This is a genomic window from Streptococcus nidrosiense (genome assembly GCF_042140045.1).
Classification (GTDB): Bacteria; Bacillota; Bacilli; order Lactobacillales; family Streptococcaceae; genus Streptococcus; species Streptococcus nidrosiense.
The window spans coordinates 1,412,348-1,467,353 of sequence record NZ_CP152419.1 but is presented as its reverse complement, the minus strand read 5'-3'; the positions used below and the strand labels follow the sequence as shown (position 1 = coordinate 1,467,353).

The 55,006-nt window shown below is 36.6% G+C and carries 68 protein-coding genes and 3 pseudogenes (2 of these 71 cut by a window edge); 56 read left to right on the top strand and 15 right to left on the bottom strand.

Annotation, left to right across the window (positions count from 1 at the left end; all coding sequences use genetic code 11):
* The 7 genes from AAFQ93_RS07025 to AAFQ93_RS06995 form a co-directional block, all read left to right on the top strand.
* Positions 1-268 carry the 3' portion of a DNA alkylation repair protein gene (locus tag AAFQ93_RS07025; RefSeq protein ID WP_375555024.1) on the top strand. The gene continues 350 nt to the left of window position 1, outside the view, so 268 of the gene's 618 nt are visible here — the last part of the coding sequence; its start codon lies off the left edge, out of view; its stop codon occupies positions 266-268.
* Between the two features lie 286 nt (positions 269-554).
* The gene (locus AAFQ93_RS07020; RefSeq protein ID WP_375555023.1) at positions 555-773 is read left to right on the top strand and encodes a hypothetical protein; all 219 of its coding nucleotides are present in this window, start codon (positions 555-557) and stop codon (positions 771-773) included.
* A 20-nt stretch (positions 774-793) separates the two neighbouring features.
* Entirely contained in the window at positions 794-1,285 is a 492-nt protein-coding gene (locus AAFQ93_RS07015) for a phosphoribosylanthranilate isomerase (RefSeq protein WP_375555022.1), read from the top strand.
* Positions 1,286-1,530: 245 nt separating this feature from the next.
* Positions 1,531-2,055: an RDD family protein gene (locus tag AAFQ93_RS07010; protein WP_375555021.1), complete on the top strand. Its 525-nt coding sequence runs from the start codon at positions 1,531-1,533 to the stop codon at positions 2,053-2,055.
* A 154-nt stretch (positions 2,056-2,209) separates the two neighbouring features.
* Positions 2,210-2,338, top strand: a complete 129-nt coding sequence (locus tag AAFQ93_RS07005; RefSeq protein ID WP_080980061.1) for an ADP-ribosylglycohydrolase — start codon at positions 2,210-2,212, stop codon at positions 2,336-2,338.
* 104 nt (positions 2,339-2,442) lie between these two features.
* The gene (locus tag AAFQ93_RS07000) at positions 2,443-3,060 is read left to right on the top strand and encodes an SAP domain-containing protein (protein WP_375555020.1); all 618 of its coding nucleotides are present in this window, start codon (positions 2,443-2,445) and stop codon (positions 3,058-3,060) included.
* A 40-nt stretch (positions 3,061-3,100) separates the two neighbouring features.
* Complete coding sequence (locus AAFQ93_RS06995; RefSeq protein ID WP_375555019.1) at positions 3,101-3,955, top strand: ADP-ribosylglycohydrolase family protein; 855 nt, start codon at positions 3,101-3,103, stop codon at positions 3,953-3,955.
* A gap of 227 nt (positions 3,956-4,182) precedes the next feature.
* Here the strand turns inward: AAFQ93_RS06995 and AAFQ93_RS06990 are convergent, their stop codons facing one another.
* From AAFQ93_RS06990 to AAFQ93_RS06980, 3 genes are read right to left on the bottom strand one after another with little or no spacing between them, the layout of a single operon-like run.
* Entirely contained in the window at positions 4,183-4,899 is a 717-nt protein-coding gene (locus tag AAFQ93_RS06990) for an ABC transporter permease (protein WP_049509008.1), read from the bottom strand.
* A gap of 5 nt (positions 4,900-4,904) precedes the next feature.
* Positions 4,905-5,711, bottom strand: coding sequence for an ABC transporter ATP-binding protein (locus AAFQ93_RS06985; protein ID WP_049509007.1), 807 nt, complete (start codon positions 5,709-5,711; stop codon positions 4,905-4,907).
* Between the two features lie 2 nt (positions 5,712-5,713).
* The gene (locus AAFQ93_RS06980; protein ID WP_375555018.1) at positions 5,714-6,511 is read right to left on the bottom strand and encodes a MerR family transcriptional regulator; all 798 of its coding nucleotides are present in this window, start codon (positions 6,509-6,511) and stop codon (positions 5,714-5,716) included.
* 266 nt (positions 6,512-6,777) lie between these two features.
* Between AAFQ93_RS06980 and AAFQ93_RS06975 the strand changes: the two genes are divergently transcribed.
* The 16 genes from AAFQ93_RS06975 (at position 6,778) to AAFQ93_RS06900 (ending at position 17,265) form a co-directional block, all read left to right on the top strand.
* A complete protein-coding gene (locus AAFQ93_RS06975) occupies positions 6,778-7,278 on the top strand; it encodes a hypothetical protein (protein WP_375555017.1) in 501 nt (166 codons plus the stop codon).
* Between the two features lie 127 nt (positions 7,279-7,405).
* Positions 7,406-7,660, top strand: a complete 255-nt coding sequence (locus AAFQ93_RS06970) for a hypothetical protein (RefSeq protein ID WP_375555016.1) — start codon at positions 7,406-7,408, stop codon at positions 7,658-7,660.
* A gap of 101 nt (positions 7,661-7,761) precedes the next feature.
* Positions 7,762-8,328, top strand: coding sequence for a hypothetical protein (locus tag AAFQ93_RS06965; protein WP_375555015.1), 567 nt, complete (start codon positions 7,762-7,764; stop codon positions 8,326-8,328).
* Between the two features lie 104 nt (positions 8,329-8,432).
* Positions 8,433-8,675 (top strand): phosphohydrolase, encoded by a 243-nt coding sequence (locus AAFQ93_RS06960; protein ID WP_375555014.1) that lies wholly within the window; start codon positions 8,433-8,435, stop codon positions 8,673-8,675.
* 99 nt (positions 8,676-8,774) lie between these two features.
* Complete coding sequence (locus AAFQ93_RS06955) at positions 8,775-9,200, top strand: hypothetical protein (RefSeq protein ID WP_375555013.1); 426 nt, start codon at positions 8,775-8,777, stop codon at positions 9,198-9,200.
* Positions 9,201-9,262: 62 nt separating this feature from the next.
* A complete protein-coding gene (locus AAFQ93_RS06950; protein WP_075230100.1) occupies positions 9,263-9,670 on the top strand; it encodes a hypothetical protein in 408 nt (135 codons plus the stop codon).
* A gap of 492 nt (positions 9,671-10,162) precedes the next feature.
* Positions 10,163-10,573, top strand: a complete 411-nt coding sequence (locus tag AAFQ93_RS06945) for a hypothetical protein (RefSeq protein ID WP_375555012.1) — start codon at positions 10,163-10,165, stop codon at positions 10,571-10,573.
* A gap of 45 nt (positions 10,574-10,618) precedes the next feature.
* Positions 10,619-11,005 carry a hypothetical protein gene (locus AAFQ93_RS06940; protein ID WP_375555011.1) on the top strand — a complete coding sequence of 129 codons (387 nt, stop codon included), beginning with the start codon at positions 10,619-10,621 and terminating at the stop codon, positions 11,003-11,005.
* A gap of 14 nt (positions 11,006-11,019) precedes the next feature.
* On the top strand, positions 11,020-11,991 hold the full coding sequence (locus AAFQ93_RS06935) for a DUF6892 domain-containing protein (RefSeq protein WP_375555010.1): 972 nt from the start codon (positions 11,020-11,022) through the stop codon (positions 11,989-11,991).
* Between the two features lie 89 nt (positions 11,992-12,080).
* The gene (locus tag AAFQ93_RS06930; RefSeq protein WP_375555009.1) at positions 12,081-12,872 is read left to right on the top strand and encodes an alpha/beta hydrolase; all 792 of its coding nucleotides are present in this window, start codon (positions 12,081-12,083) and stop codon (positions 12,870-12,872) included.
* Positions 12,853-13,572, top strand: coding sequence for a class I SAM-dependent methyltransferase (locus AAFQ93_RS06925; protein WP_375555008.1), 720 nt, complete (start codon positions 12,853-12,855; stop codon positions 13,570-13,572). Before AAFQ93_RS06930 ends, AAFQ93_RS06925 begins: the two co-directional genes overlap by 20 nt.
* Positions 13,573-13,849: 277 nt before the next feature.
* Positions 13,850-14,731 carry a diacylglycerol/lipid kinase family protein gene (locus AAFQ93_RS06920; RefSeq protein WP_375555007.1) on the top strand — a complete coding sequence of 294 codons (882 nt, stop codon included), beginning with the start codon at positions 13,850-13,852 and terminating at the stop codon, positions 14,729-14,731.
* Between the two features lie 45 nt (positions 14,732-14,776).
* The gene (locus tag AAFQ93_RS06915) at positions 14,777-15,655 is read left to right on the top strand and encodes a DUF4300 family protein (protein ID WP_223141005.1); all 879 of its coding nucleotides are present in this window, start codon (positions 14,777-14,779) and stop codon (positions 15,653-15,655) included.
* An 84-nt stretch (positions 15,656-15,739) separates the two neighbouring features.
* On the top strand, positions 15,740-16,051 hold the full coding sequence (locus tag AAFQ93_RS06910) for a hypothetical protein (RefSeq protein WP_375555006.1): 312 nt from the start codon (positions 15,740-15,742) through the stop codon (positions 16,049-16,051).
* Between the two features lie 83 nt (positions 16,052-16,134).
* The gene (locus AAFQ93_RS06905) at positions 16,135-16,410 is read left to right on the top strand and encodes a hypothetical protein (RefSeq protein WP_375555005.1); all 276 of its coding nucleotides are present in this window, start codon (positions 16,135-16,137) and stop codon (positions 16,408-16,410) included.
* Between the two features lie 48 nt (positions 16,411-16,458).
* The gene (locus tag AAFQ93_RS06900) at positions 16,459-17,265 is read left to right on the top strand and encodes a hypothetical protein (RefSeq protein ID WP_375555004.1); all 807 of its coding nucleotides are present in this window, start codon (positions 16,459-16,461) and stop codon (positions 17,263-17,265) included.
* Positions 17,266-17,295: 30 nt separating this feature from the next.
* On the opposite strand, the gene AAFQ93_RS06895 is transcribed toward AAFQ93_RS06900, so the two are convergent.
* On the bottom strand, positions 17,296-18,315 hold the full coding sequence (locus AAFQ93_RS06895; RefSeq protein WP_375555003.1) for a hypothetical protein: 1,020 nt from the start codon (positions 18,313-18,315) through the stop codon (positions 17,296-17,298).
* 117 nt (positions 18,316-18,432) lie between these two features.
* On the opposite strand from AAFQ93_RS06895, the gene AAFQ93_RS06890 reads away from it, so the two are divergent.
* From AAFQ93_RS06890 to AAFQ93_RS06805, 18 genes and pseudogenes are all read left to right on the top strand, one after another.
* A complete protein-coding gene (locus tag AAFQ93_RS06890) occupies positions 18,433-18,939 on the top strand; it encodes a YfbM family protein (protein WP_375555002.1) in 507 nt (168 codons plus the stop codon).
* Positions 18,940-18,987: 48 nt separating this feature from the next.
* The gene (locus tag AAFQ93_RS06885) at positions 18,988-19,392 is read left to right on the top strand and encodes a hypothetical protein (RefSeq protein WP_247921539.1); all 405 of its coding nucleotides are present in this window, start codon (positions 18,988-18,990) and stop codon (positions 19,390-19,392) included.
* Between the two features lie 132 nt (positions 19,393-19,524).
* Entirely contained in the window at positions 19,525-20,376 is an 852-nt protein-coding gene (locus tag AAFQ93_RS06880; protein ID WP_375555001.1) for a CbrC family protein, read from the top strand.
* Positions 20,377-20,394: 18 nt separating this feature from the next.
* Positions 20,395-20,877 (top strand): hypothetical protein, encoded by a 483-nt coding sequence (locus AAFQ93_RS06875; RefSeq protein WP_375555000.1) that lies wholly within the window; start codon positions 20,395-20,397, stop codon positions 20,875-20,877.
* Positions 20,878-20,894: 17 nt separating this feature from the next.
* Entirely contained in the window at positions 20,895-21,449 is a 555-nt protein-coding gene (locus AAFQ93_RS06870) for a hypothetical protein (RefSeq protein WP_375554999.1), read from the top strand.
* A 10-nt stretch (positions 21,450-21,459) separates the two neighbouring features.
* Positions 21,460-21,957: a hypothetical protein gene (locus tag AAFQ93_RS06865; RefSeq protein WP_375554997.1), complete on the top strand. Its 498-nt coding sequence runs from the start codon at positions 21,460-21,462 to the stop codon at positions 21,955-21,957.
* Between the two features lie 48 nt (positions 21,958-22,005).
* Positions 22,006-22,800, top strand: coding sequence for a DUF4261 domain-containing protein (locus tag AAFQ93_RS06860; RefSeq protein ID WP_375554996.1), 795 nt, complete (start codon positions 22,006-22,008; stop codon positions 22,798-22,800).
* Between the two features lie 43 nt (positions 22,801-22,843).
* On the top strand, positions 22,844-23,311 hold the full coding sequence (locus tag AAFQ93_RS06855; RefSeq protein WP_375554995.1) for a hypothetical protein: 468 nt from the start codon (positions 22,844-22,846) through the stop codon (positions 23,309-23,311).
* Positions 23,304-24,320: a hypothetical protein gene (locus AAFQ93_RS06850; protein WP_375554994.1), complete on the top strand. Its 1,017-nt coding sequence runs from the start codon at positions 23,304-23,306 to the stop codon at positions 24,318-24,320. The genes AAFQ93_RS06855 and AAFQ93_RS06850 overlap by 8 nt, the downstream gene beginning before the upstream one ends.
* Before the next feature lie 597 nt (positions 24,321-24,917).
* Complete coding sequence (locus tag AAFQ93_RS06845; protein WP_375555778.1) at positions 24,918-26,372, top strand: aminotransferase class I/II-fold pyridoxal phosphate-dependent enzyme; 1,455 nt, start codon at positions 24,918-24,920, stop codon at positions 26,370-26,372.
* Positions 26,373-27,233 carry a polyamine aminopropyltransferase gene (gene speE / locus AAFQ93_RS06840; protein WP_049504668.1) on the top strand — a complete coding sequence of 287 codons (861 nt, stop codon included), beginning with the start codon at positions 26,373-26,375 and terminating at the stop codon, positions 27,231-27,233.
* The gene (locus AAFQ93_RS06835; protein ID WP_074325005.1) at positions 27,230-28,489 is read left to right on the top strand and encodes a saccharopine dehydrogenase family protein; all 1,260 of its coding nucleotides are present in this window, start codon (positions 27,230-27,232) and stop codon (positions 28,487-28,489) included. The genes speE and AAFQ93_RS06835 overlap by 4 nt, the downstream gene beginning before the upstream one ends.
* Positions 28,489-29,616: a carboxynorspermidine decarboxylase gene (gene nspC, locus AAFQ93_RS06830; protein WP_060955733.1), complete on the top strand. Its 1,128-nt coding sequence runs from the start codon at positions 28,489-28,491 to the stop codon at positions 29,614-29,616. The genes AAFQ93_RS06835 and nspC overlap by 1 nt, the downstream gene beginning before the upstream one ends.
* Positions 29,613-30,698 carry an agmatine deiminase gene (aguA, locus tag AAFQ93_RS06825; protein ID WP_375554993.1) on the top strand — a complete coding sequence of 362 codons (1,086 nt, stop codon included), beginning with the start codon at positions 29,613-29,615 and terminating at the stop codon, positions 30,696-30,698. Before nspC ends, aguA begins: the two co-directional genes overlap by 4 nt.
* 9 nt (positions 30,699-30,707) lie before the next feature.
* A complete protein-coding gene (gene aguB / locus AAFQ93_RS06820; RefSeq protein WP_375554992.1) occupies positions 30,708-31,583 on the top strand; it encodes an N-carbamoylputrescine amidase in 876 nt (291 codons plus the stop codon).
* A gap of 57 nt (positions 31,584-31,640) precedes the next feature.
* On the top strand, positions 31,641-32,264 hold the full coding sequence (locus AAFQ93_RS06815; protein WP_375554991.1) for a tetratricopeptide repeat protein: 624 nt from the start codon (positions 31,641-31,643) through the stop codon (positions 32,262-32,264).
* Positions 32,265-32,640: 376 nt separating this feature from the next.
* Positions 32,641-32,877 (top strand): AbrB family transcriptional regulator, encoded by a 237-nt coding sequence (locus AAFQ93_RS06810; protein WP_223140986.1) that lies wholly within the window; start codon positions 32,641-32,643, stop codon positions 32,875-32,877.
* Positions 32,874-33,287, top strand: a pseudogene (locus AAFQ93_RS06805) (type II toxin-antitoxin system death-on-curing family toxin). Before AAFQ93_RS06810 ends, AAFQ93_RS06805 begins: the two are co-directional and overlap by 4 nt.
* Positions 33,288-33,426: 139 nt before the next feature.
* Here the strand turns inward: AAFQ93_RS06805 and AAFQ93_RS06800 are convergent.
* Genes AAFQ93_RS06800 through AAFQ93_RS06790 form a run of 3 tightly spaced genes read right to left on the bottom strand, consistent with a single transcriptional unit; the run spans position 33,427 to position 35,276 of the window.
* Positions 33,427-34,242 carry a TIGR03943 family putative permease subunit gene (locus AAFQ93_RS06800; RefSeq protein WP_375554990.1) on the bottom strand — a complete coding sequence of 272 codons (816 nt, stop codon included), beginning with the start codon at positions 34,240-34,242 and terminating at the stop codon, positions 33,427-33,429.
* Entirely contained in the window at positions 34,239-35,144 is a 906-nt protein-coding gene (locus tag AAFQ93_RS06795) for a permease (RefSeq protein WP_375554989.1), read from the bottom strand. Before AAFQ93_RS06795 ends, AAFQ93_RS06800 begins: the two co-directional genes overlap by 4 nt.
* Positions 35,145-35,276, bottom strand: a complete 132-nt coding sequence (locus AAFQ93_RS06790) for an SPJ_0845 family protein (protein ID WP_000268695.1) — start codon at positions 35,274-35,276, stop codon at positions 35,145-35,147.
* Between the two features lie 827 nt (positions 35,277-36,103).
* Here AAFQ93_RS06790 and AAFQ93_RS06785 point away from each other — a divergent pair.
* The 9 genes and pseudogenes from AAFQ93_RS06785 to AAFQ93_RS06745 form a co-directional block, all read left to right on the top strand.
* Positions 36,104-38,233 (top strand): Tex family protein, encoded by a 2,130-nt coding sequence (locus AAFQ93_RS06785; protein WP_375554988.1) that lies wholly within the window; start codon positions 36,104-36,106, stop codon positions 38,231-38,233.
* On the top strand, positions 38,220-38,669 hold the full coding sequence (locus AAFQ93_RS06780; protein WP_375554987.1) for a SprT family protein: 450 nt from the start codon (positions 38,220-38,222) through the stop codon (positions 38,667-38,669). Before AAFQ93_RS06785 ends, AAFQ93_RS06780 begins: the two co-directional genes overlap by 14 nt.
* Positions 38,670-38,728: 59 nt before the next feature.
* Positions 38,729-39,001 carry a PspC domain-containing protein gene (locus tag AAFQ93_RS06775; RefSeq protein WP_049503317.1) on the top strand — a complete coding sequence of 91 codons (273 nt, stop codon included), beginning with the start codon at positions 38,729-38,731 and terminating at the stop codon, positions 38,999-39,001.
* Positions 39,002-39,294: 293 nt separating this feature from the next.
* Positions 39,295-39,663, top strand: a pseudogene (locus AAFQ93_RS06770) (ATP-binding cassette domain-containing protein); the annotation flags it as partial.
* Positions 39,664-40,079: 416 nt separating this feature from the next.
* Positions 40,080-40,418, top strand: a complete 339-nt coding sequence (locus AAFQ93_RS06765; RefSeq protein WP_375554986.1) for a hypothetical protein — start codon at positions 40,080-40,082, stop codon at positions 40,416-40,418.
* Between the two features lie 65 nt (positions 40,419-40,483).
* Complete coding sequence (locus AAFQ93_RS06760; RefSeq protein WP_375554985.1) at positions 40,484-42,466, top strand: ABC transporter permease; 1,983 nt, start codon at positions 40,484-40,486, stop codon at positions 42,464-42,466.
* Positions 42,463-43,086 (top strand): ATP-binding cassette domain-containing protein, encoded by a 624-nt coding sequence (locus AAFQ93_RS06755; RefSeq protein WP_216730612.1) that lies wholly within the window; start codon positions 42,463-42,465, stop codon positions 43,084-43,086. The genes AAFQ93_RS06760 and AAFQ93_RS06755 overlap by 4 nt, the downstream gene beginning before the upstream one ends.
* Positions 43,083-43,583 (top strand): hypothetical protein, encoded by a 501-nt coding sequence (locus AAFQ93_RS06750; RefSeq protein ID WP_375554984.1) that lies wholly within the window; start codon positions 43,083-43,085, stop codon positions 43,581-43,583. The genes AAFQ93_RS06755 and AAFQ93_RS06750 overlap by 4 nt, the downstream gene beginning before the upstream one ends.
* A gap of 566 nt (positions 43,584-44,149) precedes the next feature.
* A pseudogene (locus AAFQ93_RS06745) lies at positions 44,150-44,416 on the top strand (IS5/IS1182 family transposase); the annotation flags it as partial.
* On the opposite strand, the gene AAFQ93_RS06740 reads toward AAFQ93_RS06745, so the two are convergent.
* Positions 44,390-45,085 (bottom strand): VIT family protein, encoded by a 696-nt coding sequence (locus AAFQ93_RS06740; protein ID WP_375554983.1) that lies wholly within the window; start codon positions 45,083-45,085, stop codon positions 44,390-44,392. The pseudogene AAFQ93_RS06745 and the gene AAFQ93_RS06740 sit on opposite strands and share 27 nt — an antisense overlap.
* Before the next feature lie 191 nt (positions 45,086-45,276).
* On the opposite strand from AAFQ93_RS06740, the gene AAFQ93_RS06735 reads away from it, so the two are divergent.
* Both AAFQ93_RS06735 and radC read left to right on the top strand, forming a co-directional pair.
* Positions 45,277-46,557 carry an O-acetylhomoserine aminocarboxypropyltransferase/cysteine synthase family protein gene (locus AAFQ93_RS06735; RefSeq protein ID WP_375554982.1) on the top strand — a complete coding sequence of 427 codons (1,281 nt, stop codon included), beginning with the start codon at positions 45,277-45,279 and terminating at the stop codon, positions 46,555-46,557.
* Positions 46,558-46,620: 63 nt separating this feature from the next.
* A complete protein-coding gene (gene radC / locus AAFQ93_RS06730) occupies positions 46,621-47,301 on the top strand; it encodes a DNA repair protein RadC (RefSeq protein ID WP_373115812.1) in 681 nt (226 codons plus the stop codon).
* A 23-nt stretch (positions 47,302-47,324) separates the two neighbouring features.
* Here the strand turns inward: radC and AAFQ93_RS06725 are convergent, their stop codons facing one another.
* The 7 genes from AAFQ93_RS06725 to AAFQ93_RS06695 form a co-directional block, all read right to left on the bottom strand.
* Positions 47,325-48,014, bottom strand: coding sequence for a gamma-glutamyl-gamma-aminobutyrate hydrolase family protein (locus AAFQ93_RS06725; RefSeq protein ID WP_075227382.1), 690 nt, complete (start codon positions 48,012-48,014; stop codon positions 47,325-47,327).
* A 15-nt stretch (positions 48,015-48,029) separates the two neighbouring features.
* Positions 48,030-48,671 carry a redox-sensing transcriptional repressor Rex gene (locus tag AAFQ93_RS06720; protein ID WP_000660647.1) on the bottom strand — a complete coding sequence of 214 codons (642 nt, stop codon included), beginning with the start codon at positions 48,669-48,671 and terminating at the stop codon, positions 48,030-48,032.
* 81 nt (positions 48,672-48,752) lie between these two features.
* The gene (locus tag AAFQ93_RS06715) at positions 48,753-48,968 is read right to left on the bottom strand and encodes a DUF4649 family protein (protein ID WP_070460469.1); all 216 of its coding nucleotides are present in this window, start codon (positions 48,966-48,968) and stop codon (positions 48,753-48,755) included.
* 9 nt (positions 48,969-48,977) lie between these two features.
* A complete protein-coding gene (locus AAFQ93_RS06710) occupies positions 48,978-49,325 on the bottom strand; it encodes a DUF1831 domain-containing protein (protein ID WP_049526341.1) in 348 nt (115 codons plus the stop codon).
* Between the two features lie 4 nt (positions 49,326-49,329).
* Positions 49,330-50,445 carry a cysteine desulfurase family protein gene (locus AAFQ93_RS06705; RefSeq protein WP_375554981.1) on the bottom strand — a complete coding sequence of 372 codons (1,116 nt, stop codon included), beginning with the start codon at positions 50,443-50,445 and terminating at the stop codon, positions 49,330-49,332.
* Between the two features lie 15 nt (positions 50,446-50,460).
* The gene (locus tag AAFQ93_RS06700) at positions 50,461-51,405 is read right to left on the bottom strand and encodes a ribose-phosphate diphosphokinase (protein WP_045762947.1); all 945 of its coding nucleotides are present in this window, start codon (positions 51,403-51,405) and stop codon (positions 50,461-50,463) included.
* Between the two features lie 124 nt (positions 51,406-51,529).
* Positions 51,530-52,099: a CYTH domain-containing protein gene (locus tag AAFQ93_RS06695; protein WP_045762946.1), complete on the bottom strand. Its 570-nt coding sequence runs from the start codon at positions 52,097-52,099 to the stop codon at positions 51,530-51,532.
* A 133-nt stretch (positions 52,100-52,232) separates the two neighbouring features.
* On the opposite strand from AAFQ93_RS06695, the gene AAFQ93_RS06690 reads away from it, so the two are divergent.
* The 4 genes in view from AAFQ93_RS06690 to pta are tightly spaced (at most 15 nt apart) and all read left to right on the top strand, a layout consistent with a single transcriptional unit that may run on beyond the window.
* Entirely contained in the window at positions 52,233-52,904 is a 672-nt protein-coding gene (locus tag AAFQ93_RS06690) for a GTP pyrophosphokinase family protein (RefSeq protein ID WP_000627444.1), read from the top strand.
* A complete protein-coding gene (locus AAFQ93_RS06685; protein ID WP_375554980.1) occupies positions 52,888-53,706 on the top strand; it encodes an NAD kinase in 819 nt (272 codons plus the stop codon). The genes AAFQ93_RS06690 and AAFQ93_RS06685 overlap by 17 nt, the downstream gene beginning before the upstream one ends.
* Positions 53,703-54,602, top strand: coding sequence for an RluA family pseudouridine synthase (locus AAFQ93_RS06680; protein WP_045762944.1), 900 nt, complete (start codon positions 53,703-53,705; stop codon positions 54,600-54,602). The genes AAFQ93_RS06685 and AAFQ93_RS06680 overlap by 4 nt, the downstream gene beginning before the upstream one ends.
* 15 nt (positions 54,603-54,617) lie before the next feature.
* Positions 54,618-55,006: the beginning of a phosphate acetyltransferase gene (pta, locus tag AAFQ93_RS06675; RefSeq protein ID WP_045762943.1), read on the top strand. It continues 586 nt past the right edge of the window; 389 of the gene's 975 nt are visible here — the first part of the coding sequence; its start codon is at positions 54,618-54,620; its stop codon lies off the right edge, out of view.

Sequence of the window (55,006 nt, the reverse complement as noted above, 5' to 3'; positions counted from 1 at the left end):
TAATCCTAATACAAGGAGAGCAGTAACAGAAGGATTAAGAATATGGACAAGCAGACCATATTTTAAAGAAAATCCAAACGAAGCTATCAGACGAATTGCAGCATTAAAAGAAGATTCTAGTGAATATGTTAGAAAATCAGTTGGCAATGCTTTAAAGGATATTAGCAAAAAATTTCCAGAGTTGATAAAAGAAGAACTTGATGGTTGGGATATTAATAGTAAAGAGATTCAAAAAGTTTACAAGTTAGCAAGTAAATTTATTAAGTGACAATTATCAGCTATAAAGTTAGAAAAAGATACTTTAAAATATTTTCATTCTATAGTATAATTTTAAGCAACAACTCAGTCACTTTCGTTCTATAATATAGAAGTTTGCTATCACGACATGTTGAGGCAGTATCACTGCTTGTACGAGCTGAGTTATCAGTGAAGTAGAAGCAGATGTTCGGCTCATGCGACAAGGTGAGACCGAAGGTTGAGAAGGTGCCCTGAGGTATAGCTGTCGTAGAGTCAGGAGATTACGACGAAACGATACGGTAAGTCCGAAACACTGAATGTGTAAGCTTGTTTGTGAAATGTGGATAATCGTTCAAAAATCAGAAGGACTAGAGATGTATATGTTGGAATTGTATCAAAATCCTTCTTATAAGGATCTAGTCGCATTTGGGCCCTTATTAGAAGGAATAGAATTTGTATCTAAAATAACTGGATATACTCTAGAAAATGAAAATGATTTTGTTCAAGGTAATAAAGTAGAAATAACGAACATTTAGATGAAAGGTTTAGAGTAAACATGAGTCTCTTATTTGAAGAATTTAAAATCATTTGTTTCCATTTAAATCGAGTCGGAATTACACCGACACTGATGGGTTCTTTGGGATTGGAGTTTAGAACGAAAGAAGATTGGGGGCCGTCTGACATTGACATTCATGTGCCTGGTGACCCTAGAGGTTGGGAAGCGCCTGATCATCTCAGAATTTACGACTGGGACAAGATAATGAAAGTGATGAAAGACTTAGGTTACGTCTTAATAGATATTCATGAGCATGAATTCCAAAAGGATCGAGTGAGTGTTGAATTTGGAAGTATCGATTCCTTACCTGATTTTGCAGGAGTTTCGGAATTTGATATAGAGCTTATTCACATTGAAGGCATCACTTTTCGTCTTCCAAGTCTGGAGCAGTATCTAAGTATTTACAAAGCTTCTTCTCAAGACTCCTATCGAAATGATCACAATAACAATAAGGATTTTAAAAAGATCGAGTGGCTGGAAAGATATTTGTAAATTATCATATGAAAAGTAGTAAGTTGTAAGACTGTCTGCTATGTTATTTTTATCATCATTTTTATTGGTTATTTAATTTATACTATATTGGCTAGTAATAGAATTAGTAAAGAAAAAGATTTTAAATTTTAGATCAGCTTATCCATTATTGAAGGTAATGATTGGCTATTTAGAGGATTTGATAGAGAGTTTTCTATTTGATGAGGTATCACTGCTTGTACGAGATTAGACAGGAGGATAAAATAATGGAGATTTTGGAAATTAATCCTATTTCGGTTAAAAAAAGAATGACTGAACTACTATTTGATTATCTTTTAATCATAACTTACTTGGGTATTCTGTTTCTTTGCGCTATAACTCATTACTACATTGTTTTTAATGGTGTGCCAATGCAAACAGAATTTCAGGCGCAGACTCTTACATTTTTTATCAGTGTCCTGCCAATTATGTTTTATTTCACATTTTCAGATTATGCAAAAAATGGAAGTTTTGGGAAATCAAAAGCAGGGCTTCGTCTGGTCTATCAGAAAAAAACAATTCAGGCCAGCTTTATTAGAAATCTCATCAAATTTTCACCTTGGCAATTAGGGCATATGGGAACTATTCATGGAGTCTATAGTGATTTTGATCTAATATCCATTATCCTCTCGTCTTTAGCAAACCTGCTTGCACTGTTGTTACTGGCAATGGCAATTTTTAGGAAAGATAAAAGGCATCTAGGAGATTTGCTAGCTCATACACAGGTTCAGCTAGAGGGAGACAATAAGTGATTCAACTTAGCAGTTCAAAAAATGCGGGTACATTGCGCAATACGTACAACCCGTGGATATGTTCCCGATGGCCGCACATGTTGAGGCGGTATCATTACTTGTACGAGCAGATTCATAAGTAAATTTATAATGGGTATTTTATAAGGAGGTATATATGCTAGGAGCAATAGTTGGAGACATTGTAGGTTCAGTTTACGGATGGAACAATATCAAAACGAAGGATTTTCCTTTATTTTGTGAGGATTGTTTTTTCACGGATGATACGGTAAGTTCGAACCGCTGAGTGTGTGAGTTTGTTAGTGAAACGTAGTTAATCCTCAAATAAAGGAAACTAAAACTCCATTATTTTGAGATGAAAACCTAAACTGTTTTTAAGGAGGTGAAATATTGATAGAAAGCAGACCTATGTTTGAAAAAATCTCATCCTTTGATGAATTTAATAAATATTACTGGTATCGTGATGAACTTTCACAGATATGCAGGTCATTAGGACTTGAATATAGAGGTACAAAACAGGAACTCAATGATATTATTGAGCAGTACTTCAAGGGGAATTTGATTAAAAAATCATCAGTAAAAAGGAAAAAGAAACGAGTAGAAGTCGTTACTTTAGATACGCCCTTACTTGAATGTGGATTCTCCTTTAATGCAAACTTTAGAGAATATTTCTCAACTTTAACAGGTGTTTCGCCCTTTAAATTTACTGCTAATATGGCTACTGCTTGGAGAAAAGTGAAAAAAGAAAATGATTTGAATTTCACAATCCAAGATATGCTAAAAGTCTATTATGGAGATTCAGATTATGCCAAGTATGACCATTCGGTTTGTCAATGGAATCAATTTTTAAAGGATTTCTGTGCAGACGAAAATAGTGGCAACTACTCGAATAAACTAAAAGTAGCTTCCATTCTTTGGAAAGAAGTTAGAAATTCAAGTAATGCAAAAATTTATTCAAAGAATCTTTTAACTAAATATACAGATAAAATAAAAGAGTATGACAAGTAGAAATGTCAGTCTAAATCGATAGTTTGTAAGGAGGCATGCCATGCTAGGAGCAATAGTTGGAGACATTGTAGGATCAGTTTACGAATGGAACAATATCAAAACTAAGGACTTTCCTTTATTTCGGAAAGACTGCTTTTTTACAGATGATACGGTGATGACCTGTGCTGTGGCAGAAGCAATCATGAATGGTGGCCAGAAGGATAACTTTATTGACGCCATGAAGAAATATGGTAGGATGTATCCTGATGCAGGTTACGGTGCAAGATTTAGTAATTGGGTTGAGGGCAACGATCGAGAACCATATAATAGCTTTGGAAATGGTTCTGCCATGCGTGTTTCTCCTTGTGCTTGGGTCATGGATTGTGGCTTCTGCGCCAGAACAGGAGCCTGGCCTTCCGGGAGAGCTCTTGCACGACTTTCTGCAGAGGTGACTCATAACCATCCAGAGGGGGTCAAAGGAGCTTTGGCGACGTCTGATGCTATCTTTATGTGTCGCTTTTACTTTGGAGGTTACTGTGGGGATTATGAACAACCAATCAATGATAACCCTATAGAGTGCAAGAGACGCATCAAGGAACACATAGAGCAAGAGTATGGGTATAACCTTTCTCAATCACTAGATGAAATTCGTCCTACGTATCGTTTAAATGAAACGTGTCAGGATACAGTTCCTCAGGCAATCATTGCCTTTCTAGAAAGTTCAGATTTTGAAGATGCGATTCGAAATGCGATTTCCTTTGGTGGGGATAGTGATACTCTTGCTGCCATCACAGGAAGTATAGCAGAGGCAGCTTATGGAATTCCTGATTGGATTAAGGAAAAGGTCTATACATATCTAGATGAGCCTTTAAAAGATGTGCTTAGACGGTGGGAGAAAGAAGTTTCAATATCATAATGGAGACTAGCCAGTCAATATCAAACTATGAAAGATAAGGTTAAGGAAGTTGAGCAAATCCTCGGGTAAAGAGTTATCGTCTTACGAGAAGAAAAGTTTGAAACAAACTTGACAAAGACATGAGCTTGACCACTGAAAAATAGCAAAGCGACGAGATAAGAAACAATCTCGTCGCTTTTTCTTTAAAGTTAATGTTGCCATGGATTCATGTTGATCTATTCAGGTATTTACTCAGATTTTTGTTTATTCAAGAGAAGGATACAAGTCATTACTGCAATACAAGATACAAGAATTAGATACCACAGGTTTTCAAGACTAAAATCATTCTCTAGCATCAATCTGTATCCCCAATAAGCTGGGAAAACTCGCCCTAATATTTGGAGAAAATCGGGTAGTAAGCTAATAGGAAACATAATCCCCGAAAGCATAATTGAAGGTAAAAATACAAGTTGCGCTATCATGGTCAGCTTTGCTTGGTTTTTTAAAGTAAGCCCTAGTAAACTACCAATACATAATGACACAATCATGTAGATGGACAGCGCAAGAAAGAATAAGGGAAGTTGTGTCGGTAGACTTGCTTTAAATAAAATAGGGGCCAGTAGCAGGATTACAATGCAGGTCATCATCAGATGAACAAAGGCAGAGAGAAGTATGCTCACCAATCCTAAATAAATAGGGACACCATTAGCATTATAAATCTTTTTAATGTCGCTTCCATAAATTTCGACCAATGAAGGTGGCAAGCCAAGAAAGGCTCCCATTGAGACACTCATGACTATCATAGATTGTATGAGCGTACTTCCCATTTCAGGCATAACAGAAGTAAAAATACCACCCATGATGAGAAAGAAAATAAGCGGTACAATATAGAAAGTAACCAAGAGAGATTTGCTTCGTATATCTAATTTCCACTGTAATACTAGACTATATAAATAAGAGTTCATTCTGATTACCTCCTTGCCATTTTTATGAAATGCTGTTCCAAGCTGCCACGATCAACCTTAATATCCAATATCTGAATTTTTTTCTGCTTACATTCATTCAATAATGAAATTAAGGTATCCTCAATATTGGTCGTTTCAAAATACTTCTCTGATTCTTGAGTCTTCAAATGGATATAATATCTTCTTCCAACCTTGTCTGTCAGTTCTGAAGGAGTGCCACAAAAGACAATCTTTCCACTGTTCAAGATAGCAATGCAATCACATAAGGCCTCAACTTCAGCCATATCATGACTTGCCAAAACGATTGTTTTCCCTTGTGATTTGAGATTCCGTATTTGTTCGTGGAGGGCTAGTCTTGCTTCAACATCAAGTCCCGCTGTCGGTTCATCGAGAAAAATAATATCGGGATTTCCGATAAGAGCAAGGGCGAGATGTAGTCTTCTTTTTTGTCCTGTGGATAATTGCAGATATTGTGATTTCTCAATTTCTTTTATTTCAAGAGCCTTCAGCATGGCATTATCAATGCTTGTCTGATTCCATTTTGCAAAGAGCTTTATCGCCTCCATAGGTTTGATATGAGCTGGCAAAGAAGATGACTGCAGTTGAATTCCCATTTTGCCGTTTACAATAACAGTGCCTCCATCATATTTTCTCAGACCTTCAATACATTCAAGCGTTGTTGTTTTACCAGCTCCGTTCACACCGAGCAGAGCAAAAATTTCTCCTTTTTCGATTTGAAGATCAAGACCTTTTAGGACCATCTTACTTCCGTATTTTTTCTCTAATCCACGAACCTCTATTGCGTATTTCATGCCTACACCTCCTCAAAGGGATTGGTTCCAAGTCTTGAAAAATAAACTTGCAAAGCGGGCTCTAAATATGAGTTAACGATTTTTTGCTTTTCCTCCCAAGCGTTAGTAGCGGTATCAATATTACCGACTTTCATCAACTTCGGAAGCATAGTCATATCTCCATTTGTAAACTCCGTGATCAAGCTCCAGTATTCTTGTACAACCTGTTGGCATTGTTCGCTTTCAGCTGGCACATTTTCTTTCTGAAGCTCGACGATTTGATCACTTACGCGGTTCAACCTATCCATAAAATCTTGTCCGCTTTTCTTGTCAAATCGACTGCGTATACGGTCCAGCGTATCATCATCAAAGCGCTTAATTAAAGAGTATGACTCATTCTTCATTTGTAAATTGACAATAATATCTGCATACTTTTTAAAGTCAACCGTCTGTATTTGTAAAACTTCAACTTTTAACTGCTCTATTTCTGATAATGAAGCCTGAAGTTGTTCTATTTTTTGGCGAATATCATCTGCTTGCTCTGTAAGAGCATTTGCAACTTCAGCTGGAGTTTTCAAAGAGTTCAAACGTCCCTTTATGTCCTTAAGAGAAAAACCAAGTGATTTCAAGGATATAATCTGATGGAGCAACACTAAATCTTTATCGGTATAAAGCCTGCGACCTCCCTCACTTTCTGCCGATGGAGAAAGCAGTCCCTCTTTATCGTAGTATTGTAGAGTTCGGACTGTAACTCCCATTTTCTTGGCAACTTCCCCAACTGTTATAAACCCTTCTGGGATTACTCTGAATTTTGCCATCATTCTCACCTCCTAATATATATTATACATCATGACGTAAGGTCATGAGCAAGCGCTTTATAAAAATTATTGATTAAAGATTTATTCTAGTGATCTCGTTTACTTAATATAAATGAAAATGCTTGTGAAAACACCTATTTTAAGGTGACAAAAAGGGGATGAAAGAGAAGTCCCAAAACAATTACTTGGACTTAGTATATCTTTTTGCTTTGTTCAATGATTGGTGCTATAATGTAGTTAAAAAGTAAAGAAAATATAGGAGATATATGATGAGCTCAACTTATATTATTGTATTTTTTCTTGTCCTTTGGCTCTTGCTTTTTGTTGGATTTATGATTGTATATAGCAATAGAAAGAAAAAAGCTGTTAGCTTTGTTAGTGATAATAGTGATAAAGCTATTGTTCATTTATACTGTTCAAAAACTAAAATTAATGGACAGAATCTTGCTGACTTTAATCCAATAACTGGAGAAAACCTAGAAAAGGTAGTTGCTTTAGTTCCAGGGAGATATACAATCGAGGGCGTTTATAAAACGACTGAGACTCGACTGAATCAAACAATCAATATCAAATCAGAAAATATCGTCGGTATGGATCTTGACTTGGAGGCTGGGAACACCTATTCAATAGCCATGTACCTATACTCTCCTGAAGAAAGACAAGAGTATGAGAATGGCAAAACTGATGAAGTTGTTTTGAGTGTTCCGTTAACAATTGTTGTGGGTAGTGATTTCATCAAAGCATACATTATCTGCTACAAAGAAAAATAATCATTTAGGAGGTTGAAGTTCAGATTTGAACTGACCTCTTTTTCTAAAATTAAGAGAAGCATTAAATAGCAACATTTTTTCTAGAATGTTTGCGCATCAATCCGAATTTGTGGGGGAGGATAATAGTATGAAAAAGAGTACTTATAATCTATTAACTAAGATTCCTATATATGGAATTTTATTAAAACAATCGAGTAAAGGTGAGATGAAGCTATGCAGTCCATTCCTTCAAGATATGGCGGAAGTAGGAATTAGACCAAATGAAATTTATGCACTTCTAGAGGAAAAATATCCAGGCGAAGTGGTAACAAGAGAACGTTTTTATGAAGGTTATAATAAAATACTTGAATTAAAGTTTAAGCAGGAGATTAACAAAATTTAATGTCTTACTTTTATTTTTCAACAGAAGTACCACAGGCTGAGATAGTAATAACGTAAAAATGATCAGAATTAATAGAAACTGTTAAGATTAGAGGATGATAGATGGTTATATTAGAATTGTATCAAAACAATTATTCAAAAGATTTAGTCGTATTTGAGACTTTAGAAGAAGGGAAAGCCTTTGTAGCTCAAATCCCTGGATATACTCTAGAAAACGAGGATAGTTTTGAAGTGGAGTATTTTAACCCTAAACACTTGCCCGATTATATGGAAATTGTCTTCAATGGAAATATTGTCCCTTTATCTAGGTTTTCGTTTAATTCTGAGGAAAATGTGGACATTATTTGGAAAGAGATTTCGAATCTATCTGTTAAAAACGATAAAGTGATTGAAGGAGCTACAAAAGTCGATGCCTATGTCGTTAACAACGATGAAGTGAAAGTCTATGTCGAAGCCAGAGAAGCAAACTTCCGCAAGGCAAAAGCTTTCTTAGAAAGCAAAGGGTACGAAGTCGACAGAAGCTTTTTCGGAAGTGAAGACGGCGAAGCGATTGTCTACAGAAAACGAGGCGCCGAAGATTGGCACTTCTTGTGTCACCTTGATCCTTCGTTTGTAGAGGTTGAAGATGTAGAAGGATATGTGAAAGAAGCGATGGAGGATATGCAATAGTCACTCAAATTTCCTTTTGAGTGTATGCCACTGCTTGCGTAGACGGCTTGAACAGTAAAGGGAAACATCTAGCACTATCTGGTTTCTTAAGGAGAAAGGACATTGTGAAAATGGAAATCGGGAAAACCTATCTTGTAAAAAAAGATATTTTTGTTTTAAAAAAAGATGAGCTTTGGACCTTAATTGACAAGGGTTATCAGGCTTATTTTGGTGAACATAATTTCGTATTTGTCAATGATGATAAAGTAAAGGTATTTGCAGTTTTGCAAGATGGTTCAGAAGAAGATATGCAAATTTACCATCATCTGGATGACTATCTTGAAGAAGTTACTCACGAAAATTTCTGAAGAAGGTGAGCTGCAAATTGAAAATGCTCGCTTTTAAAAAGTTTACTGAAATATTTTTGTGGGAAATCATAATTTTTAATATATTTAGTGAGAAAGATAATGGATAAAGAATTTTATATGACACCAAATTCTGAGGAAAGCAATCTTGTCCTGAAACAGGCTTTGAAAGAACTAATCGAAGATATGTACGAAAAGAATATAATATCAGGTTTGTTAGAGGATGATATAGATAGTCAATCCTTTGAGGATCTTGTTCTTTCTTTAAGGGATAAACTTAAAGAATGCTATCCTAAAACTAAGCTCAAACGAATGATGAAGAGCATCCATTATGCGAATGGTTTTGAAGATAAATCTTTAAAAGAAAGTGCTTTTCTCTTGGATGAGATTGAACAGTATCTTAGTAACAATCGCTTTCTTGATCATGATCAAGCGGTCAAGTATTTTAATGACAGAATTACTTCTGATGGCTTTGAAATCAATCCCCAATCTCTAGTTTTAATCATGATTGAAAGTTTGCATAGCTGAGAGAAGCTGTATAGGATATTGAGAAAATATGCGTAATGATAATAAAAGAGAAAGGTATAACTATGTCTTATGATTTAGTAGTATTTGAGAAATCAATCGCACCAGCTAGTAAAGCTGAATTTTTAGAATGGTATGAGGAGCAAGTGGAGTGGAAGGAAGACCACGATTATGATTCAATTGAAGTTAGTTCAAGCAAACTAAAAAGTTGGTTTCTGGACATGATAAAACTATTTCCTCCTATGAATGGTGACTTTGATATGGATGATGCTTTAGAGAATGACCAAGAGCTGGAAAGTCGTTTTACTGACTATAGTATTGGTAAGAATCTTATCTATGCAGGATTTGCATGGTCACAAGCAGAAACAGCCTATAATACAATGCTCATGTTAGCCTTAAAACATGATGTGGGATTTTTCGATGTCAGTGGTACTGGGGCAATTATCCTATCTGAAACTATCAAGTTAGATTAAAAGATGAGCCAGGTTAGTTCTTAGGAGATTTTATGATTTCCATAGCTTCCTAGCATATGTATTTATTAACCCTTTTACATGGAATTAATTTTGGGATAGACGTCCTTACAGCGGCTATTCCGATTATCAAAATGATCTAGACTGAAACCAAGCTCAAAGCCATCTGGTTCAGTCTTTTTTTCTGTTAATGTAGTATAATAAAGGGTGTAAGGATTCTATTTTTTAATAGGATTTTTCCAAGTTAAGATTAGTTATTTAAGGAGTCAAAAGCTAGATTAGAGGTGAGAAAGTTGACTGAATTTGAGAGCTTATTTCTTCAAATAATCGAATATTCGAATCAGGTTACAGATGAAAATTTTCAAGAATATGCTGAGTTAGGATATAATCTTTTAAGGAAAATACATCATCTAGGTATAAAGGAGACACAAGTATATGAGAAATTTTTTACATAGGTAGTTGAAAGTGATTTTGCATAAGATATAGGAGTTAGCTATGTTTAATGACAGTTATATTTGGGGGCGTCTTTTCATCCCCCTTATCATGATTTTCGTCTTAGGATTGATCGTATTCTTTCATAGACGTCAGGTTTTTAAGTATTTATATATCGTGAATATTTTTTTGTATCTGGTTGCGATTATTACTTATTTTATTTTAGAAAATCATCCAGTCGGCCAACCATTTCCATATCCATGGATGACAGCTATTCCGTTTGTTTGGGCCATATCTATCTTTCTAGCTTTTGGATTATCGTTCGCGTCTCTTAGTGCTTTTGTCATTGAACAGGCACAAAGGCATATCTGGGCAAGGATTATCATTGGTTTAGTTGTTCTAGCAATTATGATAGCTATCGCGATAGGTATATACTACTTTATAGAAATTATTAGAGTTATAGGTTACTTTTAATTTTTAGTCAGTTTCTGATGGTAAACATGTAGAAAGAGGAGCAATATGAAGCAATCACTTGAATTTTTAAGAGCAAGAATCACCGATAAGATGCCCTTAGAGGAAATGGTAGCAATCTTTGAAGACTTGTGTCGTGAGCCTATTGAGGATGAGATGATTTTATTTGAAACAGGGACATTTATAGCTATATCTGATAAGCCAATGTTTCAACTATCCTTAGTAAGACAAGCTCCAAATGAAGATGAAGAGTTTTATCAAGTTCACCTTGATATTTTCTATGAAGCAAGTCAAGACAATCAAATCTTTAGTGAATCAACCTGGGATGAAGATTTAGAGGAAAATATCTTTGATTACATTAGAGCTTCAGAGATGTTTGCCTATGCTAAAGAGCAGGAATACCAAGCGGTCAAAATTTATCTGGAAGAAACTTAAGAAAAGGTAGTAATATGTTTCATTTTTTTAAGAAAAAAACACACAAAAAACTTGAAATCAATCTCCACAACAATTCAATGATTATTAACGGAACCAGCTTAGCTTTTCCTTTGTCCTTGAAAGATATTGAAACTGTATTGGGGAAGCCTGACCAGGTTGTCAAAAGAGATAATAAGTTTATTAAATACATTTATGACAATACTGGTATTGTATTTGAACATTCTTTCTCAATTAATAATCATTTAAAAAAATGTAAGACCTACATTGATGAGGAACATTTGATTTCTACAGTTTTCCTCTACTATGGCGATGTTGTAAAATCTATGACTGGAGAGAAAGAATTGCCGAAGCAACCATGTCAAGCTGTGGTATTATCAGATGAAAAATCTCCTTATTTCTTTTCTGATAGGCATAGAGTAGGGGATTTTAACCTGATTTTATGGACCCCTTACGGAACTAATTTTAATGGAATTCCAGAGACCATCACAGATACACTTTCTATTTCCTACTTTCCAGAGATCAAACATGAACGGGAAAGCTACATATTAAAAGAAACTGACGAAGAACTGCTATACTTTGACAATATAAATTTTAAACTAACTATTATCCAAGTTTTGATGTATGATTTACGAGTACTGAAACCCTACTTTGACATCTATGATTTTGCGGATGAATTTAGTGAACTGGAAATCGACACAGAAAGTATGGAGATAATTCAGCCAGCACTTGATTATATGATAAATCTTCCTATACCTAAGAAATATGCTGAACAAGTTCAAGAAATCGATATGGATGGAGGAAATGAAATTTATCTGAATTTGATTCCTCAGTGGGATGGAGAAGATGATAGTTTCGATCTAAATGAAGTTAGTCTTAAAGAACTGCGACAGTTTCCAAATCTGAAGCAAGCGACTATCATAAGCAGTAATTTTGAACATGTCAAAAAAACCTTCGACAAGCAAGGGGTTCAAGTGAAGGTATTATAATTGTTGCATTTATCTGAATAAATCATAAATGGATGGTATAAGTTCTTTAATGATAAGGGCTAAAAAGGAAAGAAATCTGGTGATAGATAATGAACATTCTTGATCTTAATTCTAATCAGAAAGAGACGATATTGTTAATCCACCCGATGTTATCATCGGCTCAAGGGATGAAGTCCCTGATTGCAGACCAGATGGGGCAAAAGTTTAGATATATCATTCCGGATTTGTCGGCGCATGGGCAATCAGCTTCGCTCATCTACGAATCGGCTCTTAAGGAAAGCCAGATGATTTATGATTATCTAAAGGATCATCAGATAAAAGACTTGTGTTTAGCCTTTGGCGCATCCTTGGGTGGTGTTGTATTACTGCAATTATTGAATTACAAGGATATCAGGTTTGGGAAACTTGTTTTTGAAGGGGTTAGTTTATGGACAAATGCGCCCTTGCTTGATGTCTTTACTAGGTATTTATTGTTAATAAAGCATAGAAAAGCTCTGCGAAATAGAGATCTTGCTGTTCGTAAGATGGTTGGACTTTATGGAGAAAAAGGAGAAATGATGGCGGATTCTTTCATTACTATGGATGAAGAAAGCATCAAACATATTTCCCATGATTGTGCCTTCGTAGCTTTGCCTAACCTTACGCCAGGGGAACAAAAAAATTGTGTTTTCTTTTATGGTTCAAAAGAATTCGACTTGATAGCTGCTAAAAAAGTTCTCCCCAAAAAGTATCCTTATGCCAAATTTCATATTTGGCAAGGATATGACCACTGTCGCAAGATCACTGAAAATCCGGCAGTTTACTGTAAATTATTAGAAGAAATGATTTTAAAGAAAAATATCAGTTTCAATGAGGTAACACATGACAAGCAAAAAATCTGATCTTGAACATTATAGAAATATGTTAAAACAACCTTGGGGAAAGATACAATATGAAATAACCTTTGCCCAACTTGCTCACCTGGAAGGTAAGAAAATTCTTGATTTTGGATCTGGATTTGGTTTGGTCAGTGAATTTCTCTCTCGCAAGAATCAAGTTATTTCTGTTGAACCTAATGAGGAAATGCTCTATGCCAACTCTTCCACATCCTATGAAAAATTGTGGGGAAGTATTGCCCAACTCGCTCGTTTTACGGATAAAACCTTTGATCTTGTCCTTTGTCATAATGTTTTAGAATATATAGATTCTAATGACCGAAAAGACTATCTTCTGGAGTTCAAAAGAATTTTAAAAGATGATGGCTTAATTTCAATTATCAAGCATAATCAAGTTGGAAAAGTTCTACAAAGTGTTGTTTTTGCTAATGACATCAATCAGGCATTTAGCTTACTCAATGGTGAAAATTTTGAGAGTCTCTCATTTGCAAGTGGTTCTACTTATACTATTGAGGAATTACTAGCTTTGTCTGGTCTTAAATTAGAAAACTATTTGGGGATTCGAACATTTTACAGTCTACAACCAAATGAATTTAAGAGCAAAGAAAACTGGTTAGAAGAAATGACAAAGATTGAACTTGCAGTATGTGATTTAAAACCTTATAAAGATATTAGTTTTTTACAACATTTGTGGCTAAAAAAATAATAGAAGCATAGGTTTTGTTTTAAAGCAAAATAAAAACAGTCGTATATGAAGAAAGAGTGAATGAGATGATTTCTTCAGTTTGTAACTTGATAAAATTTTTTCTACAAATCTATTTTTCCAATTTTGAAAGAATAATTCTTAGACAGTTCAGGATTGTATCTATTTTAGTTCAGTACTTTCAATTTTTGTTTTTAGAAATTTCATTATATAATAAAGTGTATCAAAAAAAGATATATTGATAGCCTAAGGATGTAAATAGATATTGAGGAGAAAATGAATGCAAAAAATAATGTTGATTATCAATCCAACCTCTGGTGGAGAAAAGGCTTTAGATTATAAGGAAAAGTTAGAAAATAAGGCTAAAAAATACTTCGAGCAAGTCGATACCAGAATTACACAAAAAGCGCAAGACGCAACCAACTTCGCCACAGAAGCTTCCAGAGAACATTATGAGGCAGTTCTCGTATTCGGTGGAGATGGGACTGTCAATGAAGTAATCTCTGGTATCGCTGAAAGAGACTATATTCCAAAACTAGCAATTATACCTGGAGGAACTGGAAATCTCATTACAAAGTTATTAGAAATCAATCAAGATATTGACGGGGCTATTGGCGAGCTTGATTTTAGTTCTACAAACAAGATTGATATCGGAAAATCAAATGGAAATTATTTTGGTTATATCTTTAGTATTGGTTCACTCCCAGAAGCCATCCATAACGTTGGAATTGAAGATAAAACAAAGTTTGGTATGCTGGCTTATGCGGTTAATACTGTAAAGTCTGTAGTGACTGATCAACCATTTAATATTACTGTTGAGACAGAAAATGGAAATTATATTGGAGAAGCAAGTCACGTTATAGTTCTCCTAACCAATTATTTTGCTGATAAGAAGATTTTTGATGAAGATAAGGACGGATATGCAAACGTTCTGATTCTTAAGGATGCATCAATTCTTTCTAAATTATCTGTAATCCCTGACTTATTAAAAGGGGATGTCGTTGAAAATGATCACATCGAGTACATAAAAGCTCGTCATATCAAAATCTCTTCAGACATTGAGTTAGAAACGGATGTTGATGGTGACAAATCCGATAACTTGCCAGTAGAAATTAAGATACTAGGGCAGCATATTCAAGTCTATTCTCAACCGAAAGAATAATCTTATTTACCTTTAACAACAATTTTTTTAAACAAAGGAAAGCCTATGAAATTTAGAAGATTAGCGACTATTGGTCTTTGCTCAACGCTTCTTTTGACCTTAGTGGCTTGTAATCAAGCTCAAAAGACAGCTGATGGAACTACTGAAACTTCAGTAACTCAAACACAGTCTGCTCAAGTTTCTTGGAAGGCTAGCTATACCAATATGAACAGTCAACCAAGTTCAGAAGAAGTTCGAAAAGCCTTGGCTGCACATTTGGATAAAGATAGTGTCGATGCATTTTTCAATCTTGTCAACGATTATAACAATACTGTTGGTTCAGTTGGCTTAACTGGAGATTTTTCTACATTTACCAAAACAGACTATGATGTTGAAAAGATAAGCAATCTTTGGGCACCGAAGAAAGGTGATTTTGTCGGCACTAACTGTCGTATTAACAGTTATTGTTTATTGAAAAATTCTATCGAAATTCCGAAGTTAGAGAAAGATGATTCCCTTTTGTTTGTCGATAATGATGCCATTGATAAGGGCAAAGTCTTTGGTGCAGAAGACAAGGATGCTTTTGATATTTTATTCTCAAGAGTCAAGACCGAAGCAACAACGAATGTCAAGGTTCATGCTGCAAAGATGGAAAAATTCCTTTCTCAATTCAAGTTTAATGAAAATGCAAGAATGCTCTCCGTAGTAGTCCATGATGACTTGGATGGTCAATCTCTCTTTATCGGTCATGTTGGAATTCTTGTACCAAGTGAGGATGGCTATCTCTTTGTTGAAAAGTTAACCTTTGAGGAGCCTTATCAAGCAATCAAATTTGCGACCAAGGAAGATTGCTACAAATATCTAGATACAAAATACGAAAACTATACAGGAGAAGGTCTAGCTAAACCCTTTATTATGGATAATGATAAGTGGGTTCAACTCTAAAAATAGGATGATTTGCCTAAAGAGTGGGATAAGAAGTTACTAACCGAATGATAGTTAAATTGATATGATTAGAGGACAGCAAGCATGGATGAACATACATTAAGAGTTGTAAAAATTGATAAAGAAGCGATTTTTGAGCTGATCTACGAAACTTTTATAGCGCAAGAACAAGAACTACTGGATCTGTCGCCAGTAGATGTTATCAATGATTGTGCTATGGATTGGGAAAAGGGAGAGTTTATCTTTGCAGCACACCTTCAGGAAAATAGTCTGGGAGAATTTAATCCTCTTCCCAAAGATATTGATATTCAAGAGTTGCTGAAAAAACTACCTGTTACAACAGATTCCGTTCTTGGGCAAGAGAGGATTTATAGAGATTTTTCATTCGACCAATAAAAAAAATAGTATAATAGAAGTAAATAAAATACTCATAAGGAGACACAATGGATATTAAAGATTTTACAGAAAAAGAATAAGAGATGATTAAAAAGGGACTAACTTTCTCTAAGCTGAACGATAAGGAAACTGCTGATAAGATTATCGCATTAATTCCTCAGGATATGATTAAACGGATTCCATTTTTTGTTAGAAAACATGCCATTACACGTACCGTTAAGAGAATCTCGCTTGAGTATCCAGAATTGTATGCTGTAGCTGAACAAGAAGGCCAACTTCCTGAAAAGGAAGCTCAAGAATTGCGACAAATTCTTACAGATATTTTCCAAGAGAAAATGAACAAGCATAAGATTAAATAAGTTTTGAGATTTAGAAATAAGATGTCGATTGAACATTAGGAGTTGAGAATGGCTATTGATGGCGTTAAAATCATTGACAGTGATCAAGGTTATGACATTTACAATGAGGTAGTTGGTCGCTATAGAGACGGTGAACATGTAGCGAATATCATCAAGGATATCCTTGATGCGGAGAATGATTACTGCCAAACAGACTTTTTTACAGAAATTTATTGGACTGCTCTTGCCTACTCGTTGTGGAAGATTGGTCACCTGACAGACGATATCAGAGATAAAACCTTGGAGCTTATCAAAAAAGGGGCTGATCCATTTTGGTTGGAAATAGATCCAAAGGCTTTGAAGCAAAGGCAAAAGGTCTTGGAAAAACTTGCAGTTCAGTTGCAAACTGAAAATCCTAGGCCTCTAAAGGTCCCTAAAGCCAAAACTAAACGCAAACCTTACTTTGAAGAAGGGGATATCCTTGCTGTTAAGTTCCAAGATGAGTATGGTCTTGTCTTTGTATCTATGGTTGAGCAGAGTCCTAGAAAGCTTGAGTACCATTTGGCTTGCACGCGCCTCTTACAAACAAAAAAGCCCACTATCGATGATTTTTTGACCAGTCATATCTCCTGTAAGATGGACAATACAAAGTTTGCTCTGGTTACAGATTGCTGGTTCAATCACAAAGATTTAGGCCAATTATTAGATAAAATTGAAAAAGTTGGACAGGTGAAACTTAGACCTTTTAGTCTTTGGATGCTGGCACCTGCCCAAAATTTAGAAGATATTTATGAAGAAATCACTAGAGATAAAGGTTCCTCTGGCCTTCGATTCATCGAAACCTATAAGCTTGTCGGCGATATTTTTCCAGTTTAATGCCTATGTGATAAAGGGGGAAATGGTCAATCATTCCCATTGACTGTGTTGGGCTCTGACACCATAACTATCTAGGGAACCATCTGAATTGAACTTGGATTCAATACGGTATCTTTTCCAGAGGTCGTAATCTGCTGTTTGGATGGTTAGGATAAAGTTGTTATCCTTATCAGAGACATTATAATCAGCAGGATTAACTTCAAAGATATCAATTAACTCTCGTGTTTGAAAATCTTGGAGTTTGAGATTTGCTAGCTTGATATGATTGATGGAAATTTCTTCTAGTTGCTTGCTATCCTTAGGTGTTCTGTAATAGGTGATGATGCAGTTTTTGAGCTGATCAGTATCTCTTCCCGTAGGAGTAAGGCTCATAAAGCCATAGGACTGATCATCCCGCTTGACTTCGAGAAGCTGACCGTAGTAGAAGTGGTCGTTTTTGGGATTGGTGATGGAGCTCTCTGCGCCTTTATCTCCAAAGGTAAAGCCTTGGTCTAAAAGCTCGGAAGCCTTGGTCTCCCCGATAATGATAGTGGTATCTTGAATGGTTACTGGAACAGGTTGAGCTGGAAGGCCACTCATCATCATGCAAAACATAAAAACATAGCTCGTTAAAAAAGCTGTTCCGATAAAAGCGTTGGTTGATGCATAGGCATGACTGTTTTGAAAGTTTTTTCTTATAGCTAATACGATAAATTTGCCAATACTTTTTAAAACCATACTAACAAGTACGATGAAAAATTGTTTCTTCAAGCATTCATAAATGGCTTGAGGAAAGCTATTACCATGATAGTAGAAGACAGCCAATACCAGCAGATTTACGATTAAATAGATTAGCAAGAACCAATGAATCTCTTTAATGGCATTGACATCAGTGATTTCTTCATAATCAACGTGAATTCTACCTTGAATGGCATGACCAAGTTTATAAATCCATTTGGGAATGTCTTTGCCTTTTTTAACCGCAACTACAAGTCTGATATAGAGATAGATAGTAAAGGACAAGGATAGAAAGAAAAGAGCATAAAAACCCAAAACAATACTAGTGAACATGACTGTTCCCCCTATTTAACATTCAATTAAACAATTTCTTAGCTCCATTATAGCATTTTCTATAAAATAGAGCTAAAAACATCAGTTTCATCCTACAAGATTCAAAGGAGAAAAAACATGGGAATGATTGCCAATTATCAATATTTACCTGACAATGAATTAGAACAAATAAAAGGTCTTTCTAACCAAGAAGATGACTTGTTAGACTTTGCTGAGGACTCCGATGATACTCATGATATCTTAATAGATATCGACAAAATGTGGGATGCTCTTCTCTTTGTCATGACAGGATTTAGTAGTTCAGAATTTTTGGATGACAATCCCTTGAGAGAAGCTGTTTTAGGGGTGACTCCTCTAGAGGATGTATCTGACTATATCGCCTATACTGAAAAAAACAAGATAGCCGATATTGTAGAAGCTTTAGAAAGTTTTGACATGGACAGAGCTATGGCTGACTTTAGTATGGAAACATGTAAGAAGGCCGACTTGTATCCTAATATTTGGGATTATCTTGAGGAAGAGGAAGAAATCAAGGATGAAATCCGAATCAGCTTTGTAAATATGAAAGAGTTTTACAAAAAGATTCTGGAGCTCAATGGAAATGTCCTGGTCACTATTTGTTAGAAAGTTTATTAAACATTCCTAAAAGAATAAAACTGCTTGAGGTAATAAATGAACAAAGAAGATTTATTGGCATTATGGAAGGGAATAAACTGGGAAAAACATGACTCGGGGATCTATTTTCTAGGGCGATATCTAAATAAAGACATAAATATTTATTTTACAGGTTACTGTGAACAGGATTTAGTCTTATTATCAGATGATTTGATGACTAGTTTATATAGAAACTTAGAAAACCTTGATAAAAAAGCTCAAAAGGTTATCCATGATAATTGGCCTGATAAAGCAGTTACAGAACTGGAATTAAAGGAGTTAATCTTGGATAAAAGTAGTTCTTATGGCGAATTTGCTCTAGGTTATGATGCCGGTGTCTCTCCAGCTGGATCCCTTTATCTTTTAGTGAAATTCGACAAATATTTTCAAGCTGATAGAGAGCTTGTGTATGAAATTTACTAACTGTCTGACAATAAGAGGTTAAAATCAGGTGATGAAATGAAAGATTTATATAAAGCAATGTTAGGCTTAAATGGTATTGTCCTTATTACCATTTGTTAATCAGAATTTATCCATGTAAGAAAAGGTAGTCAGATGAATCCATATTTACAAGAATATATCACCCGGACAAGGGAATACCATGCTAAAGATGGAAATCCTTCAAGTGTTGCAGCCCTTTATGATTTGGCTGATGAATTAGCTAAGACTGAGGATTTAGAAGCGAAAAAAGTCTTAGTTGACCTCTATGAACAATTGGGTCTCTACGCTAGTGCCTATCACTTATTTACCGAAATCTTAGACAAACCTGATCGAAAACAGATAAAGAAACTGAGCCGTTTACAAGGAATGAGTCAGAGTCATGGCGATCGTTTTGCCCTTCCTCGTCCTCTAAGAAAAGAAGAGAAGGAGCATAGGCAGAAGCTATTACAGTCTTTGCCACATTTTATCTATCATCCAGATCCGTTGGCTACAGGTTCATTTGTTGAAGGAGAAGCCAAGGTTTGTCCATCTTGTGGAAAAGAAAGCAATATTTATTATGACTTGATCCCTTATTGTATCGAGGATATAGAATACCTTTGCCCAACTTGCATTGCAAATGGGCTAGCAGCTCAGAAATTCGATGCAGAATTTGTTCAAGATGCCGAGTGGCAGGGTGAATTGGATCCAGAAAAGAATCAGCTGCTTTTTTGTCAGACCCCAGGCTACTCTAGTTGGCAGGGAGAATATTGGCTTTCTTGTTGCCAAGATTATTGTGCTTACTTGGGTACAGTTGGAACTCGAGAATTGAAGGATATGGGAATCGCTGAGCAAGTCTTGGCAGACTATGAAGCGCGTGAAGAATATCAAGAGATAGAAGACTACTTGGTCAAAGACGGGCCTATCTGTGGTTATTTGTTTAGATGTCTACATTGTCAAAAATACCAGATCTGGGTTGATGCAGATTAAATCGAAATGTGATTAGCTATGAAAATTAAAGAGAAGACTATGGAAGAACTAGAATTATTCGAAGCTGCCTCCAAAGATTTGTTTGATACTATGCAGGGATTTAAAGACAATCTATCTGTTCAATTTCCCCTATTAGATAGCGATAACTGGCAGTATGATAAGGGATCGATAAAAGTTTGTAAGGCTGATGAGTCAGGATTCAAAAAAAGATGTAGGGTCGGAATCAGCTACAACTTGAAAGTCTCCCTATTAAACGAAGATGCCGAGCAAATCTGGTTACTGTTTAAAGACTGGTTCAATACTAGCAGATTGGGTCAAGTTGAAAGAAATCCTAATAATGAGGATTTGGGAAGATATGTCTTCTCAGCAATTTCCCCTCTAGGTGATCAGGTAGCTTGTTCGATTTATTTGCCTAATGAGTGGAATATCCCTCAGATTAGCTTTTCAGGCTATCTAACAGCTCGTTATAGGGCTTGTGATCTTGATAAATTGCAAGAATAAGATGGAGGTTTTTAGAGATGAGAAAGATTGATTGGGACAAGATAAAGACTCGCTTAGATGCCTTGCTAGTCATTGACGAATATCTGACAGATCCGAGTGAGGATTGGCTCAGACTCGTGATTAAGACTGAGGAAGACTATGGAGTCCGCTATCTTATTGATAATGGCTCTGGTGATTCTTTAGATGTGATTTTGACTGATAAAATGATCCTCATAAAAGGTTTTGATCATGAAAGCAGTTTAAGCCAGTTTGCTGCTGACGAGTGGAATCAAGAAGTCATTGATGGTTTTTATAAAGGACTGGATGAAAAGTATGTCTTACTTTATTCAGAAGACCAAAAAGATGAAACAACCTTCTTTATCTGGTATGACGGTCAAGCGCATCAATATACGTACCAAGATCAGGATGGCGGAGAATGGTTGCTATCTTACCTCTTTGATAGCTTTGAGAGATTTTATGAGTTTGTGACTGACTATTATGAAATTACCGTAGATAAAGATTTACTTAGGAAACTCTATATTGATGGACAACTTTCAGATCTAGAAGTAAAGCAATTAATCCAAGATGATTAAGAGGCTTATTATGAGAGTGAACTATAAAAATACCCCTGAAAAATATCAAACTCTGGCAGAAATAATTATCACGCCATTGCTTGATTTACTCAAAAGTTTAACCTTGTTAGAAGAGGAAATTTTTGAGCGTAACAGAGCACTGGATAAGGAAAAAGAAGCCCTTGGAATCCCATCTAATCAGCTTCACCCTTTGTGGAATGAACTTATGGATGACTATTTTCAGAGGCAAATCCAACTTCTAACTGGACGAGTGACTCAAAAATGCTTGGAAGGAGGAGTTCGAAATTCTTATGGCTCCCCAAGTGAGTATAACTATGTTCAAACGAATGATTTTTCTGTAGATTTTATCATGACAAAAGCTGAAGAAGCAAGAGTCATCACCCATTATCAAGAAGCTTTAGAAATGAAGCATCAGTTTGTACTTAGATTGGTGGATGGAAATTGGCTACTTGATGAGAAATTCTACGGTTTTGAGGATGAGGAAACTTGGTATCTCGATTCACTTTGACCAAGATAGCTTTGCTTCCCAACTGGTATGAGAAAAAGGAGGAGTCCTATGAATTTTTTAAAAAATTTATTTACTAGTAAGAAAGAAAAATCAGAGAAGAAAAAACAACTGATCTTGTCCATGCCTCTTTTCAAAGGCAATCAAGCCTATTCTTTAGACCAAGTTGTTCAGGAATTGAAATCTCATTGGGGGTTTGAAATTTCTGAAGTTTCTGGGGATGATTTTAGTGCAACCTTTGTGATTGATGGTGCTCTCGTTGCGCTAGCTTTAATGGATTTGCCTATCCCAAGTCAAGAATTTGAAGAATTGTATGCCTATTCTTACCTCTGGCAGGATGTTGAGAAGGAAACACAGGAGCACACACAACACGTCATTGTTTCTATTTTGTCTGACAATCTTTCGCCAGTAGAAACTTATTCCCTATTGACTAAAGTCAATGCCTCAATCCTAAAAACTAGTCAATCAGCTATTGGTATTTATCAGGGTTCTACTACCTTGCTCTTGCCCAAAGATCTTTATTTAGACCTGGCTGACCTTTTGAAAGAAGAAATGCTTCCCCTTCAACTCTGGATTTATATGGGGATTATCAACCAGGGAGATAAAACTAGTATTTACACTTATGGTTTGAAAGAGTTTGGAAGAACTGAGATTGAAATTATCGAGTCTCCTATGAATAGCGATGACTTATATTATTTCCTCTTGTCTATTCTTCAGTATGTTTTAGGCAGTGATGTCACCTTAAAGGACGGTGAAACCATTGGCTTTTCAGAAGATCAAAAAATCAAAATCACTGAGTCAAAAGCCGTCTATTTGGAAGGAAATTCCTTGAAATTAGATGTTTAAACCATGATTTATAATTGAGTTTTCTTCCTAGATTGGGGGTTTTATGAAGCGTGATATAAAAAAGTATTATCTCTACCGATTTCTGGTCTATAGATTTGAAAAACTCTCTTGTAAGAATCCAAGTCTCAAGGAAATAAAACCAGAGAAGAGAGAAAAAATCGTTCTAGAGGCTACTCGAACTAGTCAAAAAATTATTTTAGTCCTTGGAATTCTTTATGTTTTGCTATATTCTGCTATGTTCATTTACCTAAGGCTCAATGATTTTCACCCCCCTTTATTTACTTGGTTTACTGACTACATCGATTATTTGGGCGGACTGATAAACGGAGAATGGGGCGGTAGTTGGCGTCAAAAGCAAGCTAGTTTTTTGATGATTGCTCTAGTGGCTTTACCGATTGTACTGATAGAAGGCGGCCCCTTCTTCTTAATGGTTTTATTGATTGGGAATTGGACATTAAAAAGAAAGATAAGATTTGACATAGAACATAAAGGAGTAGAGAGCCATGGGTAGAACGGTGATTATAGGTACTTTAATTGCTTTTGCAATTTTTAATCTGCTACTCGGTCTGGGCTTTTATCTCTTTCTAAAAAAGAGGAAAGAGAATGGACAGTCATTGTACGAATCCCCTGTAAACCAACAAACTCGAACAGAAATACTGGGTCTAGGCGAGATTTTGGTCTACCTGACACTGATTGCAATCGCAGGGATCTTTGCTTTTCAGACCTTAAATAGAGGCGGTGTGGGGAATTCTATTTTAGCCAAAATGATCCTCCTACCTGCTCTAATGGCTCTTTTCAATGCAAGAAAAAGGACTGGAAAGTCATTACTTGCCCTCCTTATAACCTTGATGGTCTTTCTAGTAGGAGTCATGTATAATCTCACGATTGGTTTCCCACCTCAAGCACCGATTTTGCAAATTAATGAAAGTAAAATCACGTTAGCAGAAACCAAAGCAAGTGATCTGATGGAAGCTGGATTTGATATCTATGTAAGACAAGGTGATGGTGCTAGCGACTACGAAGATCTCCTGACATATGGCAATTTCCAAAAGTATTCAGGAGATAAATCAGTCACTATCGAAAAAGGCTTCAGACTTGATAGCAATGCTGTTCCCTACGCTCCCTATCTCTTTGCAAAAGATGGCATAGTTCTTGGGAGTATTTCCTTTTACGGGGCAGAAGATAAGGACGTGGTTCTAGAAGATTCTAAGGTTATTCAGGTTCGATTTAACAAGGACACCATTGATGCAGCTAAAGAACATTCTATAATTTTGAAATTGGATGAACTCGACTTGACTAGTCGACTGGACCTTCCACTTGTTCAAGAAACTTTCAAAAAGCATCTATGGTCAATCCCCCCATCAAATACAAATGATGTCACTCAATTGTGGTATGGATTACAGTGGTCAAGTAACAGTGACTCTCTATTTTGGAATGAGTATTATAGTCTCATCCATCTGGATGAAAATTACTTGATGACTGATTTTGAGCTAGCTGTTCAAGTAGCACGAGATGACTAGATAGGATTTTGAATAGTTGACTGTACTTATAACTAATTGAGGAGCTGAGTATTTTAGTTCCTTTTTAATTTTTTTGAACTTATTTTAAAACGGTTTCTATTTTATGGTTCGTTGATTTTCACGAACAAAAAAATGAATTTATTTAAAAAAGTTTCTAAAAATACTTTACAAGTATCTGAAAATATGATATAGTAATGAAGCTTAGAAAATGAGATGATGTTTTCTAGCAAATATAAACCCGAGTAAAAAATGCCTACGGACAGGCAGGGTTGAATGCCGAAGCGTGGTTGAAAAGCCACATTATTGATAGGGTTAAAAGCCTACTTTTATAAGTTGATGTTAGAACATTAGTTCTAATTCGTATAGATTTGTTAGTGTGGTGAAAGCACACGTCATCTTGTGAAACGATCAATAAAGTACGTAATATTTGCTACTAGAGAGTTAGGAAACATCAGGAACAGACATACTCAAAAGAAACAAACATAAACACGTCAGTAGATTGTAGAGCAGGTGCCAACCTGCTCTTTTTTCATAAGTATCCTTTAGAGCCTTACATGGTTAAGGTGTAAAACTATGGTAAAGGAGTATGTCTTTATAATGTTAAATCAAAACCAAGCTCCTATCTACGAGGGGTTGGTCAAGTTACGAAAGAAAAGAATTGTACCGTTTGACGTACCTGGTCACAAGCGTGGCCGTGGAAACCCAGAGTTGGTTGAACTTTTAGGGGAAAAATGTGTAGGCATAGATGTCAACTCTATGAAGCCCTTGGATAATCTGGGGCATCCCATTTCGATTATCCGAGAAGCTGAGGAACTAGCTGCAGAAGCTTTTGGTGCTGCTCATGCCTTTTTAATGATTGGGGGCACAACCTCATCTGTTCAAACTATGATTCTCTCCACCTGTAAAGCTGGAGATAAGATCATCCTTCCTCGAAATGTTCATAAGTCAGCTATCAATGCGCTCGTTTTATGTGGCGCTATTCCCATTTATATTGAGATGAGTGTGGATCCAAAAATCGGTATTGCTTTGGGGCTTGAGAATGAGCGTGTAGCACAAGCTATTCAGGAACATCCAGATGCTAAGGCTATCCTAATAAACAATCCTACCTACTATGGGATTTGTTCAGATCTTAAGGGGCTAACAGAGATGGCTCACGCTGCTGGAATGAAAGTTTTAGTAGATGAGGCACACGGTGCCCATCTGCATTTTACAGATAAACTACCTCTATCTGCTATGGATGCAGGAGCAGATATGTCAGCTGTATCCATGCATAAGTCTGGTGGTAGCTTGACACAAAGTTCACTTCTTTTAGTTGGGGATCAGATGAATCCTGAGTACGTGCGTCAAATCATTAACCTGACCCAATCAACATCAGCATCTTACTTACTAATGTCTAGTTTGGATATTTCACGCCGCAATCTGGCCCTTCGTGGTAAAGAGTCCTTTGAGAAGGTCATTGAGCTATCTGAGTACGCTCGTCGTGAAATCAATGCTATCGGTGGCTACTATGCCTATTCAAAAGAGCTAGTAGACGGTGTGTCTGTCTGTGATTTTGACGTTACTAAGCTGTCAGTTTACACTCAGGGCATTGGCTTAACAGGTATTGAAGTTTATGATCTCTTACGGGATGAATATGACATTCAGATTGAGTTTGGTGATATTGGCAATATCTTGGCCTACATTTCGATTGGGGACCGTATCCAAGATATTGAACGCTTGGTTGGTGCTCTGGCTGACATCAAGAGACTTTACTCAAGAGATGGGAAGGACTTGATTGCTGGAGAATATATCCAGCCTGAGTTGGTGCTATCTCCTCAGGAAGCCTTCTATGCAGATAGAAGAAGCTTAACATTAGACGAGTCCATTGGCCAGGTATGTGGGGAATTTGTCATGTGTTATCCTCCAGGAATTCCAATCCTAGCGCCAGGTGAACGGATTACACGAGAAATTGTCGATTATATCAAATTTGCTAAAGAACGTGGTTGTTCCCTCCAAGGAACGGAAGATCCAGAGGTCAACCACATTAATGTCATTGAGAGAAAGGAGAACTAAATGGATTTATGGTTTTCTGAAGTTCATACTCCAGATGTGAAATTGTCTCTTAGAACTGCTAAACAACTCTATGCTGGAAAAAGTGAGTGGCAGGATATTGAAGTATTAGATACTCCAGCTTTTGGAAAGATTTTGATTTTAAATGGGCATGTCTTGTTCTCAGATGCAGATGACTTTGTCTACAACGAAATGACCGTCCACGTTCCTATGGCTGTCCATCCAAATCCAAAGAAAGTCTTGGTTATTGGGGGTGGTGACGGTGGTGTTGCCCAAGTATTAACTCTCTATCCAGAATTGGAACAAATCGATATTGTAGAACCAGATGAGATGCTGGTTGAGGTTTGCCGAGAATATTTTCCAGATTTTGCTGCAGGACTTGATGACCCTCGCGTCACCATTTACTACCAAAATGGACTGAGATTTTTGAGAAACTGTGAAGATGATTATGACATTATCATTAACGATGCGACAGATCCATTTGGCCATACGGAAGGGCTCTTTACCAAGGAATTTTACGGCAATAGTTATAGGGCTCTCAAAGAAGACGGTATCATGATTTACCAGCATGGTAGCCCCTTCTTTGACGAAGATGAGTCTGCTTGTCGAAGCATGCATCGCAAGGTCAATCAAGCCTTTCCAATTAGCCGAGTTTATCAGGCACATATCCCTACCAGTCCTGCTGGCTATTGGTTATTTGGATTTGCATCGAAAAAATATCACCCTGTCAAAGATTTTGACAAGGAAGGCTGGAAAAAACGCCAGCTTTTCACAGAATACTACACTGCAAACCTACATATTGGTGCCTTTATGTTGCCTAAGTATGTAGAAGACATTTTAGAAGAAGAGGAAGGAAAAAAATGAGTCGTTTACTAGTTATTGGATGTGGGGGCGTTGCCCAAGTTGCTATTTCAAAGATTTGTCAAGATAGCGAAACTTTTAAAGAAATTATGATTGCTAGCCGTACCAAGTCAAAATGTGATGACTTGAAGGCTAAATTAGAAGGCAAAACAAATACTAAGATTGAGACAGCTGCTCTTGATGCTGACAAGGTAGAAGAAGTGATTGCCTTGATTGAAAGCTACAAACCAGAAGCTGTTTTGAACGTAGCTTTGCCTTATCAAGACTTGACCATCATGGATGCTTGTTTGGCTACAGGTGTGCACTATATTGACACAGCTAACTACGAGGCTGAGGATACAGAAGACCCTGAATGGCGTGCTATTTATGAGAAACGTTGCAAAGAACTTGGATTTACAGCTTACTTTGACTACTCATGGCAGTGGGCTTACCAAGAAAAATTCAAGGAAGCAGGCTTGACAGCTCTTCTTGGTTCTGGTTTTGACCCAGGTGTAACCAGCGTCTTTTCAGCTTATGCACTCAAACATTACTTTGACGAAATCCACTATATCGACATTTTGGACTGTAATGGTGGTGACCACGGTTATCCATTTGCGACCAACTTTAACCCAGAAATCAATCTACGTGAGGTTTCTGCACCAGGTTCTTACTGGGAAGATGGAAAATGGGTAGAAGTCGAAGCTATGTCTATCAAGCGTGAATATGATTTCCCTCAAGTTGGACAAAAAGACATGTATCTCCTCCACCATGAAGAAATCGAATCATTGGCCAAAAACATCCCAGGTGTTAAACGCATTCGTTTCTTTATGACTTTTGGCCAATCTTATCTAACGCACATGAAATGCTTGGAAAACGTTGGTCTCCTTCGTACGGATGCTATTAATTTTAACGGACAAGAAATCGTACCAATCCAATTCTTGAAAGCCTTGCTTCCAGATCCTGCAAGCCTTGGCCCACGTACTGTTGGTAAAACAAATATCGGATGTATCTTTACTGGTGTCAAAGATGGAGTTGAAAAGACAATCTACATCTACAATGTTTGCGACCATCAGGAATGCTACGCAGAAGTTGGTTCACAAGCCATTTCTTACACAACAGGTGTTCCAGCCATGATTGGGACAAAATTAGTGATGGATGGTACTTGGAAACAACCAGGAGTTTATAACCTTGAAGAGTTGGATCCAGATCCATTCATGGAAGCTTTGAATAAATACGGTTTGCCATGGGTTGTGGTAGAAAACCCACAAATGGTGGACTAATGAAGTTAGAACAAGTACCAACACCAGCTTACGTCATTGATTTAGCAAAACTAGAAGAAAATTGTAGCATTCTGCAAGAGGTTCAAGAAAAAACCGGCTGTAAGGTTCTACTGGCTCAAAAGGCTTATTCCCTCTATAAAACCTATCCTTTGATTAGTCAGTATCTGTCAGGTACGACGGCTAGTGGACTCTATGAGGCTAAGTTAGCTAGAGAAGAGTTCCCTGGGGAAGTCCATGTTTTTGCGCCAGCTTTCAAGGAATCAGATATGGAAGAGCTACTACAAATATCAGATCATATTGTTTTTAACTCAGAGAGACAACTTCGAAAATATGGTCAACGTTGTCGTGAAGTTGGTATTAGTGTGGGTCTGCGCATCAATCCTCAATGTTCAACGCAGGGTGACCACGCGCTTTATGATCCTTGTGCTCCTGGCTCTCGTTTTGGAGTGACTTCAGACAAGATACCTAGTGATTTGCTGGACTTGGTTGACGGGCTTCATTTTCATACTCTTTGTGAGCAGGGGGCAGATGATTTACAAACGACTTTGAAAGCAGTAGAAGAGCAGTTTGGAGCCTATTTGCATCAAGTTAAATGGCTCAATATGGGTGGTGGTCATCATATTACGAGAGATGACTATGATGTGGACTTGCTGATTTCTGAGATTAAAAGAATACGAGAAATCTATAACCTTGACGTCTACATTGAACCTGGAGAAGCTATTGCCCTTAATGCGGGCTATCTAGCTACAGAAGTCTTGGATATTGTTGAAAACGGGATTGAGACCTTGGTGCTAGATGCTTCAGCAAGTTGTCATATGCCAGATGTCCTTGAGATGCCTTATCGCCCCCCATTGAGAGATGGATTTGAAGCGCAAGAAAAACCTTATACTTATAGACTCTCTTCAAATACTTGCCTAACAGGGGATGTCATTGGGGATTATAGCTTTGAAAAACCGATTGAAATCGGTGATCGCCTCTATTTTGAAGACATGGCAATCTACTCCTTTGTCAAAAATAATACCTTTAACGGGATTGGACTTCCAAGTTTGTATCTCATGGATAAAGAGGGTGAGTGCAGTCTAGTTAAAGCATTTGGCTACCAAGACTTTAAGGAGAGATTATCATGATGGACAGTCCAAAGAAATTAGGTTATCGTATGCCTGCAGAGTATGAACCCCATCATGGGACTCTCATGATATGGCCTACTCGACCAGGGTCTTGGCCTTTTCAAGGAAAGGCTGCAAAAAAAGCTTTTAGCCAGATTATCAAAACTATTGCTCAGGGGGAAACAGTCTACCTTTTGGTTGAGGAGGACTATCTATCTGAAGCGCAATCCTATCTAGGAGACAAGGTTGTTTATTTAGATATTCCGACAAATGATGCCTGGGCTCGTGATACAGGTCCAACTATTCTCCTCAATGATCAAAGGGAAAAGTTGGCGGTAGATTGGTCTTTCAACGCCTGGGGTGGTGGTGTTGACGGTCTCTACCAAGACTATGAAGCTGACGACCAAGTAGCCAGTCGTTTTGCAAAAGTATTAAAGATGCCTGTTTACGATGCCAAACCTTTTGTACTGGAAGGTGGAGCAATTCACAGTGATGGTCAAGGAACCATACTTGTGACTGAAAGTTGCTTGCTTAGTCATGGTCGTAATCCTCACCTGACTAAAGAGGAGATTGAAAAGATCTTACTAGAGAGTCTTGGTGCTGAAAAAGTTATCTGGTTGCCTTACGGTATTTATCAAGATGAGACAAATGAACACGTCGACAATGTTGCTGCCTTTGTAGGTCCTGCAGAACTTGTCTTGGCTTGGACGGATGACGAAAGTGATCCCCAGTATGCCATGTCTGCAGCAGATCTAGCTCTTTTAGAGAAGGAAACCGATGGAAAAGGCCGGAGTTTCACTATTCATAAACTTCCAATCCCAGCTATTCATCAAGTAGTTACAGAGGAGGATTTGCCGGGCTATACTTATGAAGAAGGCGAAGAGGAGCGTTATGCAGGTGAACGTTTAGCAGCTTCCTATGTGAATTTTTATATTGCTAATAAGTCTGTATTAGTGCCACAATTTCAGGATGTAAACGACCAAGTAGCCTTGAATATTCTGAGCCAGTGTTTCCCTGACCGTGATGTTGTCGGAATTCCTGCAAGAGATATTCTATTAGGTGGTGGAAATATCCACTGCATTACCCAACAAATTCCAGAATAGGAGAAAAAGATGAGAAATGTAACGGTTGCAGCCATTCAGATGCAATGCGCTAAGGATGTGGATACTAATATCCAAACAGCTGAACGTTTGGTTCGACAAGCTGCGGAGCAAGGAGCCCAGATCATTCTTTTACCAGAATTATTTGAACGTCCCTATTTCTGTCAGGAACGTCAGTATGACTACTACCAGTATGCCCAGTCTGTGTCTGAAAATACAGCTATTCAGCATTTCAAAGGAATTGCCAAAGAGCTAAAGGTCGTTTTACCGATTAGTTTCTATGAAAAAGATGGTAATGTCTTATACAATTCCATTGCTGTCATTGATGCGGATGGAGCAGTACTAGGAGTTTATCGTAAAACTCATATACCAGATGACCATTATTATCAGGAGAAATTCTTCTTTACTCCTGGAAATACTGGTTTCAAGGTCTGGGACACTCGCTACGCCAAGATTGGTATCGGGATCTGTTGGGATCAGTGGTTTCCTGAAACCGCCCGTTGCCTTGCATTAAATGGAGCAGAATTACTCTTTTACCCAACAGCTATTGGATCAGAGCCTATTTTGGATACAGATAGTTGTGGTCATTGGCAACGTACCATGCAAGGACACGCAGCAGCAAATATTGTCCCAGTTATTGCTGCTAATCGTTATGGTTTGGAAGAAGTCACTCCTTGCGAGGAAAATGGAGGACAAAGTTCCAGTCTTAATTTCTACGGTTCATCCTTTATGACCGATGAAACAGGAGCTATTTTAAGTCAAGCTGAACGACAAGATGAAGCAATCCTCTTAACCACTTATGACCTTGACAAAGGAGCAAATGAACGCCTTAATTGGGGTCTCTTTAGAGATAGAAGACCGGATATGTATAAAGATATCGTGAAATAATTGGTTGTATTTTAAGTTTAGGCCATTAACGTTTTAGGATAGATAGGAGACCTTTTAATGAATCAAGCATGGGAATTATTATTTGAGGGAAAGATTGACGAAGCGAAGCAATTAGTTCAAGCGGAGTTTTCGCTTGCAACTTGTAAAGATTACAGTCTTTTAAACCTGATGGGCTATATCTATTTGTACGAAAAAAAATACGAAGATTGTTTAGAGATTTACCAACGTTATCTTCACTTGGCTATTACAGAAAAGGATCGTGAAAATGAACACATCGCGTATCATCAATTGGCCATGGTCTATCGTGAAATGAATGATTTTCAGACAGCTCTTAGCTATATCGAAAAAGAGCGAGAAGTTATTGAACAAGATTTTTCAGGGGATTATCTCAAATATTCTGTTAATGACTATGAGCAAGGTTATTTACGATTAAAGTTAGGTCAACTAGTTGAGGCGGAGTTTTATATGCAGCAGTCGCTAGACTTAGCCTTAAAGACAGATGATCTTATCGCTCAGGCCTGTGCTTATAGAGGATTGGGAGAGATTTATCGAAAACTTGATTCGAGTAAATCCTATGATTATTTTAGTCACGCTATTAAACTCTTCGACAAGGCGGGAGATGAGATTGGAGCGGAAGAAGTTAGAGCTTTAATAGATAATAAAAAGTCTGAGACCAAATAGTTCTCAGATACGCAAAAGCTAGAGGTTCCCAATTGTGGAACTCTAGCTTTTTTCTGTAGATACTATAATAATTTTTTGATAATGGCCTAGGATTCTGATAAAATGGACTTAGTGTTAGCAAGGATAAAAGAGACTGGAAAGCTCTCAATCAATTTTTTCTTGAAGAATTAAGTCGTGACTGAGGTTAATTATGGAAAAATGGACTTGTAGATGTGGTCAAGCAATGAACAACCATAGATCGCCCGATCCAAATGCTTATTCTGTATACTCGGATGAGTTCTTAGCAGAAATTTCTCAAGCTGAATTCTTTTGACTGATATTCTGTCATTTTAATTACGGTAATTATTTGTTATAATACTTCAAAGGAGGAAATCAGATGGTAGTAAAAACAAGAAAACAAGGAAATTCAATCACCAATACTGTTCCAAGTGAATTCAATATTCCAAGTGGTGTTAAATACGAAGAGAAATTGTTACCAAGTTGTGAAATTATCTTTACTCCCGAAGAGTCTGGACATCAGATTTCTTATGTATCTGATGATGCCTTTGACTTAAATTTGGACAAAATTTTTGACGAATACGATGATGTTTTCAAAGCTTTGGTGGGAAAATGACAGTCTATCTTACAGAAAGACAAATTGAAAAAATCAATTCTTTAGCAATTCAACGGTATTCACCTAATGAAAAAATTCAAACAGTTAGTCCTTCTGCCTTAAATATGATTGTCAATTTACCAGAACAATTTGTCACCGGTAAACCTCTTTATCCAACAATTTTTGATAAGGCAACGACACTATTTGTCCAATTGATCAAGTAGCATGTTTTTGCCAACGCTAATAAACGAACTGCTTTCTTCGTTTTGGTGAAATTTCTACAGTTGAATGGATATTGTTTTTCTGTAACGGTTGAAGAAGCGGTGGATATGTGTGTAACTATTGCAGTAGAATCCTTAACAGATGAAAGGTTAGCTAGCTACACCAAATGGATCTCAGAACATTCATTTATTGCTATTGGCAAAAATTAAGCTTGGATGTTTAAATCCTATAAGATAAAAGTAGATAAACAGACAGTATTAGAATTCTGTAATGCAGAAAACTAATCTTTTGAATACGTCAAACATTCAATCTTACTAACAATAAAAAGTAGCCCACTCAGGCTACTTTTTAAAATTCTTTGTAAACATAAGTATTCTCTGGTTTATCAACCTTGATAAAGGATTGAACTTCAAGGGTTGGGAGGACTTGGTTGAGTTCCTTGTGATAATGATTGCTAATCTTACCTTTGACTCTTACCCAGGTGTTATTGTCATACTGATTGGTATTTCCTGTGGTCAAAAGGCCAAAAACTCCTGAATCAGCGATACAGTGCATGATACCAAAACGAAAGACAAATTGACTATTAGAGTAATTGGGATCATTGTAGACAAAGCCAGTAAACTCGATCTCCTTACCTTCAAATTCATTTGGAAAATCATAGATAACTTCCATGACTTCCAAGTAATTCTCATCCTTGATGACAATGCTTGATTGGGTTAAGTATTTATCAGCACTCTTACGAACAGTGACTACATAAGCTGTGTGTGAATAAAAGCGACTGGTATCCGGCTTAAGATACTGACTGCTCGTTCCTTCACTTGCTTGGATTGCCTTGTCAGTTCCTTCCGACAAAGGGAAATAATATCCTTTTGCCGATACTGTTTGTGAATCCAGAGTGACAGTTGGAAATGTAAATCCAACTAACAAGGGTAAACTTAAGAGGACAAAACTAGCAAGCTTGGCTGAAAAACTATGTAAGTGACTATGTTCTTTCAAACGCTTGAAGCAAATATAGGATTGAACAATGGCTAGTAGCAAAGATAAAAACATAGTGATATAAGCCAGATAAGAGTAGTGGAGGTTTAGATACTGATTGAGCTTACCTGATAGATGTAGATAAAGGGTTAAGATAAAATAGCCAAATAAGATAAAAAATCGAATCATAGCATCACGCCGACTAGATAAGAATAGGCAAGAACAACAAGAGTTACGATGGTCATGAACTGCCAAATAAATCGCGTTTTGAGATAATTCTTCATCATGAGTAGATTCTTGACATCAAGCATGGGACCTATTACCAGAAAGGCAAGCACTGGAGCAAAGCCAAAACTAGAGAGAAGAGAAGATCCGATAAAGGCATCCGCTTCACTACAGAGGGATAGAAGGAAGGACAAGACCATCAGAAGAACAATCGCAAGTAGTGGTGTCGCACTGATGGATGTCAGGATACGAGTTGGAACATAGACTTGGACTATACTTGCAAAAAGACAGCCAAAGACTAAATAACGCCCCATATCAAAGAATTCATCAATAGCTTGGATGAAGACCTGAAGAAGTTTCTGACCTGAAGTCAAGTGAGAAAAATCATGCTCATGACAAGCCAATCTATTTTCCTTTTGAATAGGTTCCTCCCAGAAAAATCCAAGAAAGATACCCAATATAGTAGCAACGAGAATAGAGCCCAAAGCACGTAGTAACACCATTTTAAATGAATTACCAAAGGCCGAATAGGTCGCAAAGAGTACGATGGGATTGATGATAGGAGCTGTTACTAGAAAGGGAACAGCCGTATAGCTTGGAACCTTCTTCTCTAAGAAGCGGTTGATGATCGGAACAATTCCGCACTCACAAGATGGGAAGAGAAACCCTATAAATGTACCAAAAAAGATTCTCCCCAAGCGATTTTTAGGGAGAAATCTATAAACTTTCTCAGGAGTCACATAGACTTCGATAGCACCAGAAATAATGCTTCCAATCAAAACGAAGGGTAGGGCTTCAATGATGATTGATAGAAAAATAGCGCCAGCTTGTAAAATACTCGAAGGCAGACTTTGAAAAATCGTCATCTATTTTTTCTTTTCTGCCTTATCTTTCTTTTCTTTGTCGTCTGGGAAAGTTACTTGCTTCAAATCAGGGAGTTTAGCGAATTCTTCGAACATTTTGTCTAAGTCATCAGTTTTTGTAAATTTAACAGCCATTGGGCATACCTCGATTCTAAATTCTAAATATCTTTTTATAGTTACTAATTATTTTGTGTTTTTTTAAAAACTGCTATTAGCAGAAGAGACGAGATGTAAAATATTATAAACAAGTTCAAAAAAAGTATTAATTTTCCCAAAAAATAATAAAGTTGCTTAGAAATTACTAGAGAAAGGGAGATTGGTAAAAATCGTCCGCTTAGTATGAGAAATATAAGAGAATAATTATTAAATGAAGAATCATAATAGTTTTTTATATAAGGTTGCAATAGAGGAAAAAAAGCATCTGATAAGATTAGTGTAAACCAGACGAGATTAATGATTAAAGTTATACGATTTTCCAAGTTTTTAAGTAATTTACTATCATTTACATTTGATAAATTTATAATACTCGGAATGATTTTATTAGCTCCTATTGTAATTAATAGAGATTGGGTTAATAAAAATATTTTAGTATTACTTTGGGATATTGGACTATTATCTAAAAGAAGAGGGAGTAAAAATACAGTACTAATGATAGCGGTTATCAAATCTTGTTTGAGAATTTTGCTTTTGAAAATTTGCATGATATAATCCATTTTTCTTTTATTATTTTTTTAAATGCTCTCCATTAAGGTTATTTTTCTCTAAATAAATTTTTTGAAATAGTTACATAACATTTTAAGAAAGAAAAACTAATCTCTATATAGCTATTTTACACTCTTTAAAAAAAAAATCAATGTTATAATTAATTTATTTTCATAAATTAAAAAATAAATTAGTATACTAGATATTAGCAAAAATGACTCACTCAAAAAAAATGAATTTCCTTATGGTATAATAGTTCTATGGATAAAAAATATGAAAAAATTTCCCAAGATTTGGGTGTAACCTTAAAGCAAATTGATACGGTCTTGTCTTTGACAGCAGAAGGAGCAACCATTCCCTTTATCGCTCGTTATCGGAAAGACATGACTGGTAGTTTGGATGAGGTGGCTATCAAAGCTATTATCGACCTTGATAAAAGTCTAACCAGTCTCAATGATCGTAAGGAAGCGGTCTTAGCTAAGATTCAAGAACAAGGAAAATTGACCAAGGAATTGGAAGAAGCTATCCTAGCAGCTGAAAAACTAGCAGATGTAGAAGAACTCTATCTTCCTTATAAGGAAAAACGTCGTACAAAGGCAACCATTGCGCGTGAAGCCGGACTCTTTCCACTTGCTCGTCTAATCCTACAGAATGTTTCTGATCTAGAAAAGGAAGCAGAAGCATTTGTATGTGAAGGATTCGAGACTCCACAAGATGCTTTAGCAGGTGCAGTTGATATTTTGGTTGAAGCTCTCTCTGAGGATGTCAACTTGCGTTCGATGACTTATCGCGAAGTCCTTGAAAATTCTAAAATCACTTCTCAACTGAAAGACGAAACTCTTGATGAAAAGCAGGTTTTTCAGATTTATTATGATTTTTCAGAGACAGTTGGAAATATGCAGGGTTATCGTACCTTGGCCCTCAATCGTGGGGAGAAGCTAGGTGTCTTAAAGGTCGGTTTTGAACATGCGACGGACCGTATTCTTGCCTTCTTTGCTGCTCGTTTCAAAGTTAAGAACGCCTATATTGACGAAGTTATTCAGCAATCTGTTAAGAAAAAAGTATTGCCAGCTATTGAGCGCCGTATTCGTACCGAACTAACTGAGAAGGCAGAAGAAGGAGCCATTCAACTCTTCTCAGAAAACCTTCGAAAACTTCTCCTTGTTGCACCTCTTAAAGGGCGCGTGGTTCTTGGATTTGACCCTGCCTTTCGTACAGGTGCCAAGCTTGCAGTCGTAGATGCGACTGGTAAAATGTTGACGACACAAGTCATTTACCCAGTAAAACCAGCTTCAGCTCGTCAGATTGAAGAAGCCAAGCGTGATTTGGCAGATTTGATTGGCCAATACGGTGTTGAAATCATCGCTATCGGAAATGGAACTGCTAGTCGTGAAAGTGAAGCTTTTGTCGCCGAAGTGCTTAAGGATTTTCCAGAGGTCAGCTATATCATTGTTAATGAGAGCGGTGCATCTGTCTACTCAGCTAGTGAACTTGCCCGTCAAGAGTTTCCTGACTTAACTGTTGAAAAACGTTCGGCAATCTCAATCGCTCGTCGCTTGCAAGACCCACTTGCTGAATTGGTTAAGATTGATCCCAAATCCATCGGTGTCGGTCAATATCAGCACGATGTAAGTCAAAAGAAACTGTCTGAAAGTCTGGACTTTGTTGTGGATACAGTCGTTAACCAAGTCGGTGTTAATATTAATACGGCTAGTCCAGCCTTACTTTCGCACGTAGCTGGTCTTAACAAAACAATCTCTGAAAATATTGTTAAGTATCGTGAGGAAGAAGGTAAAATCACTTCACGCGCCCAAATCAAGAAAGTTCCTCGTTTAGGTGCTAAAGCATTTGAACAGGCAGCAGGTTTCCTCCGTATCCCTGAAAGTAGCAATATCCTTGACAACACAGGTGTTCACCCAGAAAACTATGCTGCTGTTAAGGAACTTTTCAAACGTTTGGACATTAAAGATTTAAATGAAGAAGCACAAGCCAAACTCAAATCTATTTCAATCAAGGAAATGGCCCAAGAATTTGACCTCGGTCAAGAAACTCTCAAAGATATTATTGCAGATCTTTTAAAACCAGGACGTGATTTCCGTGATTCTTTTGATGCTCCAGTCCTTCGTCAGGATGTCTTGGATATCAAAGACTTGAAAGTTGGCCAGAAGCTTGAGGGCGTTGTCCGTAACGTCGTTGACTTCGGTGCCTTTGTTGACATTGGTATTCACGAGGATGGCCTGATTCATATCTCTCACATGAGCAAGAAATTTATCAAACATCCAAGTCAGGCTGTGTCTGTCGGCGATTTGGTAACCGTTTGGGTGAAGAAAATCGATGCTGACCGTGAAAAAGTAAATCTGTCGCTCCTTGCTCCAGATGAATCTAACTGATTACGTCAAACAAGTTTCTTTAGAGGATTTTGGAAAACCTTTCAAACATCAAGCTCAGTGGAATACTCGTCTGCGGTCGACAGGTGGACGATTCTTTCCAAATGACGGGCATTTGGATTTTAATCCAAAAGTCTATCAAGAACTTGGTATAGAGGTGTTTCGGAAAATCGTCCGTCATGAGCTCTGCCATTATCACCTTTATTTTGAAGGTAAGGGCTATCAACATAAGGATTTAACCTTTAAGCAGCTTCTAAAAGAGGTCAATGGTCTACGCTTTGTTCCTCCCTTATCAGGTGCTAATAAAAAGCCAAGCTTAATCTATACTTGTCAAGCTTGTCATCAAACATATCAAAGAAAGCGAAAAATTGATACAAAGCGCTATCGTTGTGGTGTCTGTCGTGGTAAACTCCTCTTGTTAAATCGGCCTAAGGACTGATGTAGACAGTTTAGCTTAGTGCTATACTAATATTAAGAAAAACGAAAGAGGAACAAATCATGAATACAAAATTTTATAAAATGAGAAGAAATCGTATGATATCAGGTGTTCTAGCTGGTCTATCTGATAAGTGGAATCTTGATGTAACCCTAGTTCGTTTCCTTTTTGCAATTTTTACAATCGCAAACTTTGGACTCGGAATTATTATTTACATTATCCTAGCTTCTATTCTACCAACAAAAGAAGATATCGAAGCTGAAATGTATGGAACAGGCCCACGCAAGATTAAAGAAGCCCAGCCTATAAATGATGACGAAGGTTGGTTTTGGTAACCATATTACCATTCATTTGAAGTATTAAACCCTTGTAGTATCAAGGGTTTTTGTTTTGCTTAAAAATTTGTGGTAAACTAATAGTAGTAAAATTTTAAAAAAATATGTTAATCTTACAAAAATGTAAGATTAAAAGCCTCTTTTGTAAAGTTATGTTATGGAATGGTCTCATTTTTTAGAGTACACTTATAACAGTAAGATAAGGGAGAAAAATATTAAAAAAATTGTAAATAAAGAAAATCAGTAAACCAACTTCAAAAGAGACCGAACGTTTTAAGCTTGATAGTACCATTATGCAAGATCGATATCAATTAACAGGATATAAAGAAGGTGTCTATCATGACCTTTTGGATTTAAAATACGTTCAAAGGATTTCTAAAACTCGTTTTCAAAACAATCAAGTAGAATCTCTGAAAAACATCTATTGACTGTAGAAAAAGGTTACTACCTTGCCATCATGGGTAAGTTTGGTTATGCTAAATCAACAGTACTCAATATTCTTGTCATTCTTGACAAATCAACTCGATGTCAGCTCTTTCTAAATGGAATAAACACAACTACCATAAAAATAAGAGATAACAAGTTTTCCTTGTGGAACCTTAGGTTTTGTATTTCAAAAATACAATTTGTTAGTTACATTTTCTGTTAGAGACAATCTCTTACCCCAATAAGAAAGAGGTATAAGATGTATTTTAAGGATCTTAATATAGAAATAATTACGATTGAATGCTCATTTTTAATTGTACCATAACCATATTCATTTACTGAAGAACATGGGGGATATGAGTTTGTTTTACAAATTCTTACTTTATAGATATCCCTATTTTCCAAAAAAATATATTTAAAAACACTTGACAAACCTCAAAAAAAGTACTAAAATAAAAAATGTAAACACTTACATCAAAATGTGTTCAATTTCAAAAAGGAGGGATAGTTATGAAATATTATAACGATTCTAGATACCATAACGGTGATTAAAAACCTAAATATTATCAATTCATATTAAAGTAATACAGAGTTACTAAAAGAGGATTAGTACGGAGTTTTTATCAAATATTTTAATTCAAGGAGAAGTAAAATGAAAAAAAGAATTAATAAGAAAATGTTTGTTTTTCTAGCTGCAAGTGTTTTAAGTCTTAGCTTTGCTTCTACAGCTAGTATTGTTAGTGCAACTACAGCACATCCTGCTCCATATCCGATTATTGATGTATGGGAGTATGGTGTAAGTGATAGCTATGGTTATTCGAATTACTTTGTTAAGTCTCCAGATAATATTGGTTCAAAATCTTCAGTAACGAATTATTGGGGAACAGTTAAATCTTACGATAAAAAAGATTATGGATGGGCATATTCAGGTGCAACAAAATCTTGGAGCGATATTCGATTAAATGCATATTGGGATTATTATAGATTTTAAAAATAATTTATGAAAACAAGAGACCCGATTATAAGATGGGGTCTTTTGTAATATGGTAAGTGCTTATGAAATTAAAATTATGTATCATTGGATTTTTCTTTTGTTTGATTGCTGCAATTGGTCTGGTCACTATTAGCGATACCGAAACGCCCATACCTTTACCAATTGATGGTGCTTTTTCTATTCAAGGAAAAAGCAATCTTTCCAATAACGAAATTTACGAAATGATTCGTGACCTATCAAAAACGGAAAAAGTTACCATTTACAAGCCGATTGTTCAGAGTTCGGGACAGTTGAAATATGTAAATTTCGATGATGCAAACAATGAACAATTAAAGTCAGTACCGATAATAGGGATGTATTACACCCTTGGGGAAATGGATGTAGACAGTTTGAAACCACTTACGATGACAGGACTGCAAACTGTATATATGGCTTATCCTTGGTATATAGGAGGAATGTTACAATTCACTGGAACTTTAAGAATACTGTTAATGGGTTCCATTTACTTAACTTTATTAGTTGTTTTATTTGTTGTTAGGACGAGGCAGATTAAAGAAGGAGTGATACGACGTTCTTTGGGATTGCCTGTATACGATCTAAGAAGAGAGTATGTCATTTCTCTTATTTTTGAACTGATTATGATGGCTTTATTGATGATTTCTTACAGTTCTTTTTTTGGAAATGGTTTCTTAACTTATAGTTCTAAGTTATTTTTCTCTCTGCTTTTAACGAATTTTATACTATTTCAAATCATTGATCTCATCACCTTTGTTTTATTTTGGTTGACGATTCAGATTGAAAAGCCCATTGAAATTATCAAAAACAAGGCGAAAAACAAGCTTATTTTTGTCGTATGGCTTGCCATTATTTCGATTATTATCGTTGTATCAGGAATTTTTTTACAAGAAACAAAGAGTAGTCAATCCAGTATTAACATCCAGATACAGAATTTAGTACCATGGGACACAGTAAAAGACTGGAGAAGGATTGAGTTCCTTGGAATTGAAAATAACTCTGCTAAAAATGGAGAAGTAAGTGATTCGGATGGTCAGTATCTACAGATAGCTGCTTCCTTAAAAAACTTAGATTATTTATATATAGAACGATCCTCGGCCTATGTTCCAGATTTTATGAAAACGTCTCATGCTTTAGAAGACTTTTCTAAACAATTAGAAAATGATGGAATAACGAATCCAGAAATAAATAAAGATCTGATTTATATCAATCAAACAGGTGCTAATCTACAAAATAAAGTGAATGGAACAAACTATCATCTTTTAGATAATAAGATAGCAACCATCTATATTCCTGAGAAATGGAAAGAAAACCAGAAATCTATTGAGAACACAGTTGTAGCAGAACAATTTATTGGAACAAACTATACAAAAGAAGAGCTTGCAGTACAAATAATTCCTGATGGTAATAAGATTTTTTATTTCAATGAGGATGCTGATATCGATCATAAAAATAAAGATATTTTACCAATGCCAAGTGTAGCAGATAGCAAAGATAACATTGTTGTTGTGTTAGATACAGACAAAATGATCGAAAACAATAAGTTTACTTTGGCTAGTAATATAACTAATAAGTCTCTTTTTAGTCCTGAGGCGGTAAAGAAAATAAATGAGATGGCTACCCAGTTGAATTTTTCAATGAATCCAGTAGATGTTTACCAAATTGTGAACTTGAAGATCCGATCCTTAGAGCACCAAATTCTACTTTCACAAATCTTGCAGAAGATAATTTACAGTATTGTCTTTATACTCATTTATCAATATGTCCAACTTTATATTGCCCTAAAACAGAGTGAATATGTGAAAAAAATCATTTTGGGTCTGTCAAAAACATATATAGCAATTTCAAGTCTCAAGTACTTTATGATGATTATTACAATGGTTATTCTATTTACATTTCTTATGACAGGGCAAATAGAGCTGCTATATATTGGTCTTGCTTCTATACTAGTTTTGATGTTGTCAATAATCATGAGTTTTAAAAAATTATCTGAAAGCTACACTAAAATTTTAAAAGGAGATGAAACATGACAATTGACCTTTTGAACGTTTCAAAAAGTTTCGGCTCAAAGAAGATCTTTACAGACTTAAATTTAAGATTTGAATCTGGAAAAAGCTATGCATTGATTGGGGGTTCTGGCTCTGGTAAGAGTACTCTTCTTAATATTATAGGAAGATTAGAAAAAATTGATAGTGGGAACGTTTTAGTTGATAAACAGGATATTTGGAAGATAAAAGAAAGAACCTTTTTTAAAAATACTGTTGGATATGTATTTCAGAATTATTCTTTAATCGAAAACAAAACAGTATATGATAATCTGAAACTTATCACTAAAGACAAAAAAATAATAACTGATGTACTTGAAAAAGTAGGACTGTCGAGCGACTATTTACATCAAAAAATATATGAATTGTCTGGAGGGCAGGCTCAACGTGTAGCTATTGCCAGAATGTTAATGAAACCACGTAAAATTATTTTAGCAGATGAGCCCACAGGAGCTTTAGATGGTGAGATTGGAAAAGAAATCATTCGTTTATTATTAAATGAAAGAGATGAAGATAAATATGTTATTATCGCTACGCATGATCCAGCTGTCTATAACAAAGTTGATGTGATCATTGATATGAAAGATATAGGGGATAATGTATGAAAAAGATAATTTATATTGCTTTGATCTTAGTAGCTGGGTTACTTGCCATCTTCCTTTTTGGAAAACAAATGATCATAAAAGAAAATACCAATAAACCAACACTGGAGTTAACAGTTTATACGGTTTCTTCTAGTGATACAGAAAAATGGAATAAAGTGAAACAAGTAGAAACGGAAGAAGCTACATACTTCATAACTGTGAAAGAAGTAGCGTCTTCAGAAGAAGTATTTTCAAACATTATTGCAAATGGTGCTGCTTTTGGGTTCGGAGTTCGTGAAGAAGAAGTGAAGCAATTTAATAATAATTTAGGAGACACTATAGAGGACTCTAAGCATAATAAACTCATTGAAATAGAATTTTTTACTTTTTCTGATGCTGACGAGGGATTTGTAGTAGCAAATTTTGACTATGGCAAAGAAGAGTTGAATTCTCAGAAAAAAGATATAAAAGGCTTATATAAAAAAATATATGAATCTTTTAAAGAAAAAAGTAAGTGATTGCGATTTATTTGCCTGTTTTGATAGAAAAAAAGTCAATTTTTAATACTAGTATTTTATCTTAATAATCGCGCTTTTTAGTTGATAAAACTTACAAATACTCCTGTAGAAGACAATGACATTCAGTTTACTTATGTGTATCATGTGTATATAAAGTTAGGTCTATCGCATCATCAATTTATGTTTATCAATAATCGAGCAGATGTTGCGTCAATTGATATTTCAGAAGTTCAGTACCAGTGTTTTATGAAAGAATCACTTTCTCATGTCATGCTTTATAATTACAGTAACAAAAAACACTTAGAAAATCCTGATAATGTTTACAGGTTATAACATAAATCAGTGGAGTTTGGAAGTAATTCTGTTCTGTTATATTCTAACAACTCATGAATATTGAATGTTTAGTTTATTTGTTGACAGTATCCCAAGTCAAATGTTTCTATAGGAAAACTCTCATACTGGTTGCCCTGACTTTTTTTCAGCTATGTTTATGAAAATGCACTGTTGACTTATGCTCTTCAAGTGTTCTCTGTAAGTAAATTCGTTATAATTAACTGTGATAATGTAGAGTAAAGATTGTTTTTTTCCTGCGAAGAGTTCATATTTGAGGCAAACAAGCCATTTAAACAGAGTTAGGATTCACCTTCATGACTATAAATCTAGCAAAATTGGCCAATAGTTTAGACTCTACAAGGTCAACTATTCAAAAACCACACAGTATTTCTTTCGGCTTGATGCTATTCAAGCTTGAAATCACTATGTGGTTTTATTTTAAAGCTAGTTTTTGCTCAGCATCAATTTTTAACTTAAATACTAAACAACTGTCCGAATAGATAGGTAACTCCCATGGTCAACAAACCGATACAAAGGTTACGGATCATGGCTGTTTTTATTGGGGCTTTTCCGAGTTTTGCACTGGTGTAACCTGTAATCAATAGAGAAATCGCAACGATAAAGACAGTAGCAGGGATTCTGTATTCGCTTGGGAAAATAATAATCGAAAGCATTGGTGGTAGGCTACCAAGTACGAAGGCAATAAAGCTAGATGCAGCAGCATGCCAGGGATTAGTGAATTCCTCATACTCGATTCCGTACTTTTCCTCAACTAAGGCTTTGAGAGGGTTTTTAAGAAATGCCTTGTTGGTTAAGAGCAGGGCTGATGTTTCACACTCACCATTTTGAAGATAGGCTGCGTAGAGTGATTTTTTAGCAGCTTCTATATCTTTATCCAAAAGTAATTGTTCGCGGGCTACAGCGGCTTCCTCCGTGTCTTTTTGAGTAGATACGGATACATATTCGCCACCAGCCATAGAAAAGGCACCAGCAAGAATTGCGGCTAATCCTGAGAGGAAGATAATCCAGATATTGTTAGTCGCACTGGCAACCCCAATAACAACTCCAGCGATAGAGATGATTCCATCATTTGCGCCCAGTACCCCAGCACGCAAGATATTTAAACGGCCAGCAAAGTTTGCATCAATTTCATGTGTAATTTCTGACATAGTGTTCTCCTTTCTAAACATTATAAAAGATAGGAGCAGTGAATACAAACATTTTAAACTATCTGAAAAAAGTTCTACAATTCTAATAATAGCCATAGCCATTTCTTATGCCAATATATAACAAAGTTGTATTTGTAACTGAACGAATTAGGTGATACAATGAACCTAATGAAATCTTTGGAGGTCTAAATATGACTCGTGAATTTAAATTTGAAACTCTGCAATTGCATGCAGGTCAAGTGGTAGATGCTACTACCAAGTCTCGTGCTGTTCCAATTTACCAAACAACATCTTTTGTATTTGAAGATACACAAGAAGGTGCAGATCTTTTTGCCCTTCAAAAAGCTGGTAATATTTACACCCGTATCACTAACCCAACAACTTCAGCCTTTGAAGAGCGTATCGCAGCACTGGAAGGTGGAGTAGGTGCACTTGCTACTGCATCAGGGATGGCGGCTCTTACTTATACTATCCTTGGACTTGCTCATGCAGGAGACCACGTGGTTGCAGCTTCAACTATCTACGGTGGGACCTTTAACCTTTTGAAAGAAACCCTTCCTCGCTATGGAATCACCACAACTTTTGTTGATATCGATAATCTAGAAGAAGTAGAAGCAGCGATTAAAGATAATACCAAACTTGTTTTGATTGAAACCTTGGGAAATCCAGTCATCAACATTCCTGATATTGAAAAAATAGCTGAAATTGCTCATAAACATCAGATTCCTTTGGTTGCAGACAATACCTTTGCAACACCTTATCTTATCAATGTCTTTTCTCATGGTGTTGACATTGCGGTTCACTCAGCAACTAAGTTTATCGGTGGACACGGTACAACTATTGGTGGTGTTATCGTTGATAGCGGGAAGTTTGACTGGGCAGCTTCAGGTAAATACCCTCAATTCGTCAATGAAGATCCAAGCTACCATAATTTAAGCTATACTCGAGATGTAGGTGCTGCAGCCTTTATCGTTGCTGCTCGCGTGCAATTGCTTCGCGATATGGGAGCTGCCCTTTCACCATTTAACTCATTCTTGCTTTTGCAAGGTCTTGAAACACTTTCTCTCCGTGTAGAACGCCATGTTCAAAACGCTGAGAAAATTGTTGATTTCCTTGTTAATCATCCAAAGGTTGAAAAAGTCAACTATCCAAAACTCCCAGATAATCCATATCATGCTTTGGCTGAAAAATACCTACCAAAAGGTGTAGGTTCAATCTTTACCTTCCACGTTAAAGGCGGTGAAGCAGAAGCTCGTAAGGTGATTGACAACTTGGAAATCTTTTCAAACTTAGCCAATGTAGCAGATGCTAAATCATTGGTAGTTCATCCCGCAACTACAACACATGCTCAGTTGTCTGACTCAGATCTAGAAGCAGCAGGAGTAACTAAAAATCAAATTCGTCTTTCAATCGGTCTTGAAAATGTTGATGATTTGATTGAAGATTTGCGACTAGCTCTTGAAAAAATCTAAAAATAACTAGTTTTTATCGAATTATAAATCCTTCTCACGAATAATTAAGTGAGGAGGATTTTTATGTATAGTATTTCTTTTCAAGAAGATTCGCTCTTACCAAGGGAACGCTTGGTAACAGAAGGAGTAGAGAGTTTGAGTAATCAGGAGTTACTAGCCATTTTGTTACGAACAGGGACTCGTCAATCTACTGTTTTTGAAATTGCACAAAAAGTATTGAATCAATTAAATTGCTTAACTGATTTGAAAAAAATGACTCTGCAAGAACTACAGAGTTTATCAGGTATCGGTAGAGTGAAAGCTATTGAGTTGCAAGCTATGATAGAGCTAGGAAGTCGTATTCACAAACAAGAAACCATGGAGGCAGAGAGTATCCTCAGTAGTCAAAGACTGGCTAAAAAGATGCAAGCTGAACTGGGAGATAAAAAACAAGAGCACCTGGTAGCGCTCTATCTTAATACTCAAAATCAAATCATTCATCAGCAAACCATTTTTATCGGCTCAGCTACTAGAAGTATTGCGGAACCAAGGGAAATTCTCCACTATGCTTTGAAGCATATGGCAACATCTGTGATTCTGGTTCATAATCATCCATCTGGTGCTGTCATGCCGAGTAGAAATGATGACCATGTTACGAAGCTTGTTAAAGAAGCCTGCGAATTAATGGGTTTGGTCTTATTAGACCATCTAATTGTCTCACACTCCGATTATTTTAGTTACCGTGAGAAGACGGAACTGGTATAAAAAACCTGTATGTGATACAGGTTTTACAATTCATTGACGACATAGTCGAAAAGTGTTTTATCTTTGGGGCGATTTTCAAAGAGAAATTCTGGATGCCATTGAACACCGAGGTAAGGGAAACCATCCGTTGTTGTAACAGCCTCGATAATTCCATCTTTAGGATCATGAGCTACAACCTTGAGATTTGGAGCTAGGTCCTTAATACTCTGATGGTGGAAAGAGTTGATATGGGAGATTTCTCCATAGATTTCTCGAAGAATAGTATCAGGCTCGGTGACTAAACGTTGAGTTGTATACTCGGCTGAAGTATCCTGCCAATGGTCTTCAATATCTTGATAAAGAGTTCCTCCCATAGCCACATTAAAGAGCTGGGTGCCTCGACAAACAGAAAAAATGGGTTTCTTCTGTTTAATGGCTTCTTTTATAAGAGCTAGCTCAAAAATATCTCTTTGAAGGTAGTAGTCATCGCTATCGATCGTTTTAGGTTCACCATAGAACTTTGGATCGACATTTTGTCCACCAGTTAAAATGAGTTTATCAATCAAGCCAATGTAGTAACTAGCCATTTCTTGATCACCAATGGGTAGGATAATGGGAATTCCCCCAGCTTCCTTGACTCCTTCAACAAAGCCTTTCGCAGCATAGCTCATCATAAGCTCATCATCAGGATGAGCTTTTTCGTTTCCTGTAATCCCAATAACTGGTTTTTTCATAAATGCTTTCGCTTTCTAATCCTCTTTTCTCATGAAATAGAGGAGAGTTTGCAATTCACTAGTTAAATCTACATACTGAGCTACCACATCTTTTGGTAGTTGGAGATGAACGGGTGAAAAGCTTAAAATTCCTTTAATACCTGCTTCGACAAGGAGATTAGCTACTTCTTGTGATTTGACACTCGGAACTGTTAAGATTGCAGTTTTAACATCTGCATTCTTTATTTTATCCTTGATTTGGGAAATTCCATAAATTGGGATTCCATCAGGAGTTTTTGTCCCAACTTCAGGATGATCATCCAAATCAAAAGCCATAATGATTTTCATTTTGTTTCGTTCGTGGAAACGGTAGTGAAGGAGAGCGTGCCCCATATTACCAATACCCACCAACATAACATTTGTAATAGAATTATCATTTAGAAGATCAGCAAAAAACGTCATTAGTTTTTTGACATCGTAGCCAAATCCACGACGACCAAGTTCACCAAAGTAGGAAAAATCTCGTCTAACAGTAGCAGAGTCAATACCAATGGCCTCGGCAATTTGTTTTGAGTTGGCTCTTTCAATTTTTTCTGCATGAAATCTTTTAAAGATACGATAATAAAGAGAAAGTCTCTTTGCTGTTGCTTTTGGAATAGCAGACTGTTTTTCTTTCACAAAATCACAACCTTTCTAAATACTATTTTATAGAAAGATTGTGAAAAAATCAACAAAAACAAGAAAAAACTAAGAAAAATCTTAGCTTATCTTCGTAAAATCATAGTGAGATAGAAAACGATAGAGATTTCCCAGAAGCCCCTGATAGATTTCTTTTCCATTATAGGTCAGAGAAGTAATGACAGTAGTATCTGGAAGAGTCACACAACCTGAAAGTGATAGCATGAGTGCTTCATAATCTTCGTATTCTAAAACGCGATCGACTTGATAGGTGTCTTTGTAAGTTAATCGAAACATAATTGCCTTCTATCTTTCGCTTTTAGTAAAGACATCACGTTCAACAAGACTATCCATCAAGAAGTAAAATTTCTCTTGGTGGATATGAGTTTCTTCTGACTTAAAGATATCGACTAAACGTAGACCAAATTTATCAGTGATGTTGATTTTTGCACCTGTTAAGTCTTTGTTGATGATAATCTTAAGTTGGAAACCTTCCCCACTATTTGGAACTTTTTCAAGAAGACGTGTTAGTTCATAGTTACCAACCTTAGTTTCAAAAAAAGTGTTATCTTTTAGAGTGAACTTTTTGACGGTTGGGCTAAGTGTGTAATCATAACGGCAATTTTTAAGACTAATGGTTTTTTCGAATGCCATTGAGTTAACCTCCAATGATTTCTTTTAGAGTTTGTGCGAGAGTGATTATTTCTTGCTCTGTATTTTGAGGTGAAATGCTGACGCGAACGGATTCGTGTAAGCGAGGAGAGTCCTCTCCGTAGAAAGCCTGAAGAACATGACTAACCTGAACGACGCCTGCAGTACAAGCAGAACCAGTTGAAATAGAAATCCCTTCAAGATCCAGACAAAGGAGTAGTAGATCATTTCGTTGACCTGGAAATCCAATATTAAGGACATAAGGTAGCTGGTCTTTTCCTTGATTGAGGTAATAGTCTGTCTCAGCCATTTCCTTTAAGAAGGTGTCTTTTAGTTGTTGAACATTTTCAAAGTTTTGTGCTTGGTTTTCAAGATCATCCTTTAGAGCTGCTACCATTCCTACAATGGCAGGAAGATTTTCTGTTCCTGCTCTTTTTTTCTGCTCTTGATCACCACCATGAAGGTAGGAATCAAAATCTGTAGATGCAGCATAGAGAAAACCAACTCCTTTTGGACCATAAAATTTGTGTGCAGAAGCACTGAGAAAATCAATTCCCAATTCTTCGGGAAGTATTTCTAATTTACCGACTGCCTGAACTGCATCGACATGATAGACGGCTGGATGATTTTTTAGAACCTCACCAATTTCAGCAATAGGTAACAGTGTACCAGTTTCATTGTTGGCAAACATAGTAGAAACAAGAATGGTATCTTCACGCAGTGCATTTTTGATTTGGTCTGCAGTGATTTCTTGATGTTCAGGCTGTAAAATAGTCACTTCAAAACCGAAATTTTCAACCAAGTATTTGATGGGTTCTAGAACAGCATGGTGCTCAATCGCAGTAGTGATAATGTGCTTCCCACGATTTTGATGGCGAAGGCAGTAGCCGATGATAGCAGTATTATTGCTTTCAGTACCACCAGTGGTAAAGAAGATATGTTGTGGCTTTGTTCCTAGTAAACTTGCTAGTTCTTGACGAGCTTCTCGTAATAGTTTACCTGCTTGACGCCCATGGCCATGAATACTAGAAGGGTTACCATAAGTTTCTTGCATGACTTGAGTCATTGCTGAGATAGCTACTGAAGACATCGGAGTCGTTGCAGCATTATCCAAATAAATCAAAAACTCACCTAATTTCTATTTAAATAGTGGACTAACTGGTTTTCTTTCGTGAATACGAACCATAGCATCACCAATCAATTCGCTAGCAGTGATGTATTGCACGTTTTTAGGTTTTCTACTTTCTGTCAAAACAGAATCTGTAACCAAGATTTCCTTAATATTTGTTGCATCTAATAACTCTGCAGCACCGTTAACGAACAATCCATGACTGGATACAGCGTAGATTTCAGTAGCACCATCGCGTTCCAAAATTTTAGCAGCTTCAGAGAAGGTACGGCCAGTGTTCAGAATGTCATCGATTAAGATTGCTTTCTTACCTTCAACCTCCCCGATAATGTAACCTTGGCTACGTTCAGAATCATCTTGTGCATAATCAATGATAGCAATCGGAGCATCAAGGTATTCTGCAAGACTACGCGCACGTTTTACACCAGAGTTTTTAGGACTAACAACAACCACATCTGAACCAGTTAAACCTTTATCGCAGTAATGTTTTGCAAAAAGTGGAATTGTGTAAAGGTTATCTACAGGAATGTCAAAGAATCCTTGAACCTGAACGGCATGGAGGTCAAGAGTCAATACACGACTAACTCCAGCTTTCACCAACATATTTGCAACTAGTTTTGCAGTAAGTGGTTCGCGAGAAGAAGCGATACGATCTTGGCGAGCGTAGCCGAAGTATGGAAGTACTACGTTAATAGTATTAGCACTAGCGCGAACACAAGCATCAACCATAATCAAGAGTTCCATCAAGTGGTTATTTACTGGATAACTAGTTGATTGGATGATATAAACATCATATCCGCGAACACTTTCTTCGATGTTAACTTGGATTTCACCATCTGAAAATTGGCGTGAAGATACTTTTCCAAGTGGAACACCTGCAGCATCTGCGATTCTTTGAGCAATTTCCTGGTTGGAAGATAGTGCGAAAAGTTTCATGTTTTTTGTATCTGACATCGATAAACCGTCCTCTTTAAACTAAGTGAATCGCTGTAGTGAAACACTTTTAGTGATAAATGCTCTCTACAACAGATTCTATTATTTTTCATCCCTTTTATTTTATCAAAAAAAGAAGATTATTTCAGTATTTTTTCATATTTTCTATAAAACGAACCAATTTTGAAGGAGCTTTTTTGTAATGGATTTCATTGGCTTGTAAAAATTCTTGGAAATCAAGACTACCTTGGTTGCCATCTTCCACTTCTAATTCAAGCTCATAGTCAACAATATCAAAGTATTCGCTTTGATCAAGTGCCATGAGTCCGATCGGAGTTTGCTTTTCGTAGCGAACAGTAGTTAGGCAACCTAAAACTACCCAGCCACTGGTTGAAAGTCCACGGCTAGTCAATTCGTCAAGAATCATTCCTTGTGGAAGTTTACATTCTTTAAGACAATGGTTTGCTTCCTCAAGGCTGAGACCTTGATTATACTCCATATTTCCGACTTTTTGTGGGATTTTTATGGTCAATTCAGCACTATTTTCAAAAGTACGAATGCGCATAGCGATTTTATGTTTGCGAAGGTAAAAATCAGGCGTGTCTAGGTAGTAATTTTTTTGTGTAATAGGTGTGACTCCTGAAAAGTGCTCCTGCAATCTTTGATATTCATCCTTGTTTAGAAGTGTTTTCATTTCAATTTCTAAATGTTTCATTTTTTTTACTTTTTCCTTATCTTTGAAAGCGATTGTATGGTATAATAAGCATTGTATTTATTGTATAAGATTTTTTCTAGAAAATCAAAAACTAGATAAATCGAGTGTATAGAGAATTGGATGAAAAAGATATATGATTACAGAATGGGAAGAATTTTTAGATCCTTACATTCAGGCTGTCGGAGAGCTGAAGATAAAACTCCGAGGTATTCGAAAACAATACCGCAAACAAAATAAACATTCTCCAATTGAGTTTGTAACTGGTCGAGTCAAACCGATCGAAAGTATAAAAGAAAAAATGGCTCGTCGAGGGATTGGATACGATACGTTGGAACAGGACTTGCAAGATATTGCAGGTTTACGCGTCATGGTTCAATTTGTAGATGACGTGAGCGAGGTTGTTGCCATCCTTCGTAAGAGGCAAGACATGAGAGTGGTACAAGAACGTGACTACATTACTCATCGAAAGGCTTCAGGCTATCGTTCTTACCATTTGATTATTGAGTATACAGTTGATACGATCAATGGGGCAAGAACGATTCTGGTGGAGATTCAGATTCGTACCTTGGCTATGAATTTCTGGGCTACCATCGAGCATTCTCTCAATTATAAATATCAAGGGGATTTTCCAGAAGAAATTAAGAAACGTCTGGAAATCACAGCAAGGATATCTCACCAATTGGATGAAGAAATGAGTAAAATTCGTGATGATATCCAGGAAGCACAGGCACTCTTTGATCCATTGCATAGAAAGTTAAATGACGGGGTAGGTAATAGTGACGATACCGATGAAGAATACAGGTAAACGAATTGATCTAATCGCTAATCGCAAACCTCAAAGTCAACGAGTCTTATATGAATTAAGAGATCGATTAAAAAAGAATAACTTTATATTAAATGATAAACATCCCGATATCGTGATTTCCATAGGTGGGGATGGGATGCTTTTGTCTGCTTTTCACAAGTATGAAGACCAGCTGGATAAGGTTCGCTTCGTTGGTGTTCACACGGGTCATTTGGGTTTCTATACGGACTACCGTGATTTTGAACTAGATCAATTGCTTACTAATTTACAGTTGGATACTGGGGCTCGTGTGTCTTACCCGCTTTTAAATGTAAAGATTTTTTTGGGAAATGGAGAAGTGAAAATTTTCCGTGCTTTGAATGAGGCTAGCATTCGGAGATCTGATAGGACCATGGTTGCCGATATTATCATTAACCACGTGCCATTTGAACGTTTTAGAGGAGATGGCCTAACGGTATCGACGCCAACTGGGAGTACAGCCTATAACAAATCTCTTGGTGGAGCTGTTTTACATCCTACTATTGAGGCCCTACAATTGACAGAAATTGCGAGTCTTAACAATCGTGTCTACAGAACCTTAGGTTCTTCTATCATTGTGCCTAAGAAGGATAAGATAGAATTGATACCAACTCGTAATGACTATCATACGCTTTCTGTTGACAATAGCATTTATTCTTATCGTAATATTGAAAGAATAGAATACCAGATAGACCATCATAAGATTCATTTTGTAGCAACACCAAGCCATACTAGTTTTTGGAATCGTGTCAAAGATGCCTTTATTGGTGAGGTGGATGAATGAGGTTTGAATTTATTGCTGACGAACACGTCAAGGTAAAGACTTTTCTGAAAAAGCATGAAGTCTCTAAAGGATTGCTGGCCAAAATCAAGTTTCGAGGTGGAGATATTCGCGTAAACGGTCATCCACAAAATGCAACCTATCTCTTAGATATTGGGGATGTGGTTGTCATCGACATTCCTCCTGAGGAAGGTTTTGAGACACTGGAAGCAATTGATTATCCACTGGATATTCTGTTTGAAGATGATCATTTCTTAATTCTAAACAAACCCTTTGGTGTGGCCTCGATTCCTAGTGTCAATCATTCCAATACCATCGCTAATTTTATCAAGGGCTACTATGTGAAACAGAACTATGAAAATCAGCAGGTTCACATTGTAACCAGACTAGATCGCGATACTTCGGGTCTCATGCTTTTTGCTAAACATGGTTATGCTCATGCTAGACTAGACAAGCAGTTGCAAAAGAAAGCCATTGAAAAGCGCTATTTTGCACTCGTTAAAGGAGATGGTTTTCTGAAACCTCAAGGTGAAATCATTGCCCCGATTGCCCGTGACGAAGATTCCATTATCACTAGGCGAGTGGCAAAAGGTGGTAAATATGCCCATACTTCCTATCGCATAGTGCAGTCTTATGGCAATATTCATCTAGTTGATATTCGACTACATACGGGAAGGACACACCAGATTCGTGTTCATTTCTCCCATATCGGTTTCCCTTTGCTTGGCGATGACCTCTATGGTGGTAGTCTTGAACATGGCATAGAGCGTCAAGCTCTGCATTGCCATTACTTATCGTTTTATCATCCTTTTCTTGAAGAGCAGTTGGAGATGGAAAGTCCGCTGCCGGATGATTTCAACACTCTTATAACTCAGTTATCAAATAATAATTTATCTTAAAAGGAGTCAAAACTCATGGAAGTTTTTGAAAGTTTAAAAGCCAACCTAGTTGGTAAAAATGCACGTATTGTCTTGCCAGAAGGTGAAGAACCACGTATTCTTCAAGCTACAAAACGCATCGTAAAAGAAACAGAAGTTATTCCCGTCTTACTAGGAAATCCTGACAAAATTAAAATTTATCTTGAAATCGAAGGAATCATGGATGGTTATGAAGTCATCGACCCAGCCCACTATCCTCAATTTGAAGAAATGGTAACATCTCTTGTAGAACGTCGTAAAGGAAAAATGACTGAAGAAGAAGCTCGTGAAATCTTGGTTAAAGACGTGAACTATTTTGGTGTTATGTTGGTTTACATGGGCTTGGTAGATGGAATGGTTTCAGGAGCTATTCACTCTACTGCGGC

Excerpts from the sequence above, each read along its gene's own strand:
- AAFQ93_RS07020 (WP_375555023.1), top strand. The coding sequence starts at position 555 with ATGTGTAAGCTTGTTTGTGAAATGTGGATAATCGTTCAAAAATCAGAA.
- AAFQ93_RS07015 (WP_375555022.1), top strand. The coding sequence starts at position 794 with ATGAGTCTCTTATTTGAAGAATTTAAAATCATTTGTTTCCATTTAAAT.
- AAFQ93_RS07010 (WP_375555021.1), top strand. The coding sequence starts at position 1,531 with ATGGAGATTTTGGAAATTAATCCTATTTCGGTTAAAAAAAGAATGACT.
- AAFQ93_RS07005 (WP_080980061.1), top strand. The coding sequence starts at position 2,210 with ATGCTAGGAGCAATAGTTGGAGACATTGTAGGTTCAGTTTACGGATGG.
- AAFQ93_RS06995 (WP_375555019.1), top strand. The coding sequence starts at position 3,101 with ATGCTAGGAGCAATAGTTGGAGACATTGTAGGATCAGTTTACGAATGG.
- AAFQ93_RS06990 (WP_049509008.1), bottom strand. The coding sequence starts at position 4,899 with ATGAACTCTTATTTATATAGTCTAGTATTACAGTGGAAATTAGATATA.
- AAFQ93_RS06985 (WP_049509007.1), bottom strand. The coding sequence starts at position 5,711 with ATGAAATACGCAATAGAGGTTCGTGGATTAGAGAAAAAATACGGAAGT.
- AAFQ93_RS06980 (WP_375555018.1), bottom strand. The coding sequence starts at position 6,511 with ATGATGGCAAAATTCAGAGTAATCCCAGAAGGGTTTATAACAGTTGGG.
- AAFQ93_RS06975 (WP_375555017.1), top strand. The coding sequence starts at position 6,778 with ATGAGCTCAACTTATATTATTGTATTTTTTCTTGTCCTTTGGCTCTTG.
- AAFQ93_RS06970 (WP_375555016.1), top strand. The coding sequence starts at position 7,406 with ATGAAAAAGAGTACTTATAATCTATTAACTAAGATTCCTATATATGGA.
- AAFQ93_RS06965 (WP_375555015.1), top strand. The coding sequence starts at position 7,762 with ATGGTTATATTAGAATTGTATCAAAACAATTATTCAAAAGATTTAGTC.
- AAFQ93_RS06955 (WP_375555013.1), top strand. The coding sequence starts at position 8,775 with ATGGATAAAGAATTTTATATGACACCAAATTCTGAGGAAAGCAATCTT.
- AAFQ93_RS06950 (WP_075230100.1), top strand. The coding sequence starts at position 9,263 with ATGTCTTATGATTTAGTAGTATTTGAGAAATCAATCGCACCAGCTAGT.
- AAFQ93_RS06945 (WP_375555012.1), top strand. The coding sequence starts at position 10,163 with ATGTTTAATGACAGTTATATTTGGGGGCGTCTTTTCATCCCCCTTATC.
- AAFQ93_RS06940 (WP_375555011.1), top strand. The coding sequence starts at position 10,619 with ATGAAGCAATCACTTGAATTTTTAAGAGCAAGAATCACCGATAAGATG.
- AAFQ93_RS06935 (WP_375555010.1), top strand. The coding sequence starts at position 11,020 with ATGTTTCATTTTTTTAAGAAAAAAACACACAAAAAACTTGAAATCAAT.
- AAFQ93_RS06930 (WP_375555009.1), top strand. The coding sequence starts at position 12,081 with ATGAACATTCTTGATCTTAATTCTAATCAGAAAGAGACGATATTGTTA.
- AAFQ93_RS06925 (WP_375555008.1), top strand. The coding sequence starts at position 12,853 with ATGACAAGCAAAAAATCTGATCTTGAACATTATAGAAATATGTTAAAA.
- AAFQ93_RS06920 (WP_375555007.1), top strand. The coding sequence starts at position 13,850 with ATGCAAAAAATAATGTTGATTATCAATCCAACCTCTGGTGGAGAAAAG.
- AAFQ93_RS06915 (WP_223141005.1), top strand. The coding sequence starts at position 14,777 with ATGAAATTTAGAAGATTAGCGACTATTGGTCTTTGCTCAACGCTTCTT.
- AAFQ93_RS06910 (WP_375555006.1), top strand. The coding sequence starts at position 15,740 with ATGGATGAACATACATTAAGAGTTGTAAAAATTGATAAAGAAGCGATT.
- AAFQ93_RS06905 (WP_375555005.1), top strand. The coding sequence starts at position 16,135 with ATGATTAAAAAGGGACTAACTTTCTCTAAGCTGAACGATAAGGAAACT.
- AAFQ93_RS06900 (WP_375555004.1), top strand. The coding sequence starts at position 16,459 with ATGGCTATTGATGGCGTTAAAATCATTGACAGTGATCAAGGTTATGAC.
- AAFQ93_RS06895 (WP_375555003.1), bottom strand. The coding sequence starts at position 18,315 with ATGTTCACTAGTATTGTTTTGGGTTTTTATGCTCTTTTCTTTCTATCC.
- AAFQ93_RS06890 (WP_375555002.1), top strand. The coding sequence starts at position 18,433 with ATGGGAATGATTGCCAATTATCAATATTTACCTGACAATGAATTAGAA.
- AAFQ93_RS06885 (WP_247921539.1), top strand. The coding sequence starts at position 18,988 with ATGAACAAAGAAGATTTATTGGCATTATGGAAGGGAATAAACTGGGAA.
- AAFQ93_RS06880 (WP_375555001.1), top strand. The coding sequence starts at position 19,525 with ATGAATCCATATTTACAAGAATATATCACCCGGACAAGGGAATACCAT.
- AAFQ93_RS06875 (WP_375555000.1), top strand. The coding sequence starts at position 20,395 with ATGAAAATTAAAGAGAAGACTATGGAAGAACTAGAATTATTCGAAGCT.
- AAFQ93_RS06870 (WP_375554999.1), top strand. The coding sequence starts at position 20,895 with ATGAGAAAGATTGATTGGGACAAGATAAAGACTCGCTTAGATGCCTTG.
- AAFQ93_RS06865 (WP_375554997.1), top strand. The coding sequence starts at position 21,460 with ATGAGAGTGAACTATAAAAATACCCCTGAAAAATATCAAACTCTGGCA.
- AAFQ93_RS06860 (WP_375554996.1), top strand. The coding sequence starts at position 22,006 with ATGAATTTTTTAAAAAATTTATTTACTAGTAAGAAAGAAAAATCAGAG.
- AAFQ93_RS06855 (WP_375554995.1), top strand. The coding sequence starts at position 22,844 with ATGAAGCGTGATATAAAAAAGTATTATCTCTACCGATTTCTGGTCTAT.
- AAFQ93_RS06850 (WP_375554994.1), top strand. The coding sequence starts at position 23,304 with ATGGGTAGAACGGTGATTATAGGTACTTTAATTGCTTTTGCAATTTTT.
- AAFQ93_RS06845 (WP_375555778.1), top strand. The coding sequence starts at position 24,918 with ATGTTAAATCAAAACCAAGCTCCTATCTACGAGGGGTTGGTCAAGTTA.
- speE (WP_049504668.1), top strand. The coding sequence starts at position 26,373 with ATGGATTTATGGTTTTCTGAAGTTCATACTCCAGATGTGAAATTGTCT.
- AAFQ93_RS06835 (WP_074325005.1), top strand. The coding sequence starts at position 27,230 with ATGAGTCGTTTACTAGTTATTGGATGTGGGGGCGTTGCCCAAGTTGCT.
- nspC (WP_060955733.1), top strand. The coding sequence starts at position 28,489 with ATGAAGTTAGAACAAGTACCAACACCAGCTTACGTCATTGATTTAGCA.
- aguA (WP_375554993.1), top strand. The coding sequence starts at position 29,613 with ATGATGGACAGTCCAAAGAAATTAGGTTATCGTATGCCTGCAGAGTAT.
- aguB (WP_375554992.1), top strand. The coding sequence starts at position 30,708 with ATGAGAAATGTAACGGTTGCAGCCATTCAGATGCAATGCGCTAAGGAT.
- AAFQ93_RS06815 (WP_375554991.1), top strand. The coding sequence starts at position 31,641 with ATGAATCAAGCATGGGAATTATTATTTGAGGGAAAGATTGACGAAGCG.
- AAFQ93_RS06810 (WP_223140986.1), top strand. The coding sequence starts at position 32,641 with ATGGTAGTAAAAACAAGAAAACAAGGAAATTCAATCACCAATACTGTT.
- AAFQ93_RS06800 (WP_375554990.1), bottom strand. The coding sequence starts at position 34,242 with ATGATTCGATTTTTTATCTTATTTGGCTATTTTATCTTAACCCTTTAT.
- AAFQ93_RS06795 (WP_375554989.1), bottom strand. The coding sequence starts at position 35,144 with ATGACGATTTTTCAAAGTCTGCCTTCGAGTATTTTACAAGCTGGCGCT.
- AAFQ93_RS06790 (WP_000268695.1), bottom strand. The coding sequence starts at position 35,276 with ATGGCTGTTAAATTTACAAAAACTGATGACTTAGACAAAATGTTCGAA.
- AAFQ93_RS06785 (WP_375554988.1), top strand. The coding sequence starts at position 36,104 with ATGGATAAAAAATATGAAAAAATTTCCCAAGATTTGGGTGTAACCTTA.
- AAFQ93_RS06780 (WP_375554987.1), top strand. The coding sequence starts at position 38,220 with ATGAATCTAACTGATTACGTCAAACAAGTTTCTTTAGAGGATTTTGGA.
- AAFQ93_RS06775 (WP_049503317.1), top strand. The coding sequence starts at position 38,729 with ATGAATACAAAATTTTATAAAATGAGAAGAAATCGTATGATATCAGGT.
- AAFQ93_RS06765 (WP_375554986.1), top strand. The coding sequence starts at position 40,080 with ATGAAAAAAAGAATTAATAAGAAAATGTTTGTTTTTCTAGCTGCAAGT.
- AAFQ93_RS06760 (WP_375554985.1), top strand. The coding sequence starts at position 40,484 with ATGAAATTAAAATTATGTATCATTGGATTTTTCTTTTGTTTGATTGCT.
- AAFQ93_RS06755 (WP_216730612.1), top strand. The coding sequence starts at position 42,463 with ATGACAATTGACCTTTTGAACGTTTCAAAAAGTTTCGGCTCAAAGAAG.
- AAFQ93_RS06750 (WP_375554984.1), top strand. The coding sequence starts at position 43,083 with ATGAAAAAGATAATTTATATTGCTTTGATCTTAGTAGCTGGGTTACTT.
- AAFQ93_RS06740 (WP_375554983.1), bottom strand. The coding sequence starts at position 45,085 with ATGTCAGAAATTACACATGAAATTGATGCAAACTTTGCTGGCCGTTTA.
- AAFQ93_RS06735 (WP_375554982.1), top strand. The coding sequence starts at position 45,277 with ATGACTCGTGAATTTAAATTTGAAACTCTGCAATTGCATGCAGGTCAA.
- radC (WP_373115812.1), top strand. The coding sequence starts at position 46,621 with ATGTATAGTATTTCTTTTCAAGAAGATTCGCTCTTACCAAGGGAACGC.
- AAFQ93_RS06725 (WP_075227382.1), bottom strand. The coding sequence starts at position 48,014 with ATGAAAAAACCAGTTATTGGGATTACAGGAAACGAAAAAGCTCATCCT.
- AAFQ93_RS06715 (WP_070460469.1), bottom strand. The coding sequence starts at position 48,968 with ATGTTTCGATTAACTTACAAAGACACCTATCAAGTCGATCGCGTTTTA.
- AAFQ93_RS06710 (WP_049526341.1), bottom strand. The coding sequence starts at position 49,325 with ATGGCATTCGAAAAAACCATTAGTCTTAAAAATTGCCGTTATGATTAC.
- AAFQ93_RS06700 (WP_045762947.1), bottom strand. The coding sequence starts at position 51,405 with ATGTCAGATACAAAAAACATGAAACTTTTCGCACTATCTTCCAACCAG.
- AAFQ93_RS06695 (WP_045762946.1), bottom strand. The coding sequence starts at position 52,099 with ATGAAACATTTAGAAATTGAAATGAAAACACTTCTAAACAAGGATGAA.
- AAFQ93_RS06690 (WP_000627444.1), top strand. The coding sequence starts at position 52,233 with ATGATTACAGAATGGGAAGAATTTTTAGATCCTTACATTCAGGCTGTC.
- AAFQ93_RS06685 (WP_375554980.1), top strand. The coding sequence starts at position 52,888 with ATGAAGAATACAGGTAAACGAATTGATCTAATCGCTAATCGCAAACCT.
- AAFQ93_RS06680 (WP_045762944.1), top strand. The coding sequence starts at position 53,703 with ATGAGGTTTGAATTTATTGCTGACGAACACGTCAAGGTAAAGACTTTT.